The 57,671-nt window shown below is 70.0% G+C and carries 36 protein-coding genes and 4 pseudogenes (1 of these 40 running past the window's edge); 12 read left to right on the top strand and 28 right to left on the bottom strand.

What is annotated here, in order from left to right:
* From QOZ89_RS34520 to QOZ89_RS34435, 18 genes are all read right to left on the bottom strand, one after another.
* Positions 1 to 567, bottom strand: the 5' portion of a protein-coding gene (locus QOZ89_RS34520; RefSeq protein WP_071047207.1) for a hydantoinase B/oxoprolinase family protein. Its footprint begins 1,377 nt before the window's first position; only the first 567 of its 1,944 coding nucleotides appear in the window; it begins with the start codon at positions 565 to 567; the stop codon falls past the left edge of the window.
* 15 nt (positions 568 to 582) lie between these two features.
* Positions 583 to 2,616, bottom strand: coding sequence for a hydantoinase/oxoprolinase family protein (locus QOZ89_RS34515; RefSeq protein WP_071047209.1), 2,034 nt, complete (start codon positions 2,614 to 2,616; stop codon positions 583 to 585).
* Between the two features lie 9 nt (positions 2,617 to 2,625).
* The gene (locus QOZ89_RS34510) at positions 2,626 to 2,850 is read right to left on the bottom strand and encodes a hypothetical protein (protein WP_071047210.1); all 225 of its coding nucleotides are present in this window, start codon (positions 2,848 to 2,850) and stop codon (positions 2,626 to 2,628) included.
* 49 nt (positions 2,851 to 2,899) lie between these two features.
* The gene (locus QOZ89_RS34505; RefSeq protein WP_116271427.1) at positions 2,900 to 4,387 is read right to left on the bottom strand and encodes an aldehyde dehydrogenase family protein; all 1,488 of its coding nucleotides are present in this window, start codon (positions 4,385 to 4,387) and stop codon (positions 2,900 to 2,902) included.
* A 152-nt stretch (positions 4,388 to 4,539) separates the two neighbouring features.
* Positions 4,540 to 5,484: an NAD(P)-dependent oxidoreductase gene (locus QOZ89_RS34500; RefSeq protein WP_071047234.1), complete on the bottom strand. Its 945-nt coding sequence runs from the start codon at positions 5,482 to 5,484 to the stop codon at positions 4,540 to 4,542.
* 76 nt (positions 5,485 to 5,560) lie between these two features.
* Complete coding sequence (locus tag QOZ89_RS34495; protein ID WP_071047212.1) at positions 5,561 to 5,935, bottom strand: carboxymuconolactone decarboxylase family protein; 375 nt, start codon at positions 5,933 to 5,935, stop codon at positions 5,561 to 5,563.
* Between the two features lie 81 nt (positions 5,936 to 6,016).
* Positions 6,017 to 7,468, bottom strand: a complete 1,452-nt coding sequence (locus tag QOZ89_RS34490) for an aldehyde dehydrogenase family protein (RefSeq protein WP_071047214.1) — start codon at positions 7,466 to 7,468, stop codon at positions 6,017 to 6,019.
* A gap of 76 nt (positions 7,469 to 7,544) precedes the next feature.
* Positions 7,545 to 8,807, bottom strand: a complete 1,263-nt coding sequence (locus QOZ89_RS34485) for an acetyl-CoA hydrolase/transferase family protein (RefSeq protein WP_071047216.1) — start codon at positions 8,805 to 8,807, stop codon at positions 7,545 to 7,547.
* Positions 8,808 to 8,874: 67 nt separating this feature from the next.
* Positions 8,875 to 10,044: a CaiB/BaiF CoA transferase family protein gene (locus QOZ89_RS34480; protein ID WP_071047217.1), complete on the bottom strand. Its 1,170-nt coding sequence runs from the start codon at positions 10,042 to 10,044 to the stop codon at positions 8,875 to 8,877.
* Positions 10,041 to 10,877, bottom strand: a complete 837-nt coding sequence (locus QOZ89_RS34475; protein WP_071047218.1) for an enoyl-CoA hydratase/isomerase family protein — start codon at positions 10,875 to 10,877, stop codon at positions 10,041 to 10,043. The genes QOZ89_RS34480 and QOZ89_RS34475 overlap by 4 nt, the downstream gene beginning before the upstream one ends.
* A gap of 239 nt (positions 10,878 to 11,116) precedes the next feature.
* Entirely contained in the window at positions 11,117 to 11,962 is an 846-nt protein-coding gene (locus QOZ89_RS34470) for an SDR family oxidoreductase (RefSeq protein ID WP_071047235.1), read from the bottom strand.
* Positions 11,963 to 12,014: 52 nt separating this feature from the next.
* The gene (locus tag QOZ89_RS34465; RefSeq protein WP_071047219.1) at positions 12,015 to 13,223 is read right to left on the bottom strand and encodes an ABC transporter permease; all 1,209 of its coding nucleotides are present in this window, start codon (positions 13,221 to 13,223) and stop codon (positions 12,015 to 12,017) included.
* The gene (locus QOZ89_RS34460) at positions 13,223 to 14,638 is read right to left on the bottom strand and encodes an ATP-binding cassette domain-containing protein (protein ID WP_312627952.1); all 1,416 of its coding nucleotides are present in this window, start codon (positions 14,636 to 14,638) and stop codon (positions 13,223 to 13,225) included. Before QOZ89_RS34460 ends, QOZ89_RS34465 begins: the two co-directional genes overlap by 1 nt.
* Positions 14,639 to 14,805: 167 nt before the next feature.
* The gene (locus tag QOZ89_RS34455) at positions 14,806 to 15,957 is read right to left on the bottom strand and encodes a sugar ABC transporter substrate-binding protein (RefSeq protein WP_071047221.1); all 1,152 of its coding nucleotides are present in this window, start codon (positions 15,955 to 15,957) and stop codon (positions 14,806 to 14,808) included.
* 262 nt (positions 15,958 to 16,219) lie between these two features.
* Positions 16,220 to 16,483, bottom strand: a complete 264-nt coding sequence (locus QOZ89_RS47755; RefSeq protein WP_397428894.1) for a hypothetical protein — start codon at positions 16,481 to 16,483, stop codon at positions 16,220 to 16,222.
* 152 nt (positions 16,484 to 16,635) lie between these two features.
* Positions 16,636 to 17,406: an SDR family NAD(P)-dependent oxidoreductase gene (locus QOZ89_RS34445; protein ID WP_071047222.1), complete on the bottom strand. Its 771-nt coding sequence runs from the start codon at positions 17,404 to 17,406 to the stop codon at positions 16,636 to 16,638.
* Positions 17,407 to 17,441: 35 nt separating this feature from the next.
* Positions 17,442 to 18,830, bottom strand: a complete 1,389-nt coding sequence (locus tag QOZ89_RS34440; protein WP_071047223.1) for an MmgE/PrpD family protein — start codon at positions 18,828 to 18,830, stop codon at positions 17,442 to 17,444.
* Between the two features lie 252 nt (positions 18,831 to 19,082).
* Positions 19,083 to 20,051, bottom strand: a complete 969-nt coding sequence (locus tag QOZ89_RS34435; RefSeq protein WP_071047224.1) for a hydroxymethylglutaryl-CoA lyase — start codon at positions 20,049 to 20,051, stop codon at positions 19,083 to 19,085.
* On the opposite strand from QOZ89_RS34435, the gene QOZ89_RS34430 reads away from it, so the two are divergent.
* Positions 19,960 to 20,340, top strand: a complete 381-nt coding sequence (locus QOZ89_RS34430; protein ID WP_198543099.1) for an enoyl-CoA hydratase/isomerase family protein — start codon at positions 19,960 to 19,962, stop codon at positions 20,338 to 20,340. The genes QOZ89_RS34435 and QOZ89_RS34430 overlap by 92 nt on opposite strands.
* A 112-nt stretch (positions 20,341 to 20,452) precedes the next feature.
* Here QOZ89_RS34430 and QOZ89_RS34425 read toward each other — a convergent pair whose 3' ends face one another.
* Positions 20,453 to 20,851, bottom strand: a complete 399-nt coding sequence (locus QOZ89_RS34425; RefSeq protein WP_071047225.1) for an acyl-CoA thioesterase — start codon at positions 20,849 to 20,851, stop codon at positions 20,453 to 20,455.
* A 189-nt stretch (positions 20,852 to 21,040) separates the two neighbouring features.
* On the opposite strand from QOZ89_RS34425, the gene QOZ89_RS34420 reads away from it, so the two are divergent.
* From QOZ89_RS34420 to QOZ89_RS34400, 6 genes and pseudogenes are all read left to right on the top strand, one after another.
* Positions 21,041 to 22,087, top strand: coding sequence for a 2,3-butanediol dehydrogenase (locus QOZ89_RS34420; protein ID WP_071047226.1), 1,047 nt, complete (start codon positions 21,041 to 21,043; stop codon positions 22,085 to 22,087).
* Positions 22,088 to 22,129: 42 nt separating this feature from the next.
* Positions 22,130 to 22,396 (top strand): SDR family oxidoreductase, encoded by a 267-nt coding sequence (locus QOZ89_RS47750; RefSeq protein ID WP_157910439.1) that lies wholly within the window; start codon positions 22,130 to 22,132, stop codon positions 22,394 to 22,396.
* Positions 22,397 to 22,642: 246 nt separating this feature from the next.
* Complete coding sequence (locus QOZ89_RS34415) at positions 22,643 to 24,697, top strand: hydantoinase/oxoprolinase family protein (RefSeq protein WP_071047227.1); 2,055 nt, start codon at positions 22,643 to 22,645, stop codon at positions 24,695 to 24,697.
* A 33-nt stretch (positions 24,698 to 24,730) separates the two neighbouring features.
* A complete protein-coding gene (locus QOZ89_RS34410) occupies positions 24,731 to 26,821 on the top strand; it encodes a hydantoinase B/oxoprolinase family protein (RefSeq protein ID WP_071047228.1) in 2,091 nt (696 codons plus the stop codon).
* A gap of 49 nt (positions 26,822 to 26,870) precedes the next feature.
* Positions 26,871 to 27,935 (top strand): zinc-dependent alcohol dehydrogenase family protein, encoded by a 1,065-nt coding sequence (locus tag QOZ89_RS34405; RefSeq protein ID WP_071047229.1) that lies wholly within the window; start codon positions 26,871 to 26,873, stop codon positions 27,933 to 27,935.
* 103 nt (positions 27,936 to 28,038) lie between these two features.
* A pseudogene (locus QOZ89_RS34400) lies at positions 28,039 to 28,320 on the top strand (IS1634 family transposase); the annotation flags it as partial.
* 315 nt (positions 28,321 to 28,635) lie between these two features.
* On the opposite strand, the pseudogene QOZ89_RS34395 reads toward QOZ89_RS34400, so the two are convergent.
* The 5 genes and pseudogenes from QOZ89_RS34395 to QOZ89_RS34375 all read right to left on the bottom strand — a co-directional run.
* A pseudogene (locus QOZ89_RS34395) lies at positions 28,636 to 29,073 on the bottom strand (hypothetical protein); the annotation flags it as partial.
* Positions 29,018 to 29,809, bottom strand: a complete 792-nt coding sequence (locus QOZ89_RS34390; RefSeq protein WP_312627949.1) for a hypothetical protein — start codon at positions 29,807 to 29,809, stop codon at positions 29,018 to 29,020. The gene QOZ89_RS34390 and the pseudogene QOZ89_RS34395, both read right to left, overlap by 56 nt.
* Before the next feature lie 424 nt (positions 29,810 to 30,233).
* Positions 30,234 to 30,581: a helix-turn-helix domain-containing protein gene (locus tag QOZ89_RS34385; RefSeq protein ID WP_071050125.1), complete on the bottom strand. Its 348-nt coding sequence runs from the start codon at positions 30,579 to 30,581 to the stop codon at positions 30,234 to 30,236.
* Positions 30,582 to 30,791: 210 nt separating this feature from the next.
* Positions 30,792 to 30,950: a hypothetical protein gene (locus QOZ89_RS34380; RefSeq protein WP_198543329.1), complete on the bottom strand. Its 159-nt coding sequence runs from the start codon at positions 30,948 to 30,950 to the stop codon at positions 30,792 to 30,794.
* A gap of 207 nt (positions 30,951 to 31,157) precedes the next feature.
* A pseudogene (locus tag QOZ89_RS34375) lies at positions 31,158 to 31,364 on the bottom strand (integrase core domain-containing protein); the annotation flags it as partial.
* A gap of 184 nt (positions 31,365 to 31,548) precedes the next feature.
* Here QOZ89_RS34375 and QOZ89_RS34370 point away from each other — a divergent pair.
* Positions 31,549 to 31,977, top strand: a complete 429-nt coding sequence (locus QOZ89_RS34370; protein ID WP_312627948.1) for a transposase domain-containing protein — start codon at positions 31,549 to 31,551, stop codon at positions 31,975 to 31,977.
* A 310-nt stretch (positions 31,978 to 32,287) separates the two neighbouring features.
* On the opposite strand, the gene QOZ89_RS47745 is transcribed toward QOZ89_RS34370, so the two are convergent.
* From QOZ89_RS47745 to QOZ89_RS34360, 3 genes are read right to left on the bottom strand one after another with little or no spacing between them, the layout of a single operon-like run.
* Positions 32,288 to 32,398 carry an IS3 family transposase gene (locus QOZ89_RS47745; RefSeq protein ID WP_349308017.1) on the bottom strand — a complete coding sequence of 37 codons (111 nt, stop codon included), beginning with the start codon at positions 32,396 to 32,398 and terminating at the stop codon, positions 32,288 to 32,290.
* The gene (locus QOZ89_RS34365; protein ID WP_312627977.1) at positions 32,350 to 33,168 is read right to left on the bottom strand and encodes an IS3 family transposase; all 819 of its coding nucleotides are present in this window, start codon (positions 33,166 to 33,168) and stop codon (positions 32,350 to 32,352) included. The genes QOZ89_RS47745 and QOZ89_RS34365 overlap by 49 nt, the downstream gene beginning before the upstream one ends.
* Positions 33,169 to 33,182: 14 nt before the next feature.
* Positions 33,183 to 33,479: a transposase gene (locus tag QOZ89_RS34360; RefSeq protein WP_071048859.1), complete on the bottom strand. Its 297-nt coding sequence runs from the start codon at positions 33,477 to 33,479 to the stop codon at positions 33,183 to 33,185.
* A 436-nt stretch (positions 33,480 to 33,915) separates the two neighbouring features.
* Between QOZ89_RS34360 and QOZ89_RS34355 the strand changes: the two genes are divergently transcribed.
* The 3 genes from QOZ89_RS34355 (at position 33,916) to QOZ89_RS34345 (ending at position 53,511) form a co-directional block, all read left to right on the top strand.
* Positions 33,916 to 42,429 carry a SpvB/TcaC N-terminal domain-containing protein gene (locus QOZ89_RS34355; RefSeq protein ID WP_312627947.1) on the top strand — a complete coding sequence of 2,838 codons (8,514 nt, stop codon included), beginning with the start codon at positions 33,916 to 33,918 and terminating at the stop codon, positions 42,427 to 42,429.
* A gap of 61 nt (positions 42,430 to 42,490) precedes the next feature.
* On the top strand, positions 42,491 to 49,669 hold the full coding sequence (locus tag QOZ89_RS34350) for a neuraminidase-like domain-containing protein (protein ID WP_312627946.1): 7,179 nt from the start codon (positions 42,491 to 42,493) through the stop codon (positions 49,667 to 49,669).
* Positions 49,666 to 53,511: a Tc toxin subunit A-related protein gene (locus QOZ89_RS34345; protein WP_312627945.1), complete on the top strand. Its 3,846-nt coding sequence runs from the start codon at positions 49,666 to 49,668 to the stop codon at positions 53,509 to 53,511. The genes QOZ89_RS34350 and QOZ89_RS34345 overlap by 4 nt, the downstream gene beginning before the upstream one ends.
* Positions 53,512 to 53,519: 8 nt before the next feature.
* Here the strand turns inward: QOZ89_RS34345 and QOZ89_RS34340 are convergent, their stop codons facing one another.
* Positions 53,520 to 56,435, bottom strand: a complete 2,916-nt coding sequence (locus QOZ89_RS34340; protein WP_312627944.1) for an AAA family ATPase — start codon at positions 56,433 to 56,435, stop codon at positions 53,520 to 53,522.
* Positions 56,436 to 56,661: 226 nt separating this feature from the next.
* On the opposite strand from QOZ89_RS34340, the pseudogene QOZ89_RS34335 reads away from it, so the two are divergent.
* Positions 56,662 to 57,207: pseudogene (locus QOZ89_RS34335) on the top strand (integrase); the annotation flags it as partial.
* Positions 57,208 to 57,671 lie beyond the last annotated feature (464 nt).

Genomic DNA, 57,671 nt, shown 5'->3' with positions numbered 1-57,671 from the left:
GCTGAAAGTGGACCGCACAGGCGTTCCCTGCGAGTACAGCAGGATGGGCGGGAGAACGAGACCGTTCTCGTACGAGTCGGTCTTCTTGGCGCCGAAGCCCCCCGGCACCGAGCCACCCATGTCGAGCTGATGGGCACGGATGACGATGAATCCGCTGATTCTGTTCTCGAAGAACGCCGGCGCAACGAACATCAGATCGTTCACGTGGCAGCCGGCGCGGTTCGGGTCGTTGGCTATCAGGAGGTCGCCGACGCGGAGGTTCTCGGGCCCGTACTCCTCCACCGTGTTGCGGACCGCGTCCGAAAGTGTGCCCAGGAAGAGGGCGAGCCCGTTGTTGACCGCGGGCATCGGGTAGTCCAGCTCCGGCGGTCCGACGACCGCCGTCGCGAAGTCGCTCATATACGAGATGATCGGAGAGAAGGCCTTGTGCAGAAGACCCGTCGCCATGTGCCCGCAGATGTAGCGCAGCCGGTTGCTGAGCACCGACGCGGTGAACCGGTCGCACCCGTAGGACTCCTGGAACTGCTCATCCTTGAGGTCGCGCAGGGCGACTGACGTGGTCGTCATGTGGGAGGAGTCCTCTCACCGCTCGCTGTTCGTATCAGAGGTGATGACGATTTCGCCGTACCGGCCCACCGTGGCCAGTTGCCCCTGGTGGACGTGGACGGTGCCGAGCCTCTCGCGGACGATGGCGGGTCCCCGGAAGGCGTCCCCGGCCCGCAGATCGGTGCGCTCGTACACGTCCGCAAGCTGTTCCTCGTCACCGATGAAACGCAACGGGGTGCTCGCGCGAGGCACGAGCGCCGCTCCCTCCCGGCGCGGCAGCACCGGATACTGAACCTTGGGTGTCGGCAGGATCGCGCTGACGCGATAGGTGGCGCCCTGGACCGGGATGGCCTCAAAGCGAGCGCCGGACCGTTCGGCGTACACGTCATGGAAGCCGGCCACCATCGCGGCGATCCCCTTGACGCCGAGTGTCCCGTCAGGAACGGGGATGAAGGGGGTCTCCCACGCCTGACCGAGCAGCCGTCCGTCGAAAGAACGCACGATGGTCGCGGTGTCGGCCTCGGCACCCAGGCGACTCCGCAGGGCGCTCTCGAGCTCCAGGTAGATCGCGTCGATTCCATCGGCGGCGGATTCGTCCAGCACCGTGTAGTGGCTACGGCTGTCGGTGAAGACCCGGTCCGCGGATAGCAGCCCCAGAGCGGAGAAGAGGCCGGCGTGCGGAGGCACGATGACGCTTCGGGCGTGGACGAGCTCGAGGATCGCGGGAAGCAGCATCGGTCCTGCCGCGCCGTACGCCACCAGGTCGTAGTCGCGGGGATCCACTCCCGCACGCACGATCTGGTTGAAGACGCCCTCGGCGATGTTGTGGACCGCGATCCCGTAGGCGTGTGCGATCCGCTGCTCCACGGGACTGTGCGTGTCCAGTTTCTCGAAGGCGCGCCAGGAGGCGTCACGATCCAGGAAGCCGGAGGCGAATCGGTCCGGGTCGATGATCCCTACGAGAAGGCAGGTGTCCGTGGTCGTGGGCTGGACTCCGCCTTTGCCGTAGCACGCGGGACCCGGATCCGCCCCGGCGCTCGCCGGCCCGACCACGATCTCTCCCGTGGGGCCGACCGAGACGATGCTGCCGCCGCCCGCTCCGATCGCGTGCACCTGGCTGGAGAGCGTGTTCACGACGAGGTCGTGCTCGATTTCGAAGGTCGTGTCGACGGTCGGTGAACCGTTGCGGACGATGCTGATGTCGCAGGAGGTCCCGCCGATGTCGGCACAGACGAGGTCGGACCTGCCGATCAGGCTGCCGAAGTACGCGGCGGAGACGGCCCCGGCAGCAGGGCCGGAGAAGACGATCCGGCTGGGCACGTTCATGGCGTCATCCACCGGGGACAGCTGGGCGGCACAGTCCGCGAAGTTCATCTGTCCCCGGAAGCCGACCTTCTCCAGGCCGTCCTGGAGCAGCTTGGTGTACGGCCCGTAGACGATCTTCATCGTGACGTCGATGACCGTGGTGGACGCGCGAGGGTACTCGCGGGCGAGTGGAGAGACCCTGCTCGAGACCGAGACCGGGATGTCTCCCAGGACGGCGCGGACGAGTTCCGCCAGGCGCTCCTCGTGCGCGCCGTTCACGTACGAGTTGATCAGGCAGATGGCGATCCCACGGACGCCGCAGCGACCAAGCAGCTCGATCTCGCGACGTGCCTGGTCCTCGTCGAGGTCCTGGTAGACCCGCCCGTCGGCCAGCGTCCGCTCGCTGGCTCCCCGGCGCAGGTAGCGCGGCACGACCGGTGCGGTCGAGTCGCCGAAGGACCGCCGCCAGTGCGCGTCTGTGACCGCGTCATTCGGCCGCCAGCTCTGCGCCATGTCCAGCACGTCACGATGGCCGGCCGTGGTCAGGAATCCGACCTTGGGTAAGTTCCTGGTGAGGATGGCGTTGAGTCCATGGGTGCTGGCGTGGTTGAACACCGGCGCCTCCGGCACGTTGACCAGGTCTGCGCTGGCCAGCACGGACAGGTGCGTGTCACGCACGTTCGTCGGCACCTTGTAGGCCCGGATCTCGCCGTCCTCGACGGCGATGATGTCCGTGAAGGTGCCGCCGACGTCGATGCCGATCATTTTGCCTCCTCAGACCGTGTCGGACAGCAGCTGGATGTAGCCGAGCAACGGACCCCGCTCGCGGGCCACCGAGTGCAGGCAGGCCTGGCACTTGACGACGTCGAACCACCCGCGCTCCTCGAGCACCGGGTACGACGCGAGCTCGGCTGCCCCGCACGCGGGACACGTCCCTGGGGCCGGGGTGCGGTCGACACTCAGGTGGGTCTGCTGCGGTCGAGGATGTGCAACGGTCATGGCGAACTCTCCCTGGGACAGAACGGGCGCACGAGCAAGGGAACGCCTCTCATGACGAGAGGTCGATGTAGACGCACTTCTCGTAGAGGAAGGCGTCAACGTGCCCCGGGCCGCCCTTCACGCCGTAGCCGCTCATGCGGTGGCCGTTCATGCCCACGGTCATGTCGAGCAGGCCGTAGCAGTTGACCCAGACGCTGCCGGAACGGATCCCGTTCACCATCGTCATGACGGTCGTCGTGTCACGGGTCCACACGGCTCCACCGAGGCCGAAGGGCGTGTCGTTTGCGAGTACCAGCGCCTCCTCGACGTCGTCGAACGGCAGCACCGACACCACAGGGCCGAAGATCTCCTCGCGAGCGATGGTCATGTCCGGCGTCACGTCAGAGAAGACGGTCGGCTGCACGAAGAACCCGTCCGCCAGGTCGCCGCCCAGCCGAGCCCCGCCCGCGGCCAGCGTCGCCCCCTCGGGCCCCGCCCCCTCGACATAGCCCAGGACGCGGTCGAGCTGGGCCTGCGACGCGACAGGCCCCATCTGGACGTCCGGGTCGATGCCGTTGCCGACGCGCAGGGACGCCGAGAAGTCCACCAGGCGCGAGACGAACTCGTCATGGACGCTGCGTTGCACGAGCAGACGGGTGCCGGCGGTGCAGATCTGCCCGGAGTTGTTGAACACCCCCATCGCGGCCCCCGGGACGGCGCGGTCGAGGTCCGCGTCCGCGAAGACGATGTCGGGTGATTTTCCGCCCAGTTCGACCTGGACCCGCTTCATGTTGCTCACCGACGCCTCGACCACACGCCGTCCGGTCTCGACGGAACCGGTGAACACGACGCGGTCGACATCGGGGTGCGCCGCCAGCGCACCCCCCGCCGCACCGTGACCGGTCACGACGTTGACCACGCCCGGTGGCACGCCTGCCTCCTCGAGCAGACGGGCCATGTAGAGCACCGAGAGGGACGTGTACTCGCCGGGCTTCAGCACGACAGTGCAGCCGGTCGCGAGAGCACCGCCGACCGTGAACCACTCCCCGACCAGAGGGCTGTTCCAGGCCAGGATCCCGCCCACCACTCCGAGCGGCGCCTTGATCGTCATTGTCATCACGTCGCCGGCGAGATTGTTCGGCAGGGTCGAGCCACCGACATTCACCGTCTGCGCCCCGAAGTACGCGATGGTCTGCAGGACGAAGCTCTTGAGCCCCCGCGAACGTGTGATCGGCGAGCCCAGGTCGAGTGTTTCGAGAAGAGCCATCTCATCGAAGCGCTGGTCGACGAGGTCGTGGATCCGCATCAGCAACGCTTGGCGCTCATAGGGCTTCCAGCGCGACCAAGGGCCCTCGAACGCCCGACGGGCCGCCCGCACCGCACGATCGACGTCCTCGTGATCTCCGTCCGCGAGATGAGTCAGGACCTGCCCCGTCGCGGGATTGAGGGTGGGGAAGGTCTTGCCTGAGGCGGAGTCGACGACGGCGCCGCCGATCACGTGCCCGAGGCGCGAGGCCAGGAACGAGTGCGGTGCCGTGTTCTCCTTCATGGAGGTCATGAGTCCATCCTTGGTACCAGCGCGCTCGGCGCAGAACTGCGATCCGGTGACAGGTCGCCGTCAGCGGGGCCGCACACCTCCGCCATCGATCACTACGGATGTGAGAGGCCCTCCCGATAATCTCTCATTATAATTGGCCTAAATGCAAGGGATTATTTGCCAGCAGGACGCGAGGCCTTCAGAACGGCGTCCAGCCGCTCCGGGTCGACGGCGATCTCCACGCCCGCCCGCTCGAGCTGAAGCGTGAGGAACACCCGGGCGTCCAGATCGCCGAGGCCGCGCTGGATCGCCGCCGCCATCTCGTCGCGCGTCATCTCCGCCATCCTCATCGGGACGTCGTGGTCGGTCCCTAGCGCGGCGCCCAGCGAGAGGTCCTTGTGGGCCAGCTTGAGCGGCATCGCCGGTGGGTCAAACTTGCCCGGCAGGAACTGCTTGGTGAGCATGTCGAGGGGCGACCGCTTCCCGACGACCCCCAGCCGGATGGACTCCCAGAGGTCCAGCGGGTCGACCCCCGCCTTGACGGCGACGGAGAACGTCTCGGCCAGTGCGAGCTGGATGATGGAACCGAGCATGTTGTGGCAGAGCTTGGTCACCGTCCCGGCACCGGATGCGCCGACATAGTGGGTTTTGTCCCCCATTGTCGTCAGGACGGGCAAGCAGCGTTCGTACACCGCACGGTCACCACCGACCCAGATCGCCAGGTCACCCGAGGCCGCACCCGCCGGACCTCCGCTCACCGGGGCATCCAGGAACGAGAGGTCGCGGCGCAGGCACTCGTCGTGGATCTCCTTCTGGAGCGACAACGAGTTCGTCGACAGGTCCGCCAGGATCGTGCCCGGCCGAGCGTTCTCGACCAGGCCACCCGAGCCCAGGAAGACCGCCTGCGCCTCCGGCGGACCGGGCAGCGACGCGAAGATCACGTCGCAACGACGAGCGACCTCGGCGATGTCCGAGGCGGGCGTCGCGCCTGCGGCAGCGAGCAGGTCCACGGGCTCCGCGCTGGTGTCGAAGACGAGCACCTGACGTCCGGACCGCCGCACCAGGTTCGTGGCCATGCCCTGACCCATCCGGCCCAGGCCGATGAATCCGATCGCCATGCTGGTCTCCTCCTGCGGGTCGGCCGTGGGCGCCTCGTCCCGAGGCCGCGGCGCGGGTGTCGGAACCGCGTACACGTCAGATGTCGAGTTCCTCGAAGACCTTGCTGGCGATCGCGAACGAGGAGAGTCCGGCCGGCATGCCGGCGTACACGGCCACCTGCAACAGACATTCGCGAATCTCGGCCTTGCTGAGACCGTTCGTGATCCCGCTCCGTACGTGCCCGGCCAGCTGGTCGGGTCGGTTGAGGGCGGCGAGCATCCCGATGTTGAGAATGCTCCGGCTGCGGCGGTCCAGCTCGGGCCGGGTCCAGACGGTGCCCCAGCAGAACTCCGTGAGGATGTCCTGCATGGGCTTGTTGAAGTCGTCCGCGTTCCTCGCCGCGTCGACCACCGCGTTGCCCGCAACCTCGCGCCGAACGGCCTCGCCTGCTGAGTAGGTGCTCTCGTCCATGGAGTTCTTCCGCCTTTGCTGGAGGCTTGTCGCTCGGAGTGGGCGTAGCGCGTGAGCGGTCGGAGGCTGCCTCGCGCCTCGTCAGTGTGCAGTGTGGATAGTCTGGATCTGGGTGAACTCGTGCATGCCCCAGATGCCGTTCTCGATCCCGATGCCACTCCACTTCGCACCTGCGAATGGCGCGGAGGGGGTAGTGATGGCGTGGGTGTTAACCCAGGCGGTGCCGACCTCGAGACGCGCCGCGACGTCGCGGCCGCGGTCCTCGTCGGAGGTCCAGACCGAGCCCCCCAGCCCGTACGGGCCACGATTGGCCCGCCCGAGTGCGTCATCCAGGTGGGTGTAGGCCAGCACCGGAAGCACCGGACCGAACTGCTCCTGATCGACCACCGCCATCCCGTCCTCGACGCCGGTGAGGATCGTCGGCGGGTAGAAGTAGCCCGGACTCTCGATCGGCGTCCCGCCCGTGACCGCTCGGGCACCACGGCTGAGCGCGTCGTCGACGAGACTCGTGACGATCTCGAGCTGCGCTCGATTGTTGAGCGGCCCGAACTCTGTCCCGGGTTCCATACCGTTGCCGACCACACTGTTGCGGGCATACCCGGCCAAGGAGTCGACGACGTCGTCGAAGAGCCGCTCGTGTACGTACACGCGCTTGATCGCCGCGCAGGTCTGACCACAGTTCACGAACGCCCGGTCGAACAGACCCTGCCCGATCAAGGCCGGATCGGCATCGTCGAGCACGATCGCCGGATCGTTGCCGCCCAACTCCAACGTCGCCCGCTTCAGGTCCGGCGCCACCGCCGCCGCAACAAGTTTTCCGGTCGCGGTCGACCCGGTGAACGTCACCTTGCGCGTCAACGGGTGCGAGGTCAGCCAACCCCCCAGCTCGGAGCCGCCACCACTCACTGCGCTGACCACACCCGGCGGAAAGACCGACTGCAGCACCTCCACCGCCTTCAGCGTGGCAAAAGGGGTGTACGGCGAAGGCTTGATCACCAACGTGTTGCCTGGACGCAGCGCCTGCGCCGCCTTCTTCATCGCCATCTGGATCGGGAAGTTCCAGGCACAGATCGCTACCGCCACCCCCAGGGGCCGGCGGTGCACAGTCACCGTACGTTCGGTGCCGTCCTCGACCATCTCGGGCGCGGACAGGTCCAGATCGGCGTACCAGCGCAACCAGGTCGCACTGGTCGACACCTCTGCCAAGGACCCCGAGAACGGCTTGCCCTGCTCCGCGGTCAGCAGCAGTGCCAGTTCCGAGGCCGACGCCTCCAGCGCATCCGCCGCCGCACGCAACGCCGCACACCGCGCCGCATCGTCGGCACGCCAGGAAACGAAGGCCCGCGCCGCCGACTCCATGACCGCGTCGACCTGCGCCCGTGACGCGTCCGGCGCATCGGCAAACCGCTCCCCCGTCGCCGGGTTCACCACCTCGAACGTCCCCGCGCCCGGCACCGGACGACCATCGACGGTCAGCGACACACCCGCGGCCAGCCCGGTCAACGCGCCTGTCGAAACCCCTACGATCGACATGACGAACCCCTCTCCTCAGGACGCGCTGCAGCAGCGGACCGCGAACGTTCGTGTTGCTGGTCTTCAGATGGACGGCTTAGTGGGTGCGGGGCAGCTTCTTGGCCGCCGCGAAGAGTCCCTCACGGTGGTCCGGGTGACTGATTCCGGCCAGTGCCTCGGCGCGCTCACCGGCGGACAGGAAGCGCAGATCCGCCACGCCGTACTCGGTGACGACGTGCTGCACGAGTGTTCGCGGCACGGTCACCAATCCCTTTGAGAGGACCGGCACGATGCGCGATGCCCCGCGGACGGTGGTCGAAGGAAGGGCGACGATCGACATGTTGCCGGCCAACTGCGCGCCGAGCATGAAGTCGACGCTGCCACCGATGCCACCGGCCTGCCCGCCCCGGAGCACCTCGGAGTTGAGCTGGCCGTACAGATCGATCTCGAGGGTGGAGTTGATCGAGACGAACCTCTCCCACCTGGCCAACGCCTCCAGGCTGTGCGTGTGCAGGCCGTTCTGGAGATTCACGGCGGGGTTGCGGTCCACCCACCGATAGAGGTCCGGCGAACCGACGACCTCACCGACCACGGCCGCAGGGCCGTCCGACATGCAGCGCCCGGACTCGATCAGCGCTCGCCCTCCGTCGGTGAGCATGCCCGTGATCCGGAGATCCGTGCGGTCGGTGTCGACGAGCGTCTGGCACACGGCCTCCGGCACCGTTCCGATGCCGCACTGGATGGTCGCGCCGTTCGGGATGAGGTCGGCGACGAGACAGCCGATCTCTGCGTCCAGAGGGCCCGGCGTCCGATGCGGGTACGCCCGCAACGGTGCCTCATGCATGACCACGAAGTCGATCTCGGACTCATGAATGAGCGAATCGCCCAAGGTGAAAGGCATCCGGGGGTTGACATGTGCGATGACCACGGTCGCCCGCCTCGCCAGCAGCGGGGTGAGACTCGAACTGATCCCGAAGCTGTGGTTGCCGTCGGCGTCCGCCGGCGACACCTGCACAAGTGCCACGTCGATGTCCGCGCCCTCGACGTAACGACAGGTCTGCGACCACGACATCGGGAGGAAGTCCACGGCCGGCCCCATCTCGGCGTCGACGTTCGACGTGCCTGGCATGAACCATGTGTTCAGCCGCACGGACGCCCCGAGCTCCGGTGCCATGGCGCGATAACCGTCGAGGAGCATGCCTCCCAGCAGTGTCAGCGCGCCCACCGAGCGGGCGCGCTGCGCCAGCGCCTCGAGGAGCACAACCGGCTCGGAGCTCAGTGAGCCGGTGGCGACGAGCATTCCGGACTGCACGGCGCGCATGGCCTCGTCCGCCGAGACGACCTGGGGTGAATCCGACATGTTCCATCCCTCATTGCATCGGTGCTGATTGAAGGGCGCAGCAGCGCGCCAAGAGACAAAGGCGCGCTCAGGCCTCGCGGCCGAGCCACTCCTTCAAGACGTCTGCGGTGTCAGCACCGAGCAGCGGCGCCGGCGCCGGCCGCTCGCCCGACATCAGGCTGGACCGGATCGGGTTGCCCGCGACGGTCATCTCGCCCCAGGCGGGGTCGTCAACCGCGACGATCATGCCCCGCTCCCGCGCATATGCGAGGCGTACGACGGAGTCGACGTTCCATACCGGCGCAGCAGGAACGTCGCACGATCCCAGCGCAGCGAGGACCTCTTCGGTGGTCCGTGCGGCCATCCAGGCATTGATGACGGGATCCAGCGTGTCCCGGTGCTGATGCCGCAGGATCCCGCTGGCGTATTCGGGTACGTCCACCAGGTCCGGGCGACCGATGGCTTCCGCGAACCTGACCCACACGGGATTCCCCAGGACGCCGAGCACGACCTGGCCGTCGGATGCGGAATAGGCCCCGAAAGGCGCACCCAGCGCGTGGACACCGGGCGGGGGGATCGTCCCGAAGGTCGTGTACATGATGATCGCCAGTTCGTTCAGGGCGATCGCACCGTCGAACATCGCGACGTCGATGTATGCGCCTTCACCGGTACGCTCTCGGTTGTACAGTGCCTGGTAGATCGCGGACTGCGCGTTGGCTGCGGCAAAGATGTCCGCGAGTGGGTAGCCCGGGTACACGGCACCCGACTCCGCGCCTTCCGGTCGCAACATGAGGCCGGCCATGGCCTGCGCGACGATGTCGAACGCGGTGAGGTACGGCAGGTCTCCCTTGTTGAACTCCGGGACGCCGAAACCCGACACCGCGGCGTAGATCAGCCGAGGATTGACCTTGCTCAGCTGCCCGTAGTTCAGCCCGAGGGCGGATAATGACGCAGGGCGGGCGTTCTCCAGGAATACGTCCGCCTCCCGGATCAGTTCGAGGAATGTCGCACGATCCGCTTCGTCCTTGAGGTCGAGCACCACGCTGCGCTTGTTCCGGTTCGCGCGGACGAACGAGAGACTCTGCGCCCCGTCCCCATCGCCCTTGATCGGTGGCACCGTGCGGGCGCGGTCGCCGCCCCGCGGCGGCTCGATCTTGACGACCTCGGCACCCGCGTCGGCCAGCCACATCGTCGCCATGGGGCCGGCGATGAAGGTCTCCACCGCAACGACCCGGATGCCGTTCAGCGGGCCTTTCACTTGCGCCACTCCGGCGTCTGGGTGCCCGGCCAGAACTCGTCGAGGCCGAGGGTGTGCAGCGAGCGTTCCTGGCCGAAGACTGCTGGACGCTTCTCGTCGAAGGACGCGAACCCCTCGAGCGCGTCCGCGGTGTGGAAGCTGCGCTTGGTGACCGCCTCCTCCCACTCCAGGGCCTCGTCCCAGCCCAGATCCAGATTGTCGTAGGCAAGTCGCTTCGTGGCCTGCACTGCGCCCGGGCTGAAGGACGCGATCGTGGTGGCGATATCCATGGCTTCGGCCATCGCCCCGCCAGGTTCGGTCAACCGTTGGGCCAGCCCGATGCGATGTGCCTCGGCACCGTCGACGTACTTCGAGAGCAGCAGGATCTCGATCGCGTTGCCCACGCCTACGAGCCGGCTGAGCCGGGTCGCCTGGGTGGCCCCGTTGGCGACTCCACGCTTGAGTCCGGACGGCCCCATTCTGGACGACGTCGAAACGACCCGGATGTCGCAGTAGAGGGCCAGGCTGAACCCTCCACCGACGGCGAACCCGTCGATGGCGGCGATGACCGGTTTGTAGAATCGCCAAGGCTTGTGCAGGGCTGTGCGGTCCTTCGTGGCGCCTGCCCCGACCACGCTGTCGGCCACGTAGTCCGGGATGTAACCGCCCGCACAGAAGGCTTTGTCGCCGGCGCCCGTGATGACGAGCACCCGCACGTCGTCATTGGAGACGACATCGGCGTAGGCGTCGAGAAGCTGCGTCGACATCTCCGGGTCCACGGCGTTCCGTTTCTCGGGGTTGTTGATGACGATCGTCGCGACGTGATCGCTGACGCCGTAGTCGATCTGACCCACTGCGATCCTCCTGTTCCCACGGTTTCGCGGGATCCGACTCCCCGCCCATTGGTGTCTCGACCGCGCAGCCTGGCGATCTGCAAACTCGCTCGTCCATGGACGCGTCGTCTGCGGTGGAGTGCCCGGCAGATGCCGCATCTCCCATTTCTCTTATACTAGATGTTCGACGCGCCGCAGTCGCCTGCGTCCCACATCCCGGAAGCGTTCTCGAGTCGGTTGCGTACGGTCGCCTCTGCAGATCAGGCGCTGACATAGCCTAGAGAGAGGGAGAGGTCGCGCAGCGCGTCGACCTCCTGCATCAGGAGGGCGGCCTGGCCCTCGGCCAGCCCGATGGCATCCGCACCGGCGACGAACCGCCTGGGCGGCGGATTCATGCCGCAGATCTCGACCATCGCCGCCGCCAGTTTCTCCGGATCTCCTGGCTGCTGTCCGTTCTTGGTGCGCCAACTGACGACCTGTCGCGATCGCCGGTCGGCGTAGTCGGGCACCGGACTCCCCGTAGGGGCATCCGCGGCGTGCGCCAGGAAATCGGTCCTGAATGATCCGGGATTCACGATCGTGGTGTGGATCCCCAGCGGCTCGACCTCGCGTCCCAGCGCCTGCATCCATCCCTCGAGCCCGAACTTGGCGGCGTTGTAGGACGACCAGTACTCGAAGCCGACCAGGCCCGCGGAGGACGAGACGGACACGATGTGGCCGGAGCCTTGGGCCCGCATGACGGGAAGCGCTGCGCGGGTGATGTTCATGGGGCCGAGCAGCCCTGTGGCCAACTGCTGCTCGATCTGCTCCGGGAGCAACTCTTCGAAGTAGCCGGCCACGAATGTCCCGGCGTTGTTCACCAGGACATCGAGGCGCCCGAAGCTGTCGGCCACCTCTGCGACGGCGCTTCGCGACTCCGCGTCGCTGGTGATGTCGAGGCGGACGCCGAGGAGCCGGCCGGAGGTAGCTCCCAGCACCCCGGTGATCGCTTCAGGATCGCGCCCTGACGCGACGACACGATGCCCGGCGGCGAGTGCGGCGCGGACGATGCACGCCCCCAGGCCACGACCGGCGCCGGTCACGAGCCAGACCTTGCTCTCGTCCATCCGCTGCTCCATATCTTCCGCCCCGCTCGACGCGCCGGTTCGGCGACGAGCGCTAACGTCGCGTCCTGGTGGCCGTGGACAGTGCGACGGCTCCGATGAGAACCAGACCGTTGATGACGTTCACGTAGGTCGGCTGGAGCCCCGCGACGATGAGTCCCAGGCCGACCCACGTCACGAAGACCCCGCCGACGACGGTGCCCGGCGCCGAGAACCTGCCGTCGGACAGCACCACCGTGGACAGGAATGCAGCAGCGAAGGCTGGGAGCAGGAAGCTCGCGGCGATGTCCGGAGACGCGGAGCCCTGACCGGCGGCGAGGCAGATCCCTGCGGTCGCCGCCAAGAGACCGCCGATGACGTACGACTTGATGACCTGCTTTCGCACCTTCACCCCGGCCAGCTGTGCGGCAGCGCGGTTGGACCCCACTGCCTGCACCTGACGACCGAACGTCGTGTACTGCATGAGGACCCACAGGGCGAGCGTGGCGATCAGCAAGAAGGCGATCATCCACGACAGGTTCCGGATCCACTCCCAGATGCGGACGACGAACACCAGCAGAGCGGCGACGACGACCAGCGTCGCCACCTTGGCGACCAGCCAGCGGCGACCGTCCCAGCCGACCGGGCGGACCCGATCGAGCCCGGTGGAGAAGGAGGCGAAGAGAGCCAATGCGGCCAAAGTGACCAGCCACGTCGGTGCCTTGTTGGCGAACGACCCGAACGAGACGAACCATGCCGGCAGTTGCGTGCCGCCGGGGAGAGGACCGACGTAGGAACCGCCGGAGTACACCGACGCCAGGCCCGTGCAGACGGCCCCGGTGCCGAGCGTGGCAATGAAGGCGTTCACCTTCAACCACTCGACCAGGCACCCGTTGACGAAGCCGACGACGACACCGATCGCCAAGGCCGCGAGCAGGGCCACCGGGAAGGATAGTCCCTGATTGACGGTGAGGCCGATGGTGAAGAAGCAGGACAAGGTGGCGTTCCCTGCGACGGACAAGTCGAACAGGCCCGCTATCAGCGTCACGAGGACGGCGAGCCCGAGAAGCAGGACCGGCACGCTCTGGTGCACGTCCAGCAGGCGCCCCGCCACGTTGAGGAACTGTCCGCCGAGGAACACCCCGAAGGCTGCGAAAATGAGCAGGAAAACCAGGAGGGTGATCGAGTTCTCGATCAACCTCCTGCGGACGACCCGCGACTGGACGACCGCGGCCTGACGCACCTTGACGACCTCGGGCGTGTCTTCGTTGATCGCCTGCACCATCACACCATCAGCTCCAGTTCAGAGGCGGTCATCTCGGTGACCTGCCGCAGCCGTTGCAGGCGACCGTCGACGACGAGCGCGACGCGGTCGCACACGGAGAACAGATCTTCCGCGTCAGAGCTCGCGACGAGGACCGCAGCACCGCTGGCGGCCATCTCGCGGATCAGTCGATAGATCTCGGATCGAGTTCCGACGTCGACACCGCGCGTCGGCTCGCATAACACGTACAGATGCGGTTGGGCGAGGAGCGCCCGCCCGAAGATCACCTTCTGCTTGTTGCCGCCGGACAGCGTGTCGAACGGGACGTCCATCGGCCGCGGTCGCACGGACAGGTCGGCCGCGATCTTGGCGCAGTCCCGCAGCTCGCGCCGGGGCGAGAGAAGCCGCGCTCCTCGCCGGCGCCACCGCCACAGCGAGGACACCGACAAGTTCTCGCGGACGCTGAGCGCACCGAAGCCTCCCTGGCTCTCGCGGTACGGGGGCACGAGCGCCCGCTTGAGGCCTTGGCGGTGAGCGACGACCTCGCCGCGCTCAGGCTTCAGGCTGCCGTTCACGAGAAAGGCGATGTCGTGCAGTCCCGACCCAGGCAGTCCGCTGATGCCGATGACCTCACCCGCATTGAGGCGCAGGTTGATCGGGCCGAGCTTGCCCACGCACACGTCGTGGAGCTCCAGCACGCACGTTGGTTCCTCACCTGCCGCGGCGCGTGTGTTGATCTCGCGGGCGTCGCTTTCGTGCTGCATCAGCATCTCGACCAGCGCGGCCCGGTCGAGGCCCGCGGTCGGAGCGTCCTGCACGAGCTCGCCGTCGATGATCACGACGACACGATCGGTCGCGTTGAGGATCTCGGACAGCTTGTGGGTCACCATGATGACCGTCGCGCCCGATCGAGCAGCGAGCGCAAGGGACTCGATCACGCGGCCGGCGTCGGCCGGCGGCAGCGCCGACGTGGTCTCGTCGATGACCAGGATGTTCGCCCCGCGCCCCATCACTCGTGCGACGGCGACCAGCGTCTTCTCCCCGGGTGTCAGGTCGGAGAGGTAGGTGTCAACGCTCATGCTCAAACCCACCAGGCGCAGGGCTTGGGCCGCTTCTGCACGCTCGGCCCGCTTGTCGAGAACGGGACCGAGCCGCCGCTTCGGTGGTTGAGCCAGGCTGAGGTTATCGGAGATCGTCAGACCGTCGATGAGACCCAGGTCCTGGTGGATGAAGCCGACGTCCGAGCTGCTCGCCAGGGAGCGGACCGGCTTTCCACCGAGCCGGATCTCGCCGCTCGTGGCCTCGTAGACCCCTGCGAGAATTTTGATCAAGGTCGATTTCCCGGCGCCGTTCGGGCCCATCAGGCCGACGAACTCTCCCCCGCGGATCTGCAGGTCGACGCCTTTCAGAACCTTGTTGGCGCCGAAGGACTTCACGAGCTGCGAGACCTCAAGGGCGAACGCAGACCCGGCGTTCGTCGCGGATGTCGTCACGGGAGCTCCTGTCGCGGCAGTGCGATCGGTCGAAGGTCGTCGAAGGTCGAGGAAGTGGTGCGGGGACGCGTGCGACGTCGGAGCCCGGCGCACGCGTCCCCGCACAGAACTCAGGCCGAACCCCAGAGCTTCTTGAAGTTCTCCTCGTAGCCCTCGGGGGCGGGGAACACGTCGGGCTTCTTGTTGACGTACTCCTTGACGTTATTCTGCGTAATGAGCGTGCTGGGCATCGCGTCGTATCCGGTCCACGACGGGGCGCCGACCTTGATGCGTGCCATCAGGTCCGCGGCGGCCCATTCCTCGTAGGTGAAGGGATCGGCGACGTCGAAGTCGTTCGGCGGGTTGTCGCCTGCGAGCGAGGCGATACCGTCCGGGCTGCCGTCATAAGAGCCGATCTTGAAGTCCAGTCGACCGGCGTTCTTTGCGGTATTGGACATCTGCACGCCCAGCCCGTCGTAGTGCCCGATCACGTAGTCGAGCGTGCCCTTCGGATGCGACGCCAGGAGCGCTGTGAACGACGGAGGCCCGGGCTTGGAGAGGTCCGCCGCGGCAAAGTGCGTCAGGGTGAACTCGCAGTCCGGGCAGTTGCTCTCGATGGTCTTCTTGAAGGACTGCTGACGCAGCACGGCGGAGGCAAACTGCGGGTCGTCGAACGCTGCGATCCTCGCTTTGGGACCGGCGTTGGCCAGGACCTGCCAGGCTGCGATCTCGCCCTGCTCGGCGAAGTCGACGGTGACGTCGTAGACCTTGCCCTGCCACTGCGGACCCGACACGCACTGGGTGCACATGATCGTCAAGCCCGCGGCGGCGGCCCGCTCCACCGACGCCTTGATCGTGTTGACGTTGACGGCGACCAGAACGACACCGTCCAGCTTGTTGGCGACGGCACGGTCGAGGAACGCGGCCTCCACCTGCGGGGAGAACTGGCCATCGACGGGAGGCGGTGCGTCCCAGCCCATAGTCTTCAGCGCGGTCACGGCGACCTGCGACTGAGAGGCGCAGACCGGCGCACCGAACCCGCAGGCGAGCACTTCTGCCTTGCCGGTGCCCGGGTCGAACGCCTCGGTCGGCCCGGGGTAGGTCGAGGGCCCCTTCTCGTACTCCGCGACCTTGGTCTTCGCCGTCGCCTGGACATCCCCCGCGGCGGCAGCGGAATCACCGGGTCCCCCGGAGCCTAACGCGGTCGAGCCGCCGCATGCGCTGAGCACCGCGGCGCTCACCACGAGCGCAGCCACCACGCCCACGAGCCTCTTGCCGGTCATCTGTTGATCTCCTTGGCCGGTCGACGGTCGTCTCGTCCGTCGACGTGAGTGCGTCACCGCCGCCAGCTGGCTCGTGTCGTAACCCGGTATTCTCTCGCAACGATTACCATAGTTTGTGGTGACGCACGCCACTTGTCAATGGCTCAGAGACGAGCGGCCGGAGATTCCTGGAGCCCGTACAACCAGCGCACCTGGGGAGCCGGGCTCGACAGCGCCGCGATCCGCCTCTCAAGCTCCCGGTCCGACACCACGAGGCGATGCCTCAGGTGGCGCTCGTACTCCTGCCACGACCCGAGCGCGTAACGGGACGAGATCCGGGACGAGCGACTGGAAGGGAGTGAGGGTCAGTGCGTTGCTCACGCCGAGGAGGCAGGTAAGCACGAGCACCCAGGACGCTTCGAGCGCCCCGAACCAGGCCAACCCGGCCAATGCGGCACAGGTGATCATGGCGGCCGCCATGCACGCCGATCAGGAGGCGGCGCCGATCCGTCGCATCGGCGAGCACACCGGCGGGAAGCGCGAGCACGGCGACCGGGAGAGTGATCGCAGTCTGGACCAGGGAAGCATCGCGGAGGAGGCGAACGCGATCGCGAGGTACCGGAAGGCGCGGTGACGCAGTGGCCCGGCAGGTCTCCGACGGTCGGTAGAACAGCTCTCAATCAGGCTTGAGCGAGGACGTCAGTGAGCGACGAAGCCCCCGTCGACAGGCAGGGCTACGCCAATGACGAAGGAGGACGCGGGGCTCGACAGCCAGAGCACCGCATTGGCGACCTCGTCGGCGCGGCCGAGGCGACCGATCGGCTGATCGCGCAGGATTTCTTCGAGGATCTCCCCGTGCGACTGGGTCAGACCTTCCGACATGGGCGTCTGGATCACACCCGGGCAGACGGCGTTGACCCGGATACCGTGGGAGGCGTAGTCCATCGCCACGCTCTTCGTCAGCCCGATCACCCCGTGCTTGGCCGCGTGATAGGTCGCCCGGTTGGGCAGACCTACGAGGCCGCCGAGCGACGAGGTGTTGACGATGACGCCGTTGCCCTGCCGGCGCATCTGGAGCAATTCGTACTTCATGCAGGCCCACACGCCGCGGAGATTCACCGCGGACACCTGGTCGAAGGTCTCGATCGGCTCGTCCGCCATCTCGCCGGTGTAGCCGAGCACTCCGGCGTTGTTGAAGGCGATGTCCAGCTTGCCGAACTCGGCGACGGTGCGCTCGACGGCCGCCGCGACCTGCTGCTCGTCGGTGACGTCGCAGGGCAGTCCCAGCACCTGGTGGCCGGCGGCGGACAGCTTCTCCGTCGCCGGTCGCAGGGTGGTCTCGTTGACGTCCACAATCACGACGGCGGCACCGGCCTCCGCGAAGCCCGTCACACTGGCGAGACCGATGCCGGAGCTTCCGCCGGTGACGAGGACGACCTGGTCGCGAAAATCGTAGACAGGGTGCTGCATGCGGGGATTCCCTGTACTTCCTGTCGGGGCCTGGGCTAGTTGGCGGGCGGCGGAGCGAGGATGTCGCTGAGGCTGCGCGCGTCCTCGAGGTTGGCGATGCCACGCACCGCGGCGATCAGCGCGTCCGCGTCGATCGGCACGATCGCGTGCGCGGCGCAGGCGCGCACCTTCGCGTCGATGTCGTCGCCGCTCATCGGCCGGTCCGGGCTTCCCAGGACGTCCGACGCTAGGTACTCCTGCGTCTTCCCCGTCGTGGTCGTCAGCACAGCTCGCACCGGGGCGACGGCCGTGGCCGGCAACGCCTCGTCGACGAGGACCCGCACCCTCTCCCGCGCGAAGGAGACCAAGGCGTCGTCACTGCGCCGGGAGGGCGCGAAGTCGTCGAGACCCACGTTGCCCCCGTCGATCGCGACGGTCGCCGTGTAGGCGGCGCTGAACTGGGCATCAACCTCGGACATCGGGGTCTGTCCCACTGGGCGGCCCACCACGCTGGCCATGAAGGATGAGCCGTGGATCTCCAGGCTCGCGATGTCCGTGAGTTTGTGGCCGGTGGAGATCTCTCGCCCGATATCGATGACGGGATGGGTGAAGCGGCAACACGGATAGGGCTTGAGCGACAGTTCGACGCAGCCGTAGCGGTCCCCGAGACCGTCGAGGACGACGTTCCGGTCGTAGCGGTCGTCCTGGTAGAGGTGGAAGTACCCCATGGAGCCCTCGAGCGCCTCGTGGGGACCGGTGATGCCGGCCTCGGCCAGACGGGCGGAGATCACCCCGCTCTTCGCCGCGAACGCCGGCGAGATGCGTTTGGCCAGTGTCGCTTCGATCAGCGCCTGCGTCGTGCCCGAGGTCTGGCAGAGCTGAAGTCCGAACGCGTTCGCCGTCCTCTCGGCGTCCAGGCGGAGCATCCGGGATGCAGCCGCGACCGCGCCCCATCCCGCGCAGAGCGCGGTGCTGTTCCATCCGCGCGCGGACTTCGGACCGCCGGCGCGGCCGATCCGTGAGGCCACCTCGAGTCCGATCACCACCGTTTCGAGGAAGACCCGACCGGGAACCGGTTCCTCGGAGGAGTCCAGGATCGCCCAGGCCGCCGGGAGCACCCCCGAGTAGGCATGGAGCGGCACGGCGTCGTCGGTGTCGTCGTAGTCGCGACCGTGCAGCATGGCGCTGTTGGCGAAGGCTGCCCACGGTTCCGCCAGCCGCTCACCCGTGACCCATGCCCGGCTGCGTGAGTTGCCGCCCCAGGCGTTCAGCACCCCCAGCACCTCGGGCACACCGGTGGCCGTGCTGCCGGCCAGGGACCCCCCGATGGCGTCAAGCAGGGATGCTGCGACTACCGCCAGGACCTCGTCCGGGACCGAACCCATGGGTGTGTTCGCGACGAAGTCGCTGAGCGCCAACGTGACGTCGGTCTTCTGCGTCGTCATCCAGTGCTCCCCAGATACGAGTGGCGGACGCGGAGTTCCGGACCATTCTCTAAGAATCATTATAACTCTACGGCGCCAATGGAGGCGCGACAAGGTCTCAGCGACGTAACTCATGGCTCGAAGCAGCGGGAGAGGCGCGCCCGGCATCACAAGCTCAGTGCGGCCTGCTTACAGGAACGGCGGCTCGGCGAACAGCGGCACCGCAGCACCAGCGCCAGGGACTCGCGCCGGCCCAGGGCGAGTTCAGGTCAGTCATCCTGGCCTGTGGGACGGAGTGCCAAGCCCGGAGCCGGTGCGCAGAACCTGCGCACGAGCGGCGACCATCGTCACTCGCTCCTGGGCCCGTCCGGCGTCCAGCAGGGCTTCCACGTCGATACCCGTCCTCAGGCCGGCCCGCTCGAGCGCGACGACAAGGTCTTCCGTGGCCACATTGCCGGTCTCGCCGGAGTGATTCTGCTCGACCGCCTTGGGCTCCCCTCCGAGACCACCGAGGCTGGAGTCGACGACTCCAACTCCGCTCTCGACGGCAGCCCACGTGTTCAGCAGCCCCGTCCCCCGCGTGTCGTGGAAATGGGCGATCAGCTCCACACCGGGGAAGTCGCGTCGCGCGCGCTCGACGAACCGCCGCACACGAACCGGATCCGCGAGCCCTGTGGTGTCGCTGAGCATGATGCGCGTGACGCCGTAGCCGACGAGCGTGCCGGCGATCCCGAAGACCACTTCCTCGTCGACGTCGCCGACGATCGGGCACCCGAACGCGGTTGCGACGGCCGCCATGACCGTCACGTCCGCGTCGAGACCAGCCTGCACCATCTCCTTGATCTCGGTGAGGTGCTGCTCGTGGGTTCGCCGGACGTTGGCGAGATTGTGTGCCTCGGAGGCCGAGATCGGGAACCCGATCGCGTCGATGGCGCCAATTCTGTTGCCGGCGTCGATAGCGAGCTGGAACCCCTTGAGGTTGGGCGCCAGGACGCGGACGTAGACGTCCCGGGACGCAAGATGCTCGAGGATGGCGATGTTGTCGAAGAACTGGGGTACGACCTTCACGGGCACGAACGACGTGGCGTCGAACTCGACGATGCCGGCGGCGATCGCCTTGTCGAGAACATCGATCTTCTGTTCGGTCGGGATGGCCGACGGCCAGGACTGGATCCCGTCCCGGGACCAGCACTCGCAGACGCGCACATCCACGGCGTCCCCGGCCTGCGCCACGTCACCCATGCCGCCTCCGCGTCTCCCGATGGCTTCCGCCGCACTGGATCTAGTATCATCATTAGGATTGTCTAAGTCAACCCATCCCGATCAGGCTGTTCGTACCGCACCGACTCTCTTCACCCTCATGTACCAGCCGGGGAAGCCGACCATCGCCCGGGTTCAGGGGTATGCCCTCGCCGGCGGGTTCGGCCTGGCACTCGCCTGCGACTTCGTGGTGGCGTCCGAGGACGCCGTCTTTGGCGCCCCCGAGGTGAACATCGGACGACGGAGGCGACCGCTTCGGTCGCCTTCGTGATCGCGGTGGCCTTCGCCACCATGTCGAGATCCGGTTCCCCGGCCACCTTCGCGTACATCCGGGTCGTGTGGAAAAGCCCTACCGCGGCGGGAGATCGTCGACCTTGTCCACCTCAGCGACCGAGCACCGAGCGCAGGCCGTCGGGGATCGGCGCCTTGCCCTTGACAGCGGCGTCGACGATCACGTAGGTGATCGACGCGGTTGCCCGCGTCCGCCCTTGGACGTTCACCGAGAATCCGAGGGCGAAGCTCGTTGTCCCGACGCGCTGCGCGGTCACGCCGATGTCGACCTCATCCCCGTAGCGGACGGCCGCCGTCCAGTCGATCTCGACGTGCACGACCTGGATGTCGTGACCGGATACGAGCAGGTCTTTGAGCGAGTACCCCTGCGCCGCCAGGTACCCGTTGCGCGCCTGCTCCAGGAAGGCGAGATACCACATGTTGAAGGCGACGCCTTGCTGGTCGAAGTGGTGATAGTGCGTCTCGATCGGAACGTTCACGACGGCGGGCATCTCGATCCTTGCCTCGGCGGGGGCCTGGCGGCACCGCCGCCGTGTCCTGCCGAGGCCGCGCCGCCAGTGTCGAGAGCTGTGGCTCTCGACACTTAGAACCATTATACTTGATTCAGGCCTGGCGAGTCAGGCTCGGCCGCGGGCGCGGTACCGCCCCGCGCCCGACGCCCCAGCCGAAGGAGCCAACGAATGCGCGCAGCGGTGTACCGCGGCCAGCGGCAAGTCGAGGTCGAGGACGTCCCGGACCCCTCGACAGGCGACGGGCAGGTCAAGGTCCGGGTCAGCCGCAACGGGATCTGCGGGACGGACGTCCACGAGTACTACGCCGGCCCGCTGTTCATCCCCCGCAGCCCCCATCCGCTCACGGGACAGCAGCTCCCTCTCACACTGGGGCACGAGTTCTCGGGCACCGTGACCGAGGTGGGACGGGGCGTCACTGAGATCTACGAAGGCGACCGCGTGGTCATCGAGCCGACCTACCGCTGCGGTGAGTGCCGGGCTTGTCGCTCGGGCCACTACAACCTCTGCCGCCTGATCGGCTTCCCCGGACTCAGCGGGGACGGCGGCATGGCCGAGTACGCGGTTCTCCCGCAGATCATGATCCACAAGCTGCCGGACGCGGTGCGGTTAGACATGGCGGCCCTCGTCGAGCCGATGGCCGTGGCCTACCACGCCGCAGCCTTGGGGGCGGTGAAGGATCAGGAACGCGCGCTGATCTTCGGCGCCGGCCCGATCGGGATCGGGTTGTGGTTCGCGTTGCGCGCTGACGGCGTGACCGAGATCGACGTGGTGGAGCCGTCCGCCTCCCGCCGGGCCGCGATCGAAGGCCTCGGCGCGCGCATCCTCGATCCGACGACAGAGGACGTCACCGCGATCGTCCTGGAGCGGACCCGGGGCGAGGGCGTCGACGCGGTGTACGACGCAGCAGGCGTGGCGAGCGTCGTACAGACTGCACTCGACTGCCTCGCCGAACGGCGCACGCTGGTCTGCGTGGCGGTCTACGACGAGCCCGTCGCGACCTCCCTTTTAGACGTGATGATGCGTGAGAAGAGCATCAAAGGGGCGGTCAGCTTCAAGTCCGGCGACTTTCCGGCGGTGATCGACCTGATGGCGAAGGGCTACTACGACACCACGGGATGGGTCGAGACGATCCCGATGACCGCCGTGGTGAGCGAGGGGTTCGAGGAACTGCGGGCGGGCCGCAAGATGAAGCTCCTGATCGACCCCACACTCTGATGGCCGGCTGACTTACCGGCGAGGTTGCCCTCGTCTCGGGCCGTGCGCGGGCTGGGTGCAGCGCATGTCGAACTCTTCGCACGGGAAGGCGCATCCGTCGTCTTCGGCGGCGTCCTCGACGAGGAGGCCGGCCGGCTCAAGCAGGCGCTCCGCGAACAGGGCCCGCAGGAGACCTTCTGTCACCTCGACGTCACGCAGCCCGAAAAGTGGGACGCAGCCGTCGCGCTGGCTCGCTCGACATATGGAAACCTAACCACGCTACGTGACCGGCACCGAACTTGTCGTCGACGGGGACTGGCCGCGCACTAGCCGGAAGAACGGCGACCGGAACGACGCCGCGAGACACCCATTGACGTCTCGGACACGTGTGATTACGCTGACACCCCGTTCGCAATCTCTTATGACAATCGCACTAGATCGCCGATCTGGCGGTGGCGTAGTCGTTCCGGATATCCGGAGCGACCGACCCCGCCGACGGACGCTGCGGGCGCCGCAGCGTCGCGCGGGAGCCGGTTGCCGGCGACCGGACCTCGACCCGGAGAGGCAGCTGAGACCGTGATCGACATCGGCATCGACGTCGGCGGCACGTTCACCGACTTTGTCTTCATGCATGAGGACGGTCGTGGCGAGGTCGCCAAGGTGTCGACCGACCCTGACGACCTGGCCGGCGCCGTGGTGCGTGGCCTCGAAAGGACCGACCTGGCCCAGGTCTCCACGATCGTCCACGGCACGACCGCGGCGCTCAACGCGATCCTGCAGGGCAAGGGAGCGCCGACGGCCATCGTGACGTCCGTGGGCTTTCGCGACCAGATCGAGATCGGAGACACCAAGCGCTACACCGGCGGTCTCTTCGATCATCGTTGGGTCAGGACGCGCCCGTACCCCGTCCCGCACGACCGGCGGTTCGAGATCCGGGAGAGGGTTTCGGCGGATGGCCAGATCCTCGCGGCGCCCGACCCGGCCGAGCTTGGATCCGTCGCCGACAGGCTGAGGGAGGCCGATGTCGGGTCGGTGGCCATCTGCTTCATCAACTCCTACCTGAACCCGGCGAACGAGCAGGTCGCCTTCGACCACCTGTCGGGGCAGCTGCCGGGCGTCCACATCATCAAGTCCGCGACGAACCCCGAGTTCCGCGAGTACCCGCGCTGGATCACCGCTGTGCTCAACGCGTCGCTCTCGCCACTGTTGACCGAGTACGTGACGTCGCTGGGTGCAGCTCTCAAGGACCGCGGGTACGCCGGTGAGGTGATGTGGATGACCTCCTCAGGTGGCCTGATCAACGAGGCGGTCGTCCGGCAGGAGCCGCTCCGGCTGCTGATGGGTGGCCTCGCCGGCGGTGTCACCGCCTCTGCCTTCCTGGCGGAACGCATCGACGCCCCGCACGTCGCGACGTTCGACATGGGCGGCACCAGCAGCGACGTCGGCTTCATCAAGAACTTCCGGACCCACGTCGTACCGAACGCCGTGGTCGAGGCCTTCCCGATCGCGTTGCCCGACCTGGAGGTGAAATCGATCGGCGCCGGCGGCGGCAGCATCGCGTGGCTGACGGACGAGGGTGTTGTGAAGGTCGGTCCGCAGAGTGCGGGAGCCTCGCCCGGCCCCGCGGCGTACGGCGCCGGGGGAACCGAGCTCACGGTGACGGACGCCAATCTGGTCCTCGGCCGCTTAGGCGCCAAGTCGCTTCTCAACGGCGACCTCGTGCTCGACGGCGCGCTCGCGTACGCCGCCGCAGAGCGCCTTGCCGAGGCCGCACAGGTTGACGACGTCCACGAGCTCGCCTCCGGCGTCGTCGAGATCGCCGTCACCAACATGTACGGCGCCATCCGCGAGGTGTCGGTGGAACGCGGCGGCGATCCCGAGGAGATGGTGCTCGTCTCCTTCGGCGGTGCCGGGGGTCTGCACGGTGCGTTGATCGCCGAGCGGCTGGGCATGTCGTGCGTGGTGGTGCCCCGCGACGCAGGCAACTTCTCCGCGTTCGGGATGCTTGTGGCAGATCGTCGCTTCGACTACGTCAGCAGCTACATCCGCGGTCTTCCGAGGGCCGACCTCGACGACGTGCGGAACCGGTTGAGGGGCCTGGGCCAGGAGGGTCGCGAGCGGCTGCTCGGTGACGGCGTGGCCGAGGGCGACATCGACATCACCTACAAGATCGGCATGCGGTACGTGGGCCAGACGTGGGAAGAAGAGGTCATTCTCAGCGATCTGGAGTTCACGCTGGAGGATCTCGGCCGTTGGTTCGGCGACCTCTACGAGGAGCGCTACGAGTTCAAGCGCGAGCCCGAAGCGTCCGAGCTCGTCAACCTCCGGGTCGTGGCCACCGGACGCAGCGGGCACCGTGCGGTCCGGCGCGAGGTGGCCAACGGCGGCGCCGTTCTCGCCACCGGATCTGCTGGTGCGGCCGGCGCGGTCAAAGAGAGGCGTCCGGTCTACCTCGACGGAGCCTTCATCGACACCCCCGTCCTCGACCGGGCGCGCCTGGACCCGGGCGCAATCGTCGCTGGACCAGCCGTCGTCGAGGAGTACGACTCCACGACTCTCGTGCCCGTCGCCTGGACGGCGACGGTCGACGACGACCGCAACCTCGTTCTTCGCCGCGCCAGCCGGTCCTGACCCAGCCACCGTTCGCGAGAAGGGGGCACACCCGTGTCCGACACATCGACCCTTCCCCGGATCAGCGCAATCACCCTCGAGGTGATCGACGCCCACCTGACCTACGCGGTGCGCGAGATGCGCAGCACGCTGATCAAGATGGCGTACTCGCCGATCATCACTGAGACCCACGACTTCGCCACGGCCATCTGCACCGCCGAGGGCGAGATCATTGCGATGAACGACGACATCGTGATGCACATGTACGACATACGTGACGCTGTGTCGGCGGCGCTGCGCAAGTACGGCGACACGATCGCGCCCGGCGACCGGTTCCTGGTCAACGACCCGTGGGAGTGCGGTTCGCACCTCAACGACGTGAGCCTGATCTCGCCGTACTTCCAGAACGGCAAGCTCATGCTGTGGCTGGCGACCACGGTGCATTGGGGAGATGTGGGCGGAGCTGTGCCGGGCAGCGTGAACGGTGGCGCGACCGACGTGTTCCAGGAAGGCATCCGATTCCCGCTGACCCGGGTCACTCCGGAACTACTGGAGGTCCTGCTCGCGAACTTCCGCCAGCCCTTCGAGATCGAAGGCATGTACTCGGCACAGTCGACCTGCATGAAGACTGCAACGAAGCGTCTCGACGAGACGTGCGAGCACTTCGGGGTCGCGGTCATCGAGGACGCCGTCGAGAGGATCCTGGCCAACGAGGCGAGCAAGGCCGCCTCGCGGATCGCCGACCTTGCCGACGGCGTCTACTACTTCGAGGACTACCTGGAGAACGCCGGCTCCGCGCACCCGTTGCCGGTCCGGATCGCCTGCGCGATGACGATCGACGGCGACCGGCTGACCTTTGACTTCGAGGGATCCTCACCCCAGGCGAACGGCGTGGCGAACTGCACCATCACCGACCTGCACGCCGGTGTCTTCGAGATCCTCGTGCCGTTCCTGTCCCCCGGCCACGTCTCGAACTCGGGTGCGGCGCGGTGCTGGTCGATCTCCGGCCCGAAGGGTTCCGTCGTGAACTCGTCGTTCCCGGCGGCGAACGGCGCGTACGCGAACGTGATGTTCGGGGCCGTGCACGCCTGCGTCATCGGGTGCCTCTCGCAGGTGCTCGATGACGTGCCGGGCATCAGCACCGGGAGCTCGAACAACATGAACGTCGCGGGGCGGTGGCCGGAGGAGCGAGAGGGCGACCCGTACTGGCTGATGTTCGAGTACCCGCCGGGTGGCTGGGGCGCCACGCGACACAACGACGGTTCTCTGTTGGCATGGTCCTTCTTCATGGGTGATCTCCCGGTGATGTGGCCGACCGAGCGGATCGAGGCCCTCAACCCGATCCAGATCCACTTCAACGAGCTCTACGTCGACAGCGGCGGCCCCGGGAAGATGCGTGGCGGCCTCGGAGTGCGCCGCGCTTTCGAGGTTCTCCTGCCCGGCACGTTCACGATCCTCGGCACCGACGGGGTCCTCCCGCGTCCGGGGATGGCCGGCGGCTTCGCGGGAGCCTTGAACCGTGTGGAGGTGATCCGAGGCGGCAAACCTGTTGTGACCGATGCACTTCCACTCAAGACCGGCGGCTTCCCGATCATCCCGGGAGACATCATCTTGTACCTCGTGTCAGGCGGCGGCGGGTGGGGCGACCCGCTCGAGCGCGATGAAGACGCGGTGCTCGCCGACTTCCACGACGGGTACGTGAGCATCGACGGCGCGCGCGAGGACTACGGCGTCGTGCTGGGCGACGGCACCGTGGACCACGATGCCACGGCCGAGCTGCGTCGGACGCTCCGCGAGGCCCGGCAGCACGTCGAGGTACTCGCCGCGGAGGAGGACGAGCTGGACGGCTCGAAGCGGGTGGCGCGGATCAGCGCCGGCCTGGCGGACCGGTTGGGTGTCGGCGAGGACGACCTGCTGGAGTACGTCAACCCGCGCGGTGGCCACGTCCGGGCGTGGGTCCGGATCGATCCGTCCCTCGAAGGCGACTCGTCCCCGATAGGCCCACGTCTGCGCAGCATCTGCTCGGTGACGTCCGGCGACCGTGTCCACGTGCGGAGCCCGTTCACGTACGTGCACAGGCGGCAGGACGCCGACATGGTCGCCGCGCCTCCGCTCGGCCGGCTCTTCACGGAGATCTCTGCATGAGTTCCCGATACGTGCCCTCGTCCCCAGATCGACCGGAAGGACATTGACCATGCGCGGTGTCGTCTTCGAGGGCGAACGCACGATCGACGTCGCCACCTTCGACGACCCTGTTGCCAGGCCCGGTGAGGTCGTGGTGGAAATCAAGGCGTCCGGGATGTGCGGTAGCGACCTGAAGTCTTACCGGCTGGGGAGCAAGGCCGCCCTCGCGTCGTACGGACTCGGACCGGACGCCCTCGACGAGGGTGCGCGGATCATCGCGGGCCACGAGCCCTGCGGTGTCGTCGCAGCTGTCGGACCAGGAGTGGACTGCCTTTCCACCCGGGTGGGCGATCGTGTGATGGTCTTCCACTACACGGGTTGCGGGATGTGTCGGGAGTGCCGGACCGGCTGGACGCAGCTGTGCGAGCGTGAGACGGGCCTGATCGGGACGACGGTCCACGGTGGTCACGCGGACTTCCTCAAGGTTCCCGCTTCGACCCTCGTCCCGCTACCGGACGAACTCACGTTCAGCGCGGGCGCGGCCATCAGCTGCGGGACGGGCACCGCATTCGGCGGCCTCGTGCGGATGGGCCTCTCGGCACGCGACACGGTCGCAGTCTTCGGGCTCGGTCCGGTCGGACTTGCCGGCGTGCAACTCGCGTCGGCTATGGGCGCCGAGGTCATCGGCGTCGACATCGCTGCCGATCGCGTGGCCGTGGCGCAGGACTTCGGCGCTGCGCACGTCATCGATTCCAGCACCGTCGACCCTGTGGCCGCCATTCGAGACCTCACCCGAGGACGCGGCGTCACCTGCGCGCTCGAAGCCTCGGGAGCCGCCAGCGCACGGCAGGCCTCCGTGAACGGTGCCGCGACCTGGGGGCGTGTGGCATTCGTGGGCCACGGGCCGTCCGAGACGCCGTTGGACATCAGCCGTCAGGTCATCCGCAAGCAGCTCACCCTGATCGGGTCCTACACCTTCTCGATCGTCGGCCAGGCCGACTGCGCGCGGTTCGTGGTCGACCACGGCGTGGACGTCGACCAGGTGTTCTCGAATCGCTGGACGATCGACCAGGCAGCTGAGGCATACGTCGACTTCGACAAGCAGACCGGCGGCAAGGCGCTGATCGAGTTCTGACCTGACTTCCCTCACGTTGATCGTCTCGTCAAGATCGAAAGTCTCTGGCCTGCGGAATCGTCCGCAGGGGTGCCAGATTTTGTGCACTAAGCCGCGCCCTATCCTGGGGTCTAGGGCCTATGTGCGCACCGTGAAGACCGCGTCGGGGGCGACCGCGGTGCAGATCGTGTACTCGAACCGGCGCGGGTCGCGGGCGATGGACCACATCGGGTCCGCACACGACGAGGCGGAGCTGGCGGCGCTGCGGGCAGTCGCGAACCAGCGGCTCGCAGCCGGGCAGGGAGAACTCGACCTCGGGCTGGACACGGTCGGCGCGGCGGGCGCCCCGCTGCCGATCGTCGCCTCGCGGATGGGGCATCTGTGGGACGGGTTGTGCCGCGCCTACGACTCGCCGGGGCTACTGGCGGACCCGATCTCACGGCAGAGGTACGCCCAGTGTTGACAGTCATCGAGCACGGTAGCCACCGGAGTGGCCTCCCACCGGGCCGTATGGGTCGCGACACCATCGTCGATGGTCTCGCGCACCTGGGCAGCGCTGCCCACGCCGGCCGTCACGAAGGCCACCGGGACGACGGCCCCCGCCCACGGCAGGGCACGGCGGTGCGGCCGGTCCATACTGTCAATGTGCCAGCGGGTCGAGGACCTCGATGCCCAGCGGGGGTGGGCCGGCCAGAGCTGTGAACGCAGAGCGGCCCTGCGCGTCAGCGACTGGTTGGCGCATGGCTTGGAGGAGGCCCGGGCCAACTTCGCTCCACCCGATCAGGAGCAGAGGTCCGACGGCGTCGAACGCCGCCTTGCCGTAGTCCTGTGCGATGAGGGATTCGGCGATGTTGAGCGCGAGGGTCACCGTGCTCGAGAAGATCAACAGCCGACGCGCAGGCCGTAACAGCTCGGGCTGAGCGCCGTGGAGAGCCAAATGCCTGATCGCGAGAAGGAGCCCGACAACGGAGAGATCGACTGCGGGCGCGACCAGCGGCGCGATGAAGATCGGCACACCCAGCCGCAGACCGAGAGCAAGAGAGTTCCCGAACCCGAACAGAAACGTGAAAGCGACAACTGCCGCCATGATCAGCGTGACAAGCCTAACGGTCGCGTCCTGACCTGCGGCGGAGGTGTCGATGTCGGATGCGCCCGCCATCACCGTTCTCCTGCTGGTCGAAGAACAGGCAGCAGATTGCTCTGATCGAAAGCGTGTGCGTAGTGTCCGACTCCCCCCTCGGACACTCTCCCTCGTACATGATCGCCGGAGGCTTGGCCTCGGCGATCACTCGGTGTGCTCCTGGTTCGTAGGTGAGCTGGAGTCCGAGCTGGGCGTAGATCTCGGCTTTGTCCGCTGGGTCGGCCTCGGCCAGGACGGCGACGATGTCGCCCACGGCAGCGACCAAATCGGTGATCTCGTCTTCTGTCATGCGCTTGCGGCCAGTGGTCGCGCGGAGGCGGGCCTGGGCGGCGGCGCGTTCGGTGTTGGCTTTGGCAGTCCAACGGGCGACGAGGGCGGGGTCGGTGCCGGCTTCGAGGGCGAGCCGGTAGCGCTCGAGCTTGAGGTCGCAGTCGGCGATCGTCCGCCATGCCTGGGCGAGGTCGTCGTCCTGGCTGATGGTGGTCTCGTCGTCCTGGGCAGCGGCGACGGCGGCGATGGTCGTATGTAGCCGGGGTGGGGTGAAGGCGCGGGCGAGCCAGCCGTCGAGGTGAGGGACGATGAGTTCCTCGCGGACGTAGACGCTGCGGGGGTGCTGCACGTGGTTGGCGAGGGCGTACCGGTCGGGGAAGACGTAGCGGTAGTGAGGTTTGCCGTTGTTCCAGCTGCCCTGCATCCGCCGCTGGCAGATCCACCACGCTACGGCGCGCCACGGGCCGTGGACAACCTTGGTCATCCACGACACCCCGCCAGACACCGCGAACGACATCCACCACGACACGCGTGAGTCACCGCTGCGACAACTCCATCGGATGGCGTCGGCATCCATGATCAGTACGAACGAGCGACGCCGTCAACAGTGTGGACAACAGTAAATGGATTCTCCTGCACCCCCCGGCAACGACTGTCGCGGCAGCCCTCAGATGAGCGGACACGGCCAGCATTCCCACCGGGCCCTGGCCCCGACGCGGTTCTGCCACGACATGGCAGCCAACGATCATCGCCGCCGCACCACAACGATCTACACAAACTTGACCGGTAGAGATCGACATGCGGTGTGAGCTGGGCCAACACGGTTTCCGTCGTTGGCGATGTCTGCTGTAGCCGCGCCCTATCCACGGCGGGCGCCGAGGCCACCGCCGTCCACCCAGACGCGCGAGTCAGGCGAGGCGCGCGAGGTCGAGAACGGTCTCGTGGCCGTCCGCGAAACGGACGATCATGCTGGCTTGCCCACCGATCGCGGCGAGGTAGGCATTGAGCGTGGACAGCAGCAGATCGTGGGGCTGCTCCATACGGCTGATAGCCGCCTGGGTGATGCCCATGCGACGGGCGAGCTCCACCTGCGTGAGCTCCGCTGCCTGCCGTAGCGCCGCCAGACCCATGGCATAGGTGCGGTCGGCTTCAGCCATGCCACGGCGTACCTGGGCCACCTCGTCCGCGATGTCAGGCCGCTGCGCGAGCTCACGGATGCGGTCGTTGCCGCGGATGAACGTGACGTCGTCGGTCATCGGTTACCTCCCCTCCTGGCGTAGCCAGGCATCAACGAGTGCTTCTCCGCGCGCGGCGGCGCTGGCGTAGAACACGTCCCCTATCGCCTTCTTGTCGAAGCCGATCAGAGCGAGCACAACCTGGTCATGGGCAGGGAACCAGCAAATGATCCGGACGGCGACCTCCGGATCGAAAGGATGCGCGACCCGCCACAGCTCGTGACGGCGGGCCTAGCGCACCCGCTTGAACGTCGCGGACTCCTCCGCCGGCTTCGCCGGCAGATCACCCAGCGCCTGCAGCAGCGCGACCGCGACAGCCAACCGCCGGCCACCCTCCTTCTCCGCCTGGGTCAGCCAGCGATCGAACTCGTCGGTCCAGTCGACGATCACACCCGTAGTATGAGCCCAAGTTAATACAACGTCAAATGCATACAGCGACCTCGGCGCGCCACGGTCGCCGCCCATCGCCCCACGGTTGATCTAGCGCACCGCGACTCCGCTAGACGAGTGAGTCCGAAGTCTGGGCGGGCGGTGGCCGGGCATAGTGATGTGCCCCGATCTTTCCGGACAGCCTTCCAAACAACCATTCGGCTCTGATCAGGCGGTTTCCTGGCGCAGCTGGTACTCGTCGTAGACCTCTTGTGGGGTCCGATAACCGAGTGCGGAGTGACGCTTTTTCGTATTGTAGTGGATTTCGATGTATCGCGCAATGTCGCGTCGGGCGCGCTCGCGAGTCGGATAGGCGGTGCGATGGACGCGCTCGTTCTTGAGAGCGGCGAAGAACGACTCAGTCATCGCGTTGTCGCAGGATTATCCGGCTAATAACGTGTGCTTTTGTCTGATATTGTGGCTGGGCTTTCGGGATCAGTTGGTGGTGCTGGTGGGCCTTTTTTCGAGGCGGCGGAGTCGTTCTTCGTGCTGGCGGACGCGTGTGGCCAGGGCGCAATGGCCGTACTTTAAGTGATCGTCGTTTCGATAGGCTCGTGTCGTGGGGTACGACGGGAGTGAGGGGCTGTCGCCCGAGGGCTGGTTGCCGGACCGGGTGACGGTGGGTGTGCTGACGCGGGTGTACCCGCCGGAGCTGGTGGACCGGGTGCTGGACGAGACCGACACGGTGGAGGTCCGGCCGCGACTGTTGCCGTCGCGGCTGGTGGTGTACTTCGTGTTGGCGCTGTGGCTGTTCCGGGGTCGTAACTGTGGCTATGTGCAGGTGCTGTCCCGGCTGGTGGGTGGGCTGTACTTCCAGCGTCGGGCTGTGGGCCTGGCGGCCGGTGGGCCGGACGGGGTGGGCTGGTCGCTGCCGGCCGGCCCGTCGCTGGCCCGGGCACGGGCCCGGGTCGGCACGGACCCGGTGCGGATGCTGTTCGAGCACGCCGCCGGCCCGGTCGGGGTGGATGGGCAGGTCGGGGTGTTCTGAGCTTCCCCTGGAACCGTGGAGGAGATCGGCTGGGGCAGGGCCGTGTCTGGTCTGGCTTGCTGTGGATGGGTGTACCCCGGCGCCGCGCGTCTGATGGGCCAGGTTCCTACCTGGCCCTGTTTGTGCTGGCCGCGAGGCCGTAGAGGCTCCGGGGTCAGGAGGGCCACCGCCGTCAGGCGGCCGCGGGAGCGGTCCTTGACCCTGGAGGGGCGGCCTCGTATTGTGCGCGGCGCTCAGCCTGGCACCTGGCCTCGGGAACGAGTGGCGGCGTGAGCCGCCTCCATGTTTGTGTCTTTTCACCGGGGTTGGTTCAGGCGGCCTGGCCGGGTCTGTTCTGGCCGGGTCGGGTCTGTTGTTCGTAGGTTACGGGGCTCAGTCCGCCGCAGGTCGAATGGCGGCGTTTGGTGTTGTACCAGTCGATGTAGTCGGCGACGGCGTTTTCGCCTCGGCGCGGGTGGTGAACTCGTGTCGGGTGAGTAGCTCGAATTCGAGTGTGGAGTGCCAGGACTCGATGACGGCGTTGTCCAGTGCTGAGCCGGTGCGTCCCATCGACTGGGTGACGCCTGATTGTCGGCAGGTGTCGGCGAAGTCGGTGGCGGTGTATTCACCTCCCTGGTCGGTGTGCAGCACAACGCCGTCGACGTGGCCGCCGCGGGCGGCGATGGCGGCGAGCAGCGCGGCCGTGGCCAGCGCCGGGTTGTGGCGGGAGCCGAGGGCGAAGCCGACGATGCGACGGCTGTGCAGGTCCAGGACCGAGGCGAGGTAGAGCCTGCCCTCGTCGTTGGGGATCTCGGTCAGATCCCCGACCCAGAACCGGTCGGGGGCCTCGGGCGGGGAGAAGTCGCGGCGCACCAGGTCCACCGGTTGGGGGTGGGTGCGGGGGCCCTTGTACGGGCCTCGGCGGGGCCGGGGGCGCCGCGCCGCCAGGCCGAGCTCGGCCATCAGCGTCGCGACGGTGTTCTTCGACACCGACCAGCCACGGGCGCGCAGCTCGGCGGTGATCCGCGGCGAGCCGTAGGTGCCGCGGTGCAGGTGGAACAGCCAGCGCACCGTCTCCGCGAGCGCGCGGCGCCGGGCGCGTCGCACGGACTGGTCGCCGTGGCGCCACTTGTAGAACCACGACTCCGACACGCCCAGCTGCGCGCAGGTCACGCTGTGAGGAATGTCGTGCTCGGCCCTCTGGGAAGCGATGAACCCGGCCAGTCCTACCGGGTCTGGCGGCCCATCGCCTCGTTCACCCAGAGGGCCACAGATCGCTTGAGGACATCACGCTCCATCGTGAGCCTGGCGTTCTCCGCCCGCAGACGATCCAGCTCCGACCGCTCGTCCTCGGACAGTTCGCCCTTCTTTTCTCTACGACGCGCCGCGTTCACCCAATTTCCCAGCGTTGTCTCGTGAACCCCCAGGTCACGGGCCACGGCCGCGACCGGCTTTTCGGTCTCGAGAACGATACGGACAGCGCCTTCCTTGAACTCCCGATCGAACTTACGACGCGATTCCACGACAATCGCCTCACCCTCTACTCGCGATGTTCTCCACGCTCAGAGGGGAAACTCACTTCGCGGTGTCCCCACGGACTCGAAGCAGCACCAGCCCGAGAACGCTGCGTGTCAGGCCGTAGAGCAGGGACCACACCATGACCAGTCAGCCTGCCCGACGCCGGCCCGCTGCCACACGAAAGTGCAGGTCATCGCCCGAATCGGGGTTCTGGAGCCCCACACGATGCGGTGACCGCCTAACGCCGTGCCGATGGCGGCCAAGCCGGGCGTTCACCGAACCAGGCTGGACAGCGAAGCGCCTGCGGCACAAGGAATGTAGGGAGTTCCCCGATGCCCGCGGCCGCTGGCCGCTGTTGACTTGATCAGGTGCGGGCCGTGGGGGCGATTGGGCGATGAGAGCCAATAGGTGGCAAATGACGCGTGACAGACCCCAGTCGTCGTGGGCTCCGCTGGCCGGCAGCCGATCGAGGGCAGCCGGGTGCTCGCGGTGGCGATGAACGGGTCGGCGGGCGAAGCAGCCTCGTGGCCGGCGCCCGGATCCGGGTCGCTGGCGGACGGCCGGGCGGTCGCTGGGCCCGGGCGGACCAGCGGAAACAGCGCCCGCGGCATTTCTGGCGGGGCCGGCACCGCCAGCGGGGCGGGCGTGGCCGGCGGCATGGGGGCGGCGCAGACCGGCGGCGGCGGCGCCGCGGCGTCACCCTTCAGCCCGCCAAGTGTTTCGCTTCCGCGGGGCGGCGGCGCGGTGCGCGGCATCGGGGAGAAGTTCGCCGCCAACCCGGTGACCGGGGCGGGATCGTTGACGATCCCGCTGCCGGCGAGTCCGGCCCGTTCGGGCTTCGGCCCGTTGTTGGCGCTGGCCTACGACTCGGGCGCGGCGCACGGCCCGTTCGGGCTCGGCTGGTCCGTCGGACTGCCGTCGATCACCCGCCGGACCGACAAGGGCCTGCCCACCTACGACGACGCCGGCGAGTCCGACGTGTTCCTCCTGGCGGGCGCCGAGGATCTCGTCCCGGAGCCGGGCGTCGGCGGCCGGCCCAGGCGCCGGTCGCGGACCGTCGGCGGGACGGCCTACGAGGTCACCCGGTACCGGCCGCGGGTCGAGGGGCTTTACGCCCGGATCGAGCGGTGGACGGCGGCCGGTTCCGGCCGGACGCACTGGCGCTCGATCAGCCGTGACAACGTCACCACGATCTACGGGCGGGACGGAGAGTCCCAGATCGCCGACCGGCCCGACGAGCCGGACGATCCGGACCCCGCCCGCCGCGTGTTCAGCTGGCTGATCTGCGAGTCGTTCGACGCGCTGGGCAACGCGGTCGTGTACCGCTACGCGGCGGAGAACGACGCGGGGGTCGACCTGACCGCGGCGCACGAGCGGCACCGGCCCAGGAGCGCCCAGACGGCGAACCGGTACCTGAGATCCGTCCGCTACGGCAACAAGAGGAGCAGGCGGGCCGACCCTGCGCCGCCGCGCGACGCGGACGACGGGTGGCACTTCGAGCTGGTCTTCGACTACGGCGACCACGCCCCGACGCCGGTGCCCGGGAAGGACGCCGAACCCGGCCACGCCTGGCCGACGGCGGCACCGACCCCCGGGCGCGCCTGGCACTGCCGCAACGACCCGTTCTCCAGCTACCGCGCCGGCTTCGAGGTGCGGACCTACCGGCTCTGCCAACGGATCCTGATGTTCCACCACTTCCCCGGCGAGCCGGGCGTGGGTTCGGACTGCCTCGTCCGCTCGCTGACGCTGAGCTACCGCGACGACCGGGGGATCGACACCGACCGGCGGCTCGGCGGCCCGGCCGGCGCGTTCCTGGAATCGGTGACGTTGACCGGCCACCGCCGGACCGGCGGCGCGGCGCCGGGCGGCGGCCCGACGGCGTACGCCTCGGCGTCGATGCCACCGCTGGAGCTGGTCTACAGCACCGCCCAGATCGGCTCACAGGTGCGGGAGCTCGACCCGGACAGCGTCGCCAACCTGCCCGTCGGCCTGGACGCGCCGCCGTACCGGTGGGTGGACCTGGACGGGGAGTCGATCTCCGGGGTGCTCGGCGAGCAGGCCGGCGCGTGGTTCTACAAGCCCAACCTCGGCGACGGCCGGTTCGGCCCGGTCCGGGCGTTGCCGTCGGTCCCGTCGACGGCGGGGGCGCCGGGCACCCAGTTGCTCGACCTGGCCGGCGACGGCCAGCTCGACGTCGTCGCGCTCGCCGGGCCGCTGCCCGGCTTCTTCGAACGCGCCGACCCGCTCACCGACCCGGCCGGCCACCCCGGCGCCCCGGACGCCGATCCCGGCTGGCTGCCGCACCGGTCCTTCCGCTCGCTGCCCGCGCTCGACTGGGACGACCCGGCGCTACGTTTCGTCGACCTGAACGGCGACGGCCACGCCGACGTGCTGATCACCGGCGACGACACCTGGGTCTGGTACCCGTCGCTCGGCGAGGACGGGTTCGGGCCGGGCATCCGGCTGCCCGCGGCGCGCGACGAGACCGCCGGCCCGCGGCTCGTCGTCGCCGACCGGCGGCTCGCGATCCACCTCGCGGACATGTCCGGCGACGGGCTCGCCGACCTGGTCCGGGTCCGCGACGGCGAGGTCTGCTACTGGCCGAACCTCGGCCACGGCCGGTTCGGCCCGCCCGTCGTGATGGACCGCTCCCCGGTCTTCGACCGGGGCGACCAGTTCGACCCGGCGCGGCTGCGGCTGGCCGACCTGGACGGTACCGGGCCGACGGATCTGGTCTACCTGGATGCGGCCGGCGTCGACCTCTACCGCAACGAGCTGGGCAACGGCTGGTCGCCGCCGCGGCGGTTAGCGGCGTTCCCGCCGGTCGACGACGTCACCTCGGTGTCGGTGGTGGACCTGCTCGGCCGAGGAACGGCCTGCCTGGTCTGGTCGTCGCCGCTGCCCTGGGCAGCCGGCCGGCAGATCCGCTATGTCGATCTGATGGGCCGCAAGCCCAACCTGCTCGTCGGCGTCCGCAACAACCTGGGTGCTGAGACGGCGATCGGCTACGCGTCGTCGACCCGGTTCTATCTGGCAGACAAGGCCGCCGGCGTGCCGTGGGTGACGCGGCTGCCGTTCCCGGTGCACGTCGTCGAGCGGGTGACGACGTTCGACCGGGTGAGCCGGAACCGGTTCGTCACCCGCTACGCCTACCACCACGGCTACTTCGACGGCGTCGAGCGCGAGTTCCGCGGCTTCGGCCGCGTCGAGCAGTTCGACACCGAGCACCTCACGGCCCTCGGCGACGGCCAGGAGCCGGACCCGGAGCCGGACGGCGGCGCACCGGACGACGGCGAGGCGGGCGGCTTCCCGGCCGGGGAGAACGAGGACCCGGCGGCGAGCCTGCCGCCGGTGAAGACGGTGAGTTGGTTCCACACCGGCGCCGCCGCCGCCGGCGCCGGCCGGCTCTCGGCGCTGTTCGCCCACGAGTACTATGGCGCCGGCTCCGACGGAGGCGCCGAGGCTGGCGCGGCGGCCGGCTGGCTGCTCGACGACACGCCACCCCCCGAGCGGCGGGACGGGGACGGCCGGCTGGTGCCCGCGGCGGACCTGGCGCCGCTGCCCCCGGAGGCGTTCCGCGAGGCGTGCCGGGCGTTGAAGGGCCGCCCGCTGCGCCAGGAGGTGTACGCCCTCGACGGCTCGGACCGCAATCGGCACCCCTACACGGTCACCGAGCACAGCTACACCGTCGAGGTGCTGGCCGACCCGGCGGGCGGCCGGCCCGGGGTGTTCGCCGTCCATCCGCGCGAGACCGTGACCGTCAGCTGTGAACGCGACCCGGCCGACCCGCGCGTCGCCCACGAGGTGGTGCTGGACGTCGACCCGTTCGGCACGGTCACCCACGCCGTGTCGCTCGCCTACGGCCGGACCGCGCCGGACCCGGCGCTGCCTGCGCGCACCCAGAAGACGCAGGCGACCACGCTGGTCACCGAGACCCGGACGGCCGTCACCGGCCTGATCTTCGCGGAGCACGACGACCAGCCCGGTGCCGCGGCGGCCGAGCCCGATGCCTACCGCGTCCCCGCGCCCTACGACGTGGTGACCTACCAGCTCGCGGGTCCCGGCTTCGACGACGCGGCACCGAAGATCACCCGCGTCAGGCTGGCCCGCCTGCTGGCCGGGAACGGCGGCGGCCTGGCGGCCGGGGTGACCCGGACACTGGTCGGCCGGTCGGTCACCCGGTTCCTGGCCGACGGCCTCGACGGCCCGCTCCCCTGGCGCGCCGCCGGCGCCCGGGGCCTGACCCACGAGACCTACCGGCTCGCGCTCACCACCGACCTGCTGACCGGCCCGCTCGGCGGGCGCGCGACCACGGCGAGGCTGCGCGACGCCGGCTACGTCCAGCTCGCCGACGCGCCGGCCCCGCCCGGGCAGCCGGCGGCGCTGCCCGACGCCTGGTGGGCGCCGTCGGGAACGGTCCGCTACGCGCCGGCCGACGTCGGCGATGCCGCGGCGGCCGTGCTCGGCTACGCCCGGGCGCACTTCTTCGTCCCGCGCCGCTTCGTCGACCCGTTCGCCGCCGCGGCCGTCGCGGCCCACGGACCGTCCACGCTCTGGGCGACCGACGTTCGTTACGACGACTACGACCTGGTGCCGGTTCGGGTCGTCGACCCGATCGGCAACGTCGTCTCGGCCGGCGAACGCACCGCGGCCGGCGCGCTCGACGGCCGGCCGCGCGTCGACTACCGGACGCTCGCCCCGACGCTGGTCACCGACCCGAACCGCAACCGGACGGCGGTCGCGCTCGACGCCCTCGGCCGGGTCGCCGCGACCGCCGTCCTCGGCAAGAAGACCGGCCCCGACGCCACCGGCGACGACCTCGCCGGGGCCGCGGCCACGCCCGACCTCGCCACCGCGACGGTCGAGGCGTTCTGGGCCGACCCGCTCGGCCGCGCCGGCCCCGGCCCTCACCCGGCGTCCGCCCGCGCGCTGCTCGGCGACGCGACCACCCGGTTCGTCTACGACCTGGCGGCGTATCAGCGGACCAGGGACAGCGACGACATCCAGCCCGCCGGAGTGGCGACGATCGCCCGGGAACGCCACGTAGCCGACGCCGATCTGGCCGCCGGGGAACAGAGCCCGTTACAGATCTCCTTCAGCTACTCCGACGGCTTCGGCCGGGAGATCCAGCGGAGGCTTCCGGCCGAGCCCGACCCGGCGCTGGCGGTGCCGCGGCCGGACCGCTGGGTCTGCTCCGGCTGGGTCGTGCTCAACAACAAGGGCCTGCCGGTCCGCCAGTACGAGCCCGCGTTCCGCCCGTCGCACCGGTTCCAGTTCGGCCTCCGCGACGGGGTCAGCCCGATCCTCTGCTACGACCCGCTCGGCCGGGCCGTAGCCACCCTGCACCCGGACCACACCTACTCCAAGGTCGCCTTCGACGCCTGGTCCCAGCGCACCTGGGACGCCGCCGACACGGCCGCGCTGCGGCCGGGCCAGGTCTCGCCCGACCCCGGCCCTGTGCCGGCGCCGGCGCCGGATCCGGACGCGGCCACGCGCGGCAACCCGGCCGAGGACCCCGGCGTGCGCGGCTTCGTCACCCGACTGGGGTGGGGTGAGCACCCGCCAACCTGGTACCAGCGGCGGACCACGGCGTCGGCCGCGGAGCGGCAGACCTCTTTCGGTGACCTGGCCGACCTCGAACAGCGCCTGGCGCCGAAGGCCCTCGCGTACGCGGCGACGCCGACGGCCGTCCAGCTCGACCCGCTCGGCCGGCCAGTGCTGACAGTCGTCCACAACCGGGTGCCCGACACCTCGGACCCGAACTGGCGGGACCTGCGCTGGGATCAGCTTGGCTGGGTCGATAGCTTTCAGCGCACCCACGTCGAGCTCGACATCCGCGGCAACCAGCTGCGGATCGACGACTGCGCCGACCGCCGCGCCGACCCGCCTGACGAGAACGGCGACCGCGTCGTCGTCCGGTATTCCTACGACCTCGCCGGGGGCCGGCTCGCCGAGCACAGCCTGGAGGCCGGCTCCCGCTGGCTGCTCACCGATGTTGCGGGCAAGCCGGTGGCCGTCTGGGAGTCGCTCGACCAAGGCGCGCAGCGGCTTCTCGTCACCGACTACGACCCGCTACGCCGGCCGACCGCCGTCCGGCTCGCCCTGCCCGCGACGGCGCCGAACCCGGTCACCGTCGCCCGGACCATCTATGGCGAGAACGCGCCGGACCCCGAGTCCGCGAACCTGCGCGGCCAGGTCTGGCGGGCCTACGACGGCGCCGGCCGCACCGAGCACACCTACGACCTGAAGGGCAACCCGATCTCGGCCGCCCGGGCCCTCGCCGTCGACTACCGCGCGGTGCTCGACTGGGCGACGAACCCGGAGCCCGCGCTCGAACCGGAAACGTGGACGGCGGTCACCGCCTTCGACGCGCTGGACCGCCCAACCCGGCGCACCCACCCCGACGGGACCGTCGTCGCCCTCGCCTACAACGAGGCCGGGCTGCTCACCCGCGTCCACGCGCACATACCCGACGATCCGCCCGGCCTCGGCACGGACACCGACCTGGTCACGAACCTCGACTACAACGCGCGCGGCCAGCGCACCCGGATCGACTACGGCAACGGCGTCCGCACCGAGTACACCTACGAACCGGAAACGTTCCGGCTGCGCACGCTGAAAACGATCCGCCCCCGGCCGAAATTCAAGGCCGACGGCCCGGCGCCGCCCGACCCCGACGCGCCCCCCGGCACTCCGCCGGACCGGCGCGCCGAGGTCCAGAACCTTTCCTACGTCTACGACCCGGCCGGCAACCTCACGCACATCGCCGACGACGCCCAGCCGACTGTCTTCCGGCTGAACACCCAGATCAGGGCGGCGGCCGACTACGTCTACGACGCCACCTACCGGCTGATCGAGGCGACCGGCCGCGAGCATCTCGGCCTGGCGTCGGCCGCGGCCGGCCACCAGCCGCCGACCAGCTGGAACGACGCCCCCCGGGTGAACCTGCCGGCCGAGACGGACCGGCAGGCCCTCGGCAACTACCACGAGCGCTACACCTACGACGTCGCCGGCAACCTCACCGAGCTCGACCACCGCGGCACCGACCCGGCCCACTCCGGCTGGCGCCGAACGTTCGCCCACCGGTGGCCCAGCCAGCTCGAGCCGAACCCGACGGCCGAAAAGCCCGTGCAAGTCTTCAGCAACCGGCTGACCGCCACCACGGTCGGCCCGTCGAACGCGCCGGGAACCGTCGAGACCTTCGACTACGACGAGCGCGGGAACATGAGCCTGCCCTGGCTCACCGGCTTCTCCTGGGACTACCGCGACCAGCTCGCCTCGTCGTCCCAGCAGCGGGTGACCCAGCTCGGCGCCCGGCCGCGGACGACCTACTACGTCTACGACGGCGCCGGCGAACGTGTCCGCAAGGTCACCGACGACCACACGCTCGCGGGCGACCCCGTGCGGCCCGCCGCCGAGCGCGTCTACCTCGGCGACTTCGAGCTCTACCGCACCTTCGGCGCCGACGGGAATCCCACCCTGGTGCGCTCCACCGTGCACATCCTCGACGGCGAACAGCGCGTCGCCCTCATCGAACGCCGCCTCGCAGGCCAGGACGCCGCCGCCGTCGACCGCGTCGTCGTCCGCTACCAGCACGCCAACCACCTCGGCTCCGCCACGGTGGAGCTCGACCAGTCCGGCGACCTGATCTCCTACGAGGAGTACTACCCCTACGGCTGCACCGCCCTCTCCTTCACCCGCACCGGCGTGTTACCAAAACGCTACCGCTACACCACCAAGGAACGCGACGAAGAAACCGGCCTCACCTACCACGGCGCCCGATACTACGCACCCTGGCTAACCCGCTGGACAGCGTGCGATCCACGAGGTCCGTCAGACGGGCTGAACGTCTACGGATATGTGCGATGCAACCCCGGCATTCTCAGCGATCCCAGCGGAACCGCCGGGGAGTATCAATGGCATCTGATCCAACAAACGGACCTTCGATTCACTCTTACTGCCACAGCTCGGGGCGACGGAATCAATCAGGCCATCCGCAACATGTCGCAGAACCTCGCCAATCAGTGGATGTACGGAAAAGTTCAAGTCGGTCACGTAAAGCCATTGGTAACAACTCCAGCAGGCGAGAGCGGACCCGCTTTCATTCAGCTACAGTCCGAGAACGCATCGCAGGGCGCTACGCTCGACAAGGCCGCGGGCCAGGCAGCCGCGGCCAGCGGGGCGCTCAAACGAGTAGGCCGGGCCGACATGACGGCCACGCCAGGAACTAAGTATGGCGGCCCGCAGATACCGGAAGCGTACGACGGCCTGAGCAGGGCCAAGTCGGCTCCAGTTCTTCCATCCACGCCGGCTGGCTCCGGTCCGCCTACAAGCGCTCTGCCCGCGGCGCCCACCAGTGAAAAGCCAGGACCAGCGCAACTGCGGCTTGGCCTGTTTCCTTCCGACGACGTCGACGGCCCCGCGAGCGGGCCGAAAAACACGACCGGCGGAACCAGTTCAACCCCGACCATGACAAGCCTTTCAGCTGCGCGCGGATCGCTCGCCACGAGGATTTCTGGCGCAGCCAGTGGAGGTATGACGAGAGTCCTCTCGGGGGCCAGATCCCTAGGCGGGACACTCAAGCAGGGTGTCAAGTCGATGATTCCCGGATCCGACGTGTACGACTATGTCAAGTATACGGTCGGCGGTGGCAGCCTGGCCGCCGGCGCACAAGCCATGCAGGTGGGGGTAAGAATGGCCGCGTCGTCGGCCGGAACCGCGTTGCGAACCGCCGCGACAGTTCTTACGACGACGGTCGAGGCCGGCGCCGCGGGGACTGCGGCAATGACCGGTGCGGCAGTCGTCGCCGCGGCCGGCTCGGTTGCTCTTGCCGGTGCCACTGTTCATGCCGCCGCGACGGGCCAGAGTACGCCTGTCGACGTGGCGGACAGGTACTGGGGAACACATTTTGGTGACATTTACGGCTGGGCTACCGGCCAATACTCCGGCCGATGACCCAATGGTCACAAGCGATCTGCAGCTGTCGACGTGAAGCCGTCGGGACAGGGGTTCGGTGATGAAAAGGATCACGGCTGGGCTGCGCCCGGGGATGGGCGGGGCCGCTGTCGGGGATCTGCAGGACGGGCTGGTGGTGGTGCTCGACCGGCGGGTGCTCGAGCTGGCCGACGACGTCCGGGCCCAGTTGGTCGTGCCGCTGGTGGCGGAGCGGCAGGAGGCGCGGTACGGCGACGGGACGGCGAAGGTCGTGGCGCTGTTCCAGGAGCGGCGAGGGCTGGCGGCGACCGGCGAGGTGGACGACGCGACGGCGCGGGCGCTCAACCGCGAGCTGGAGCGGCTGGGCGAGCTCGACGGCGGCGTCGACGGTCCGCCGTCGCGGTACCTGGTCGCCGGGCTGGTCACCGACGGCGAGGCCGCGCCCGGCGTGGGCCTGCGGGTGGACGCGTGGCACCTCGGCGAGGGCGCGCGGGTCCGGCTCGGCACCGACACCACCGACGCGGGCGGCCGGTACACGATCGCCTACCAGGGGCTGCCGGACGGCGGCGCGCTCCGCCTGCTGCTGACGGTCGCGGCCGGCCCGGACGGCGAGCAGCTCACCAGGTCCGACGTGATCGACGGCGTCCGGCCGCTGGAGACCGTCGACCTGCGGTTCTTCGCCCCGGCCGTCCCAGCCCGCACGCTCGCCGGCACGGTGCTGCTCACCCACGGCGTCCCGGCGGCCAACCTGAGCCTGCGCCTGTACCGCCGCGGCTTCGGCGGCACGCTGACCCGCCTCGACTCCACCACCACCGCGGCCGACGGCCGTTACACGTTCGGCTACGACCCGGGCGGGCGGGCCGTCTCCCTCGAGGTCCGGGCCGTGACGGCCGACGGCGAGGAGATCGGGCTGTCGAAGCCGCTCACCCACCTGGGCGGCGAGCCGACGGTGCGGGCCGACCTGATCGCGCCGGCCGGCGCCGTCCGGGCGGAAGCGGAGTACCTCCGGCTGACCGCCGCCCTCGGCCCGCACCTGCCCGGGCCGGAGGCGCTGGCCACCGCCCGGGAGGACGCCGAGCGCCAGGACCTGTCGGGTCTCAACGCGCTCACCGGCTGGGACGCCCGGCTGCTCGCGCTGGCGGCCGTCGCCGAGCGGCTGCGCGCCGACCCGGACGCCGCGGCGCTGCCGGCGCAGGGCCTGTACGGCCTGTTCCGCGCCGGCCTGCCGACCGACAAGCACCTGCTGGCGACCGTCGCCCCGGACGTCGTCGCGGACACGCTCACCGGCCTGCACGGCCGCGGCATCGTGGCGATGACCCCGGCGGAGATCAACGAGTTCCGGACGGGTTTCGCCGCCTTCGCCCGGAAGACCCGCCTCGGCCTGCCCGCCCCGGGCTCGTCGAGCACCGTCGGCGAGCTGCTCGACCTGGCGGGGATCGGCGACGCCCAGGACACGTTCGTCGACGTCCTCCTGCGCGGCGGCGACCCGGAACACCGGGACGGGGCGCGCGCGGACGACGCGCCGGCGGGTGCCCGCGGCGGCGCGGGGTCGCCGCTGTGGGACCGGGCCCGGGCCGCGGGCGTGCCGGAGGCCGCGATCGGGAAGCTGCGCTGGCAGGGCAAGCTCGCGTACCTGGCGGGCAACGGCGCACGCGTCACCGAGCTGCTCATGTCCGAGCTGACCGACGACGAGACGCCGCCCGAGGCCGGCGCCGGGGCTGTGCCTCTCCGGTTCAAGGACCCGGCGACGCTCGTCGACAAGGGTCTGCACAGTGCCGGCGAGTGGAAGCGGCGGGTGCGCGCGCTCGCGGCGGACGACACGGCGCTGGGCGCGCTGATCCCCGCCCGGTACCGGGGCGAGACCGTCGAGGCGCGCCTCGACGGCTACTCCGCGGACCTGGCCCGCAAGATCCGCCTGAGCTATCCCACCCAGGTCGTCACCCGGCTGGTCGCGACCGGCGCGCTCGACCTCGGCCCGGACCGCGACGGCACGGTCGCGCTGCTCACCGCCGCGGCCGGCGCCGGCTTCCGCCTCGGGCACACCCCGGTCGACGCTTTCCTGACCGCCGATCACGCCCCGACGGCCGGGCTCGAACCGGCCGAGCTGACGGCCGCGACCGAGCAGGTCAGGATGCTGCACCGGATCTACCAGCTGACCCCGACCGACGAGGCGATGCCGGTGCTCCTCAAGCTCGGCCTCACCTCGGCCCACGACATCAGCGCGCTCCGGGAGACGGATTTCCACCGCGTCTACCAGGCCGAATACCTCGAGATCCACGGCGAGTCCCCACCCAGGGAGCTCACCCGGCTGATCTCGCGGAAGGCGAAGCAGATCAGCGCGCTGGCCTACAACCTGTTCGGCGTCACGCAACGCCTGGACACCGACCCAGGCATGTTCGCCGTCTCCGGCACGCCGGCGGCGCGCGCGGCGGCGCTCGACGGGCTCCGGTCGGCGCTGAAGAGCTACCCGACGATGGAGTCCCTGTTCGGCTCGCAGGACTTCTGCGCCTGCGAGCACTGCCGTTCCGTGCTCAGCCCGGCGGCCTACCTCGTCGACCTGCTGCAGTTCGTCGAAGGCGAGCCGCAGGCGTGGGCGAACTTCACCGCCCGCTGGCGGGCGAGTACCGGCACCGAGTACGAGCCGCCGGGCCACCTCCGGCCGTTCAGGGCGCTGACCGACCGCCGCCCCGACCTGCCGTACCTGGAGCTGACCTGCGCGAACACGTCGACGGCGCTGCCCTACATCGACGTCGTCAACGAGATCTTCGAGTACGTCGTCGCGCACAACGCCCTCGCGATGGAGGCCGCCCGGCAGACCCCGCCGGGGGCGGCCACCGAGGACCTGCTCGCCGAGCCGGCGGGCGTCGAGGCGGCCGCGTACCGGACGCTGCTCGCCGACGCCTACCCGTTGACGGCGCCGTTCGACCTGTGGCTGGAGACGGCGCGGGAGCTCTGCGCCCACCTGGGCGTGCCGCTGGCCGAGCTGCTCGACACGCTGCGGCCCACCGACGACCTGTTCGCCGGGAAGGACACGGCCTACGGCCGGGCGGAGGTCTTCGCCGAGCAGCTCGGCGTCTCCCCCGCCGAACGGGCGATCCTCACCGACCCCGACCCGCTCGCCGGCTGGTGGACGCTTTACGGGTACGCCACCCGCGACCTCGCGGTCACGCCCGACCCCGATCCCGACACCGGCCAGCGGGGCGATCTGAACTCGGCCAAGGCGCTCAGCCGGGCGCTCGGCGTCAGCTACACCGAGCTGGTCGAGCTCTTCACGACCCGGTTCGTGAACCCGGCCCTGCCCGCGGCGGCCCTCCTCACCAGGCTCGCCCTCACCGTCGCCGCCGCCCGCGCCTACGTGGCCCCGGGCAACGCCGCCTTCCTCCAGGCGAACAGGGACCTCCTCGGTGCCGAGCTCGACGACGTGCAGCGGGCCCGACTCAAAGCGCTGAACGCTGCGGACTGGACCCGGCTGACCGAGCTGGGCGCCGTCGACGCCCGCATCGTCGACCACGCCGCCCGGTTCGGCGTCACCGCGGGTGACCTCCGTGACCGGCTGGCGGCGATTCCGTTCGACAAGATCCTCGTCCTCGCCGAACCGGGTGGCAGCCCGGACTTCGACGCGACGATCGTCCGCCACGCCGACGGCGCGCCCGCCGACGCCGAGGCGTTCCTGCGGCTCAACCTGTTCGTCCGGCTGTGGCGCCGGCTCGGCTGGAGCCTCGCGGACACCGACCGGATCCTCGTCGCGCTCACCCCCGGCACCACCCCGGCCTGGTCCGACCGGCCGCTCGAGACGGCCCTGATCCACGTCGCCCACCTGCGCGCGCTGGCCGCGCGGCTGTCGCTCCCCCCGGCGGCGGCGAGGCTGCTGGCCCTGTGGTCGCCGATCCCGACCGACGGGGAGGGCTCGCCGTACGCCCAGCTGTTCCTCAACCCCCGCATCCTGGCGACCGACCCGGTCTTCGACCACCCGACCGGCGACTACCTGGACGCCGGCTGGCTGGCGGACCAGGCCGCCGGCCAGCCGGCCGGCTTCACCTTGCTCGCCGGCCACCTGCCCGCGATCCAGGGCGCCCTCGGCCTGACCGCGGGCGAGATCACGGAGATCCTCGCCGACGCCGGCCTGCCCGCGGGCACAGCCGCGCTGTCGGTCGCCAACCTGTCGGTGCTCCACCGCTACGCGCTGCTCGCGAGGGCACTGCGGCTCACCGTCCACGAGCTGATCACCCTCAAGGCCCTGTCCGGCCGCGACCCGTTCGCCCCACTCCACGACGGACCGCTCGGGGAGCTCGCGGACGACCACCCGTTCGTCGACACGCTGGGCTTCCTGGACGCCGTCGACCAGGTCCGCGCCAGCGGTTTCGCCATCGACGAGCTCGACTTCCTGCTCCGCCGCCGGGTCGACCCGAAGGGCCGCTTCCGGCCCGACCCGGCGGCCACCCGCCGCCTGGTCGCCGGCCTCGCCGACGGCCTCCGGGCGGTCCGGGCCGAGCCCACGCTGCCCGCCGACCCGGCCGCGGTGGCCGAGCGGGTCCGCGACCTGGTCGCCAGGACCGTCGCCGACCAGTCCGGCGCCGACCCGGCGACGGTCGCCGCGCTGCTCACGGACGAGAAGCTGCTCAGCCCGGCGGGCGACGGGGCCTCGGCGCTGCTCCCCCTGTTCACCGCGGCCGCCGAGGACACCGCCGATGACGCCGCCGCCGCGGCGGCGATGGACGCGGCCGTCGACGCCTACGAGCTGCTCGGCGCCGCGCTGCGGCTGGTCGGCGGGCTCGGGCTGACCACCCGCGAGACCCGCCACCTGCTGGCGCACCCCGCCGGGTGGGCCGGCGTGAACCTCGGCGAGCTGCCGATCGGGCCCACCGCGGACACGGCGGCGCAGCGGGCGGCGGCCCGCCGCCGGTTCGCGTGGTTCCGCCGGCTCGCCGAGTACGCCGCCCTCAAGGCCGAGATCGCCCCGGGCAGCGACGACCTGGTGGCGGTGTTCGAGGCAGACGCCTCCGGCGCGGCCAACCGGCTGGCTGCGTCGGTGTACCCGCTGATCGCCGCCCTGACCCGGCGCGACCCCGCCGTCGTCGCTGCCACCGCGGCGAACCTGTTCCCGACCCCCGCGACGCGCGCGTTCGGCACCGACGTGCCGGTCCGGCGGCTCTGGGAGGCGCTGCGGCTGGTCGAGCGGTTCGGCGTCCCCGTCGCGACGCTGCGCCGGTGGACGCGGATCGTAGTGCCCGACGAAGACGACACCGACACCCACCGCGCCGACGCGGCCCAGCAGCTGCGCAACGCCGTCAAGTCCCGGTACGACGACGAGACGTGGCGCCGCGCCGCCCGGCCCGTCTTCGACCGGCTGCGGCAGCGCCGGCGCGACGCGCTCGTCGCGCACGTGATGCGCCGGCACGACTTCACGCGGGTGGAGCAGCTCTACGAGCACTACCTGCTCGACCCGGGCATGGAGCCGGTCGTCCAGACGTCGCGGATCCGGCTCGCCATCGCCTCCGTGCAGCTGTTCGTCCAGCGCTGCCTGCTCGGCCAGGAGGCCCAGGTCCCGCCGGCGGCGATCGTGGCCGCCGACCAGTGGGAGTGGCTGAAGCGGTACCGGGTGTGGGAGGCCAACCGGAAGATCTTCCTGTACCCGGAGAACTGGCTGGAACCGGAGTTCCGCGACGACAAGTCGCATCTGTTCGCCGAGCTGGAGGGAAAGCTGCTGGCCGACGACGTCTCGCCCGACGCCGCCGACGCCGCCTTCCTCGGCTACCTGCGCGGCCTCGAGGAGCTGGCCCGGCTGGACGTCGTCGCGATGCACCTCGAGGAGGGCGCCACCGCGAACACCCTGCACGTCATCGGGCGGACGTTCGGCGTCCCGCACAAGCACTTCTACCGGCGCTATGCGGACTACACCTGGTCGCCTTGGGAGCCCATCGGGGTGCCGGTCGAGGGCGACCACCTGGTCCCGGCCGTGTGGCGGGAACGGCTCTACCTGTTCTGGGTGACCTTCCGCGACGAGGAGGGCGAGGCGGCGGGCGGCGCCGCCGCCAAGGCCGACCCGAACAAGGAGATCTCGCTGCCGACGGTGCAGCGCAGCGTCGAGGTCCAGCTGCACTGGACCCAGCGGGTCGACGGGGTCTGGCGCGAGCCCGAGACCAGCGAGTACGCCGGCCCGGACGCCACCAGGATCCGCCACCTGAAGGTGGACGCGGGTTTCACGCCCCGCTCGACGCCGGTGCACCTGACGGTGGTGCCCGACCCGCCCGACGGCGCGGCGGTCAAGCCGGCGCCGGCGGGCGCCCCCGCCGCGGGCCTCTACCTCACGCTTGGCGCGCCGGTCAGCAAGGCCTTCTACCTCGCCAGCCGCCACAGCCCGGTCGAGCCGAAGGTCGAACAGACCCGGCCGGCGATCCCGTTCGTCGTGTCCGCCGACGCCAAGGTTCCATGGCCGACGCGGTATGCGGGAACGGGCCGGCTGAGCGCCAGCCTGCACACCAAGATCGACACTGCGGGCGCCGACGCCCCGCCGGTCCCCCTCGACATCTTCACGCGGGCCGGCGACTTCCAGCTGCTGCCCACGAACAACGTCCTCACGCTGGGGCTGTCCGCCGAGGCCGTCGAGAAGGCCGAAAACCCCCACGCGGTCCGCGCGGCGATCGCGGGCGGCCTCGCGGAGATCGAGGCGCTGATGCGGCCGGTGTTCTTCCAGGACCGCGACCACACGCTCTTCCTCGAGCCCGAGGTCGTCGAACGGACCCTCGACGAATGGGACGACTGGGTGACCACGACCCCCGAGCAGGGCAGGTCCGCGTCGACCTGGGAACCTCCGCCGCTCGTGTTGGAGAAGGTGGTCACGCCGTCCACGCCCAAGGGTCCGCTCCAGGTCCCCACAGAGCTGTTCGATGCCGGCTCGGGCGGCGGGCTGGTCGTCCTCGACTCTCTGATCGAGACGCTGGACGCGGCCGACTGGCTGGTCAACCCGGCGACGGCGCTGCTGTTCGACGGCACCGTCGTCGGCCCGGCCGGCCGCGCCCCGATCGACCTGTTCCCCGCCGCGGCGGCGGCCGGCCGCGGCAGGGCCGTCGTCGTCGAGGTCGGCAGCGCCGTCCCCGCCGGGCACGTCGCCGTTCTCGCCGACGGCGCGGCCGGCGCCGGCGGGCTGACGATCGCGGGCGGGCTGACCATCGTCGGCGCCGGCGGCCTCGGCAGCGCGCTCGCCCAGAACCCGACGCGCGACCTGCGCCTCGGCCCACTGACCTCGGGAGTGTTCCGATGACGCCCTTCGCCTTCGACGACTCCCTCGGCCTGCACGGCGCCGTCGACCGGTCCCTCTCCCTGGCCACCAAAGCCCCGGCCAACGGGGCCCGGCAGGAGACCTACGAGACCCGGCCCCACATCCTGCGGGAACGCGAGCTCCGCTACCGGGTCAGCCTGCACGCGCATCCCTACGCCGAGTTCCTGGCGCGCCGCCTGGCCCGGGAGGGCGTCGCGGGCCTGCAGGCGGCGGACACCGAATACGCCGAAGGCGGCCCGTCGCTGCCCGAGAGCGTCGAGGTCGCGCTGCCCGCCGGCACGACCCTGACCGTGCCGGCCGACGTGGCCGGGACGCTGCTGGTGACCGACCCCGTCACAATTCCGACGACGGGGGCGGTCGACGTCGAGCTGGCAGGCTCGACACGGCTGCGTTTCCAGGGCCCGGCCTCCGTGACCACGGCCGGGGAGCTCCGCGTCACCCTGGTCGCGGGCCTGGCGGACACGCCGCCGCCGGGCAGCCCAGTCACGCTCGCCGGGCAGCCGGCCTTCCTGCCCGCCGACGCGGCCCTGTCCTGCGCCGGCGCGACGGTCGCCCTGCTGGGCGGCCTGACCGGCACCCTGCCCGCCCAGTCCAGGGTGCTGCTCCAGCGGGGCACCGAGCTGCGGCTCGCCGCGGGCACGGCGGCGACGCTGCGCGCCAGCCGCCAGGTGCCGAAGGACCTGTACCAGGACCTGATGACCGCCTACGCCCCGACCTCGCTGGTCGAGCGGCCCCGGCCGGCGCGCGACCTCGACTTCAGCTCCAACGGCGCCTACGCCGTCTACAACTGGGAGCTGTTCTTCCACGCGCCGCTGACGATGGCCGTGCACCTCAGCAAGAACGGGCACTTCGCCGAGGCGCAGCGCTGGCTGCACTACCTCTTCGACCCCACCGACACCAGCGACGGGCCCACGCCGGCGCGGTTCTGGAAGGTCCGCCCGTTCCAGAGCACCGACGTCGAACGGGTCGCGGACCTGCTCACCGGCCTGGCCGGCCCGGACAGCGCGACGCGGCGGGATACGGCCGCCAGCCTCGGCGCCTGGGAGCGCAACCCGTTCCGGCCGCACGCCGTCGCCCGGTTCCGCCCCCAGGCCTACATGTACAAGACGGTGATGACCTACCTGGACAACCTGATCGCCTGGGGCGACTCGCTGTTCCGGCAGGACACCGGCGAGGCCGTCGACGAGGCGCTCACCCTCTACCTGCTGGCCGCCAGCATCCTGGGCCCCCGCCCGAACCCGGTTCCCACCTCGGCAAGCGCCCGGCCGCGGACGTACGCGAGCCTGAGCGCCGACCTGAAGAAGTTCGGGACCGTCCTGCAAGGCCTCGAGCCCGTGCTGCCCTTCGATCTCCTGCCGCTGCCGGCTGACGACCCCGCCGTCGGCGCGGGCGACGCGGTGCCCGCCGGCTCCGGCGGCGACGCGCGCGGCGCCGTTGTCCGCTCGATCGGCCAGGCGCCGTACTTCTGCGTGCCGCCCAACGACAAGCTGCTCGGTTACTGGGACACGGTCGCCGACCGGCTTTTCAAGATCCGTAACAGCCTGAACCTGCAGGGCGTGTTCCGTCAGCTCGCCCTGTTCGAGCCGCCGATCGACCCGGCGCTGCTCGCCCGCGCCGCCGCGTCCGGCGTGGACGTCGCCGCCGTCGTCAGCGGGCTCGACCAGCCGCTGCCGCTCGTCCGGTTCACGGTGCTGGCGCAGAAGGCCGCGGAGCTGGCGAGCGAGGTGAAGGCGCTGGGCGGCACGCTGCTGTCGGCGCTGGAGAAGGAGGACGGCGAGGCGCTCGCCGCGCTGCGTTCCCGGCACGAGCGGGCCCTGCTCGACCTGACCGAGCAGGTCCGATACACACAGCTGCAGGAGAGCACGAAGGCTCGGGAGGCGCTCGAGGGGTCGCTGGCGCAGGCGGCGCACCGCTACGCCTACTACGAGCGCCAGCTCGGCCGGTCGGCCGAGGAGGTGAGCAAGGCGGTGCCCAAGCTCGCCGAGCTGGACGCCGAGGCGCTCGCGAAGCTCGCCTTCACCGCGGCCGAGCCCGCCCTCACGCCGCGCGGCATCGACGCCGACCTCGCCACCGGCGTCTTCGCCCAGGTCGCCGGGTTCCTCGCCGGCGGGAAGCTGCTCAGCTCGTACGAGGTACGCGAGACCCTGCTGCTGGAAACGGCGCAGATAGCCACGGACATCGGCAACGCGCTGTCGGTCGGCGCGTCGCTCGCGAGCGTCCTGCCGCAGCTCAGCGTCGACCTGACGCCGTGGGGAATAGGAGGCAGCCTCAGCTTCGGTGGGTCGAACATCGGCAGCGGCATCCAGGCGACAGCGGGGGCGGCCAGGGGCATCGCCGACCGGCTGAACTTCGAGGCGCGCCGAGCCGCGCGCATCGACGGATTCGCCCGGCGGGAACGGGAGTGGGCGCTGCAGAGCGGCCTCGCCGCCCTGGAGATCAACCAGATCTTCAAGCAGCTGCGGGCCGCGCAGCTCCGGGAGGCGATCGCCCGCCAGGAGCTGCGCAACCACCGCAAGCAGAAGGAGCAGGCCGCCGAGGTCGAGCTCTTCCTCAACGAGAACGGCACCGAGCGGGCCGGGAAGACCACGAACAAGGCGCTCTACGCCTGGCTGCGGCGCGAGGTCAGGGGCCTGTACGCGCAGTACTTCCAGCTCGCCTTCGACGTCGCGAAGAAGGCCGAGCAGTGCCTGCGCCACGAGCTCGGCGACGCCACGCTGTCCTACCTGAGCCAGGGCCACCCGGCCGGCCGGGAGGGGCTGCTCGCAGGCGAGCGCCTGCACTTGGACGTCAAGCGCATGGAGCTGGCCTACCTCGAGCTCAACCGGCGCGAATACGAGCTGACGAAACACGTCAGCCTGCTGCAGGTGAACCCACTGGCCCTCGTCGAGCTGCGGGCCGCGGGCACGTGCACGGTGAGCCTCGACGAGGCCCTGTTCGACCTCGATGGCCCCGGCCACTACTTCCGGCGGATCCGGGGTGTCGCCGTCAGCGTGCCTTGCGTCACCGGCCCCTATGCCGGCGTCGCCTGCACGCTCACGCTCCAGAGCAGCCGCATCCGGGTCACCGCGACGGTAGGTGACGGCGAAGCCTACGCCTACCAGGGGCCCGACGACGACAGATTCTCCGGCTTCCACGGCGGCCTGCGGTCGATCGTCACCAGCTCCGGGCAGAATGACGCCGGAATGTTCGACCCGAACGCGCCCGACGAGCGCTACCGGCCCTTCGAGAACTCCGGGGTCATCAGCACCTGGCAGCTGCGGCTGCCGGCCGACCCGGGCGCCGGCGAGCCGACGTCGTTCGACTACGACTCGATCGGCGACGTCATCCTGCACCTGCGCTACACCGCCCGCGCCGACGACGCCCTGCGCGGCGCGGCCATGGCGGACCTCAAGGACAAGATCGCCAAGGCGCGCGCGGTGGGGTCACAGCGGCTGTTCTCGCTGCGCCACGAGTTCCCCTCCGCCTGGGCCGCGTTCACCGCGGCGCCGGCCGCGGCGAACGCGTCCCGGCCGTTGACGGTCACGCTGACCGAGCGGCACCTCCCCTTCTGGAGCGCCAGTCTGTCGAAGCCCGCCGTCATCCGGGCCGCCCGCCTCATCGTCCGCTCGGAGGAGGAGGTCAAGGTCGCGGGCCCGGCGGGCAGCGAGGCGACCACCGACACCCTGGGCCCGTACCTCACCGGTCTCAGGAGCACGGTGCTCACAAAGGCGCCTATCCCGGTCCTGGGCGTCGACTGGACCGTCCGGCTGTTCGACGAGAACCGCGAGATCACCGATGCCTGGCTGGTCGTCGACTGGGGCGCACCCGACGACGAGGATCACTGACCTGAGACTCACGGGGGCGAGGGCTGGGTGATCATGAGGCGGGTGAGGTCGGTGCGGGAGCGGAGGCTGAGCTTGCGGTAAATGTGGGTGAGATGGGCCTCGACGGTCTTGCGGGACATGAACAGGGCCGCCGCGACCTCCGCGTTGCTCAGGCCCTGGCTGATGGCGCGCGCGATCCGCAGTTCCTGTGAGGTGAGCAGTCCCAGGGGCTGTGGTGGAGCCGCGGCGGTGATCGGTGAGCCCGCCGCGGCGAGTTCCGCCGCGGCCCGGCTGGCCCAGGGGCGGGCGCCGAGTGCCTCGAAGGTGGCGTGCGCGGCGCGTAACGGCTCCCGGGCCGGGCCCGGGCGGCGCAGGCGGCGCATCACCTCTCCCTCGCACAGCTGGGTCCTGGCCCGTTCGAACGGGTAGTCGTGGCGCTGGTGGGCGTCGCGAGCCAGGGCGAACGCGGCCTCGGCGTCGGCGAGGCGGTCGGCGGCCAGCCCACGGCAGCGGGCGGCGGTGGCCGCCGGCCAGGCCAGGCCGGTGGCTTCGGCGCGTTCCTCCAGCCAGTCGAGCACCTTCTCGGCCGAGCTCCGCTCGCCGCCGCGGAGGTGCGCCTCGGCGAGGTCGGCGGCGAACGGGACGACGACGGGGTTGTCGAGGCCGCCGCGCAGCGCCGGGCCCCAGGCCCGCTCGAGCTGGGTCACCGCGGGGCCGTACTCGCCGTGACTGAGATGCTCGAACCCGAGGACGGCGGCCTCGAGGATCGTCACCCCTCTGATCCGCAGGGGCCCGGCGGTGCGCCGGAGGTCGTCGATGTGCTCCTCGAACCGTGCCCGGTCTCCCCTCGCGGCGGCTATCCGGGCAAGCGAGACCAGGGAGTAGGCGATCGAGTTGGCGTGACCGAGCTCGCGGGCCCACTGGAGCGCCTCGTCCGCGTCGGCGTCGGCGTCCGCCCATCGGCCGGCCCGGATGTCCAGCTCGGCACGGACGCTCAGCGTCTGGCGCAGCAGGGCGGGGGTGCCGCGCAGCCGGGCCTGGTCGACCAGCCGGCCCAGCAGGCCGGCCGCCGCGGTGTCCTGCTCCAGCCAGGGCAGGCATTGCGCGGCCCACGCCAGCGTCTCCAGGTCGTTGCCGGGGTCGGCCGGCGAGAGCCGTGGGCGCACCGTGCTCAACAGGTCCTCGGCCTCACGCACCCGCCCGGCGAAGGCAAGGGTCTCGACCAGTGCCACCACCACAGGCAGCGGCGGCCCTTCGCCCGCCGGCGAGGTGCCCCGTCGTGGCTGGCCGGCCGTGGCGAGCGAGTACGCCCGTTGGGCGTCCAGGAGCGCGAGGTCGAACCGGCCGTCCGTCGCGGCCGGGAAGACAGCCTCCGCGAGCAGGGCGGCGGCCCCGGCGGGCTCGGTGTCCGCGAGAGTCTCCGCGGCGGCGGTCAGAAGCTGGCGCGCCTGCTCGACCCGGCCGGACCAGGCGAGGATCCGGCCGCGCAGCAGGTCGATGTCGGCCCGCAGGCCCGCGTCCGGTTCCGCGGCGGCGATCCGCGCGGCCTCCTGCGACCAGGCCATGGCCGGCCCGAGGCCGGCCAGGTAGGCGTGCCGGGCGGCCAGCAGCAGCCGTTCGGCGCGGCGGCCCGGGCGGGCAGTCAGCTCGGCGGCCCGCCGCCAGGCCAGAGCCGCGGGAGCGTAACCGCCGCGGCGGGCCGCGTCGGCCGCCACCGCGGCGAGCGACTCTGCCACCCTCTCGTCGGGTCCGGTGACGGCGGCGGCGCCGTACCACGCCTTCAGCTCCCCGGAGGACGTCTCGGTGAGAGCGCGGTAGGCCCGCAGCCGGGCCGACAGCGGCGCCCGGCGCAGGACGACCGGCCGCAGCAGCGGGTGGCGGAACCTGACCGCGAGCGGCATGGCGTCAACGCCGGCCTCCGTGTCGGTCAGCAGAAGCCCGGAATGCTGGGCAGGGTCGAGATCGGCGATGTCGAGCCCGGCCGCGGCCAAGGCCGCGGCGACGACTCCGAGGTCGCCGGACCGGCTGGCCGCGACGATCGTGAGTGCGTCCTGGGCTCGGGCGGGAAGCCGGTCGAGCCGCTTGGACCAGGCGAACTCCAGCTGGTGGCTGGGCGGCAGGTCGCCGAGCGGTGTCTCACCGCTGCGCTGAGCGGGCGACAGCAGCGCCGCGACCTCCAGCAGAGCCAGCGGGTTGCCACCGGTCCAGTCGACCAGGGACGCGAGAACGTGGTCGGTGACGCCGAGACGGTGCGCCGTGAGCAGCTGCGCGCATGCAGGCCGGGTCAGGCCACGAATGTCTATCGCGGGCAGTCCCGGCCGGTCGTACCGGTCCGGCGGGTCGGGCCGCGCGGTCAGGACGATAGCGACGCGCTCGGACGCCAGCCGGCGGGCGACGAACAGGAGCACCTGAGCCGACGAGGGATCGACCCACGGCAGGTCGTCGACGAGAACGACGAGCGGTTGGCGCTCGCTCGCCTCCGCCAGGACGTTCAGGGTCCCGGCACACGCCGGGTACGGGCTCGCGACCTCGCCCCCGGCCAGCGCCAGGCAGATCTCGAGCGCGGACCGCTGCGCCTCGGGAAGATCCGGAAGGTGCTCCCGCAGCGGGAGAAGCAGGTCCGCGAGCACGGCAAAGGGCAGCGACGCCTCCGACTCCACCCCACGTAGCCGCAGAACGCGGGCACCCACGCCGGGAGCGACCGCGGCACGGGCCGCATAGTCCAGCAGCGCGGTCTTGCCGACCCCGGGCTCTCCGCTCAGGAGCAGCGCCGCGCCCTGCCGCGACACCGCGGCAAGCACCTCGTCGAGAAGCCGCCGTTCCCGGTCCCGCCCCACGATCACGGGGCCGGATGGTCGCGCGCCGTCGCGCGGAGGAGTGTCGTCGGCCGCGTGCATGAACCCCCCGGTCGCGATCCGGCGCGAGGCTGCCGCCTCGGCCCACATCCTGCCGTGAAACTCCTGCACTGGAGGCGAAACCGGGAAAGGAGACCACCGGACCGGGCCCGGACACGGCTGCCTGGCCTGGATCTTTCGAAGGGCCCGATCTGCCGCGGGTCCGGCGGGTCGACCTGGCCAAGCCCGTCCCCCGAGGCTGTACCGTGCCAGAACCCGGTTTCGGGCGTTGACCTGGGATTTCTCCCTCCGCCGCCGTGGTGGATGATCGTGGTTCATGGTGGTGCGGCTGGTGTATCTGGTCCTGGTGCGGGTGTTCGGCTGGCTCGTCCTGCTGACCCGCAGCGACGCAGCGCGGACGACGGAACTGTTGGTACTGCGCCACGAGGTCGCGGTGCTGCGACGCCAGGTCGGACGTCCCCGGTTCAGTTGGCCAGACCGCGCGGTCCTGGCCGCGCTCGCCCGGCTGCTACCCCGGGAGGTCCGGTCGTGCCAGCTGGTGACCCCGGCGACGCTGCTGGCCTGGCATCGCCGCCTGGTCCGCCGACGATGGAGCTACCCGCACCAGGTGGGCCGCCCGCCGGTGGCCTAGGAACTGCGGACGCTGGTGATCCGCCTGGCCCGCGACAATCCCACCTGGGGGCATCGCCGCGTCCAGGGAGAACTACTCGGCCTGGGCCATCAGATCGGCGCGGGCACGATCCGTCGAATCCTCGCCGGCGCAGGTCTCGGCCCGGCACCACGACGCGACGCCGACACCACCTGGCGCACCTTCCTCCAAGCCCAGGCCAGCGGCCTGCTGGCCACCGACTTTTTCCACGTCGTGCGACGCGAAGTCGCAATGTGTGAGTGAGCCGAACGAAAGGAGGGTCGACGTGGTCGACGATTCGGCTCCGGGCTAGTGCTCACAGCCCGTCCCCGCCTCTGGCATGCGTCGTGTGTGCATTCCATGCACGGGGTGTGAAGCCCGGAGGGAAGCCCAAGGGCCGGTGATCCATCCACGGGCTACAGGCAAGGGGAAGACCGGAAGGGTGAATAAGGTGAATCCTTGATGGAAGCCCCGTTAAGAAAGAACGCCGACGATGGGACGCTGGTTCGGCGGTTAGGGCCTGCCGTTGGGAAGCGGCGGTGGCAGCTGGGGGGATGTGCCTGGCTGTGCGGGTACCACGGCCCCGGGGTACAGAGGACACCCGACACCGGCCGTATCTCACACGTGCGGAACACGGAAACCGTGCGCCACGAGGCGCCATGGCACCAAGTGGAGGTGGAAGACCTCGCCGCTGGGCT

The sequence above is a fragment of the Pseudofrankia coriaricola genome (assembly GCF_032027725.1).
In the GTDB taxonomy this organism is placed as follows: Bacteria; Actinomycetota; Actinomycetes; order Frankiales; family Frankiaceae; genus Pseudofrankia.
The sequence above is the reverse complement of the archived record's forward strand: the minus strand, read 5'-3'. Positions and strand labels throughout refer to the sequence as shown.

Coding starts and splice junctions, on each gene's coding strand:
- QOZ89_RS34515 (WP_071047209.1), bottom strand. CDS start 2,616: ATGATCGGCATCGACGTCGGCGGCACCTTCACGGACATCATCGCCGTC.
- QOZ89_RS34510 (WP_071047210.1), bottom strand. CDS start 2,850: ATGACCGTTGCACATCCTCGACCGCAGCAGACCCACCTGAGTGTCGAC.
- QOZ89_RS34505 (WP_116271427.1), bottom strand. CDS start 4,387: ATGACCTCCATGAAGGAGAACACGGCACCGCACTCGTTCCTGGCCTCG.
- QOZ89_RS34500 (WP_071047234.1), bottom strand. CDS start 5,484: ATGGCGATCGGATTCATCGGCCTGGGCCGGATGGGTCAGGGCATGGCC.
- QOZ89_RS34495 (WP_071047212.1), bottom strand. CDS start 5,935: ATGGACGAGAGCACCTACTCAGCAGGCGAGGCCGTTCGGCGCGAGGTT.
- QOZ89_RS34490 (WP_071047214.1), bottom strand. CDS start 7,468: ATGTCGATCGTAGGGGTTTCGACAGGCGCGTTGACCGGGCTGGCCGCG.
- QOZ89_RS34485 (WP_071047216.1), bottom strand. CDS start 8,807: ATGTCGGATTCACCCCAGGTCGTCTCGGCGGACGAGGCCATGCGCGCC.
- QOZ89_RS34470 (WP_071047235.1), bottom strand. CDS start 11,962: ATGGACGAGAGCAAGGTCTGGCTCGTGACCGGCGCCGGTCGTGGCCTG.
- QOZ89_RS34465 (WP_071047219.1), bottom strand. CDS start 13,223: ATGGTGCAGGCGATCAACGAAGACACGCCCGAGGTCGTCAAGGTGCGT.
- QOZ89_RS34455 (WP_071047221.1), bottom strand. CDS start 15,957: ATGACCGGCAAGAGGCTCGTGGGCGTGGTGGCTGCGCTCGTGGTGAGC.
- QOZ89_RS34445 (WP_071047222.1), bottom strand. CDS start 17,406: ATGCAGCACCCTGTCTACGATTTTCGCGACCAGGTCGTCCTCGTCACC.
- QOZ89_RS34440 (WP_071047223.1), bottom strand. CDS start 18,830: ATGACGACGCAGAAGACCGACGTCACGTTGGCGCTCAGCGACTTCGTC.
- QOZ89_RS34430 (WP_198543099.1), top strand. CDS start 19,960: ATGGCCGACGGCCAGGACTGGATCCCGTCCCGGGACCAGCACTCGCAG.
- QOZ89_RS34435 (WP_071047224.1), bottom strand. CDS start 20,051: ATGGGTGACGTGGCGCAGGCCGGGGACGCCGTGGATGTGCGCGTCTGC.
- QOZ89_RS34425 (WP_071047225.1), bottom strand. CDS start 20,851: ATGCCCGCCGTCGTGAACGTTCCGATCGAGACGCACTATCACCACTTC.
- QOZ89_RS34420 (WP_071047226.1), top strand. CDS start 21,041: ATGCGCGCAGCGGTGTACCGCGGCCAGCGGCAAGTCGAGGTCGAGGAC.
- QOZ89_RS34405 (WP_071047229.1), top strand. CDS start 26,871: ATGCGCGGTGTCGTCTTCGAGGGCGAACGCACGATCGACGTCGCCACC.
- QOZ89_RS34390 (WP_312627949.1), bottom strand. CDS start 29,809: ATGACCAAGGTTGTCCACGGCCCGTGGCGCGCCGTAGCGTGGTGGATC.
- QOZ89_RS34385 (WP_071050125.1), bottom strand. CDS start 30,581: ATGACCGACGACGTCACGTTCATCCGCGGCAACGACCGCATCCGTGAG.
- QOZ89_RS34350 (WP_312627946.1), top strand. CDS start 42,491: ATGAAAAGGATCACGGCTGGGCTGCGCCCGGGGATGGGCGGGGCCGCT.
- QOZ89_RS34345 (WP_312627945.1), top strand. CDS start 49,666: ATGACGCCCTTCGCCTTCGACGACTCCCTCGGCCTGCACGGCGCCGTC.
- QOZ89_RS34340 (WP_312627944.1), bottom strand. CDS start 56,435: ATGTGGGCCGAGGCGGCAGCCTCGCGCCGGATCGCGACCGGGGGGTTC.